The organism is Corynebacterium sp. HMSC068H04 (genome assembly GCF_001811255.1).
GTDB classification, from domain to species: Bacteria; Actinomycetota; Actinomycetes; order Mycobacteriales; family Mycobacteriaceae; genus Corynebacterium; species Corynebacterium hesseae.
On the sequence record NZ_KV803996.1, the window covers coordinates 86,065 to 142,307 of the forward strand.

General features: G+C 60.8%; 50 protein-coding genes and 1 pseudogene (2 of these 51 only partly in view). 27 read left to right on the plus strand and 24 right to left on the minus strand.

Going from position 1 to position 56,243, the window contains the following annotated elements:
- From HMPREF2792_RS06370 to HMPREF2792_RS06390, 5 genes and pseudogenes are all read left to right on the plus strand, one after another.
- A protein-coding gene (locus HMPREF2792_RS06370) for a SpaH/EbpB family LPXTG-anchored major pilin (protein ID WP_070531949.1) crosses the window boundary here: on the plus strand, positions 1-952 show its 3' portion. 575 nt of this gene lie to the left of the window's left edge; only the last 952 of its 1,527 coding nucleotides appear in the window; its start codon lies beyond the left edge, outside the window; the stop codon is at positions 950-952.
- A 120-nt stretch (positions 953-1,072) separates the two neighbouring features.
- On the plus strand, positions 1,073-1,984 hold the full coding sequence (locus HMPREF2792_RS06375; RefSeq protein WP_070531953.1) for a class C sortase: 912 nt from the start codon (positions 1,073-1,075) through the stop codon (positions 1,982-1,984).
- On the plus strand, positions 1,984-2,811 hold the full coding sequence (locus tag HMPREF2792_RS12995; protein WP_141746423.1) for a pilin N-terminal domain-containing protein: 828 nt from the start codon (positions 1,984-1,986) through the stop codon (positions 2,809-2,811). Before HMPREF2792_RS06375 ends, HMPREF2792_RS12995 begins: the two co-directional genes overlap by 1 nt.
- A 101-nt stretch (positions 2,812-2,912) precedes the next feature.
- Positions 2,913-6,494 (plus strand): DUF6923 family protein, encoded by a 3,582-nt coding sequence (locus HMPREF2792_RS06385; protein WP_070531956.1) that lies wholly within the window; start codon positions 2,913-2,915, stop codon positions 6,492-6,494.
- 94 nt (positions 6,495-6,588) lie between these two features.
- Positions 6,589-6,834 (plus strand): annotated as a pseudogene (locus tag HMPREF2792_RS06390) (UDP binding domain-containing protein); the annotation flags it as partial.
- On the opposite strand, the gene HMPREF2792_RS06395 reads toward HMPREF2792_RS06390, so the two are convergent.
- Positions 6,764-7,990: a YibE/F family protein gene (locus HMPREF2792_RS06395; protein ID WP_070532127.1), complete on the minus strand. Its 1,227-nt coding sequence runs from the start codon at positions 7,988-7,990 to the stop codon at positions 6,764-6,766. The pseudogene HMPREF2792_RS06390 and the gene HMPREF2792_RS06395 overlap by 71 nt on opposite strands.
- Positions 7,991-8,111: 121 nt before the next feature.
- Between HMPREF2792_RS06395 and HMPREF2792_RS06400 the strand changes: the two genes are divergently transcribed.
- Positions 8,112-9,365 carry an HNH endonuclease signature motif containing protein gene (locus HMPREF2792_RS06400; protein ID WP_070531964.1) on the plus strand — a complete coding sequence of 418 codons (1,254 nt, stop codon included), beginning with the start codon at positions 8,112-8,114 and terminating at the stop codon, positions 9,363-9,365.
- Between the two features lie 95 nt (positions 9,366-9,460).
- Here HMPREF2792_RS06400 and HMPREF2792_RS06405 read toward each other — a convergent pair whose 3' ends face one another.
- From HMPREF2792_RS06405 to HMPREF2792_RS06420, 4 genes are all read right to left on the minus strand, one after another.
- Complete coding sequence (locus tag HMPREF2792_RS06405; RefSeq protein WP_070531971.1) at positions 9,461-10,684, minus strand: pyridoxal phosphate-dependent aminotransferase; 1,224 nt, start codon at positions 10,682-10,684, stop codon at positions 9,461-9,463.
- Positions 10,685-10,694: 10 nt separating this feature from the next.
- Entirely contained in the window at positions 10,695-11,315 is a 621-nt protein-coding gene (locus tag HMPREF2792_RS06410; RefSeq protein WP_227485910.1) for a DUF1707 SHOCT-like domain-containing protein, read from the minus strand.
- A 9-nt stretch (positions 11,316-11,324) separates the two neighbouring features.
- Complete coding sequence (locus HMPREF2792_RS06415) at positions 11,325-12,545, minus strand: cation:proton antiporter (protein ID WP_070531977.1); 1,221 nt, start codon at positions 12,543-12,545, stop codon at positions 11,325-11,327.
- Between the two features lie 69 nt (positions 12,546-12,614).
- A complete protein-coding gene (locus tag HMPREF2792_RS06420; RefSeq protein ID WP_070531981.1) occupies positions 12,615-15,275 on the minus strand; it encodes a (Fe-S)-binding protein in 2,661 nt (886 codons plus the stop codon).
- 114 nt (positions 15,276-15,389) lie between these two features.
- Here HMPREF2792_RS06420 and HMPREF2792_RS06425 point away from each other — a divergent pair, with 114 nt between their 5' ends.
- From HMPREF2792_RS06425 to HMPREF2792_RS06435, 3 genes are read left to right on the plus strand one after another with little or no spacing between them, the layout of a single operon-like run.
- The gene (locus tag HMPREF2792_RS06425; protein WP_070531984.1) at positions 15,390-15,962 is read left to right on the plus strand and encodes a DUF6230 family protein; all 573 of its coding nucleotides are present in this window, start codon (positions 15,390-15,392) and stop codon (positions 15,960-15,962) included.
- The gene (locus tag HMPREF2792_RS06430; protein WP_070531987.1) at positions 15,952-16,311 is read left to right on the plus strand and encodes a DUF6114 domain-containing protein; all 360 of its coding nucleotides are present in this window, start codon (positions 15,952-15,954) and stop codon (positions 16,309-16,311) included. Before HMPREF2792_RS06425 ends, HMPREF2792_RS06430 begins: the two co-directional genes overlap by 11 nt.
- Complete coding sequence (locus tag HMPREF2792_RS06435; RefSeq protein ID WP_070531990.1) at positions 16,304-16,870, plus strand: hypothetical protein; 567 nt, start codon at positions 16,304-16,306, stop codon at positions 16,868-16,870. Before HMPREF2792_RS06430 ends, HMPREF2792_RS06435 begins: the two co-directional genes overlap by 8 nt.
- Here the strand turns inward: HMPREF2792_RS06435 and HMPREF2792_RS06440 are convergent.
- From HMPREF2792_RS06440 to HMPREF2792_RS06460, 5 genes are all read right to left on the minus strand, one after another.
- Positions 16,867-18,798: an ABC transporter ATP-binding protein gene (locus HMPREF2792_RS06440; RefSeq protein ID WP_070531993.1), complete on the minus strand. Its 1,932-nt coding sequence runs from the start codon at positions 18,796-18,798 to the stop codon at positions 16,867-16,869. The genes HMPREF2792_RS06435 and HMPREF2792_RS06440 overlap by 4 nt on opposite strands.
- Entirely contained in the window at positions 18,799-20,508 is a 1,710-nt protein-coding gene (locus HMPREF2792_RS06445) for an ABC transporter ATP-binding protein (RefSeq protein ID WP_070531996.1), read from the minus strand.
- A gap of 92 nt (positions 20,509-20,600) precedes the next feature.
- The gene (locus tag HMPREF2792_RS06450; protein WP_070531999.1) at positions 20,601-21,173 is read right to left on the minus strand and encodes a TetR/AcrR family transcriptional regulator; all 573 of its coding nucleotides are present in this window, start codon (positions 21,171-21,173) and stop codon (positions 20,601-20,603) included.
- Positions 21,174-21,235: 62 nt separating this feature from the next.
- A complete protein-coding gene (locus tag HMPREF2792_RS06455; protein WP_070532003.1) occupies positions 21,236-21,493 on the minus strand; it encodes a CBU_0592 family membrane protein in 258 nt (85 codons plus the stop codon).
- Between the two features lie 44 nt (positions 21,494-21,537).
- A complete protein-coding gene (locus tag HMPREF2792_RS06460; RefSeq protein ID WP_070532007.1) occupies positions 21,538-21,798 on the minus strand; it encodes a CBU_0592 family membrane protein in 261 nt (86 codons plus the stop codon).
- A 447-nt stretch (positions 21,799-22,245) separates the two neighbouring features.
- On the opposite strand from HMPREF2792_RS06460, the gene HMPREF2792_RS06465 reads away from it, so the two are divergent.
- From HMPREF2792_RS06465 to HMPREF2792_RS06475, 3 genes are read left to right on the plus strand one after another with little or no spacing between them, the layout of a single operon-like run.
- A complete protein-coding gene (locus HMPREF2792_RS06465) occupies positions 22,246-22,743 on the plus strand; it encodes a hypothetical protein (RefSeq protein WP_070532011.1) in 498 nt (165 codons plus the stop codon).
- A gap of 2 nt (positions 22,744-22,745) precedes the next feature.
- Positions 22,746-24,245 (plus strand): molybdopterin-dependent oxidoreductase, encoded by a 1,500-nt coding sequence (locus HMPREF2792_RS06470; protein ID WP_070532015.1) that lies wholly within the window; start codon positions 22,746-22,748, stop codon positions 24,243-24,245.
- 9 nt (positions 24,246-24,254) lie between these two features.
- Positions 24,255-24,950 (plus strand): hypothetical protein, encoded by a 696-nt coding sequence (locus tag HMPREF2792_RS06475; protein WP_070532020.1) that lies wholly within the window; start codon positions 24,255-24,257, stop codon positions 24,948-24,950.
- On the opposite strand, the gene HMPREF2792_RS06480 is transcribed toward HMPREF2792_RS06475, so the two are convergent.
- Positions 24,947-25,363, minus strand: a complete 417-nt coding sequence (locus HMPREF2792_RS06480) for a methylenetetrahydrofolate--tRNA-(uracil-5-)-methyltransferase (RefSeq protein WP_070532025.1) — start codon at positions 25,361-25,363, stop codon at positions 24,947-24,949. The genes HMPREF2792_RS06475 and HMPREF2792_RS06480 overlap by 4 nt on opposite strands.
- Before the next feature lie 162 nt (positions 25,364-25,525).
- Between HMPREF2792_RS06480 and HMPREF2792_RS06485 the strand changes: the two genes are divergently transcribed.
- Genes HMPREF2792_RS06485 through HMPREF2792_RS06495 form a run of 3 tightly spaced genes read left to right on the plus strand, consistent with a single transcriptional unit; the run spans position 25,526 to position 28,496 of the window.
- Entirely contained in the window at positions 25,526-26,308 is a 783-nt protein-coding gene (locus HMPREF2792_RS06485) for a phosphoadenylyl-sulfate reductase (protein ID WP_070532030.1), read from the plus strand.
- The gene (gene cysD / locus HMPREF2792_RS06490) at positions 26,308-27,204 is read left to right on the plus strand and encodes a sulfate adenylyltransferase subunit CysD (RefSeq protein ID WP_010188641.1); all 897 of its coding nucleotides are present in this window, start codon (positions 26,308-26,310) and stop codon (positions 27,202-27,204) included. Before HMPREF2792_RS06485 ends, cysD begins: the two co-directional genes overlap by 1 nt.
- The gene (locus HMPREF2792_RS06495) at positions 27,204-28,496 is read left to right on the plus strand and encodes a sulfate adenylyltransferase subunit 1 (protein ID WP_070532034.1); all 1,293 of its coding nucleotides are present in this window, start codon (positions 27,204-27,206) and stop codon (positions 28,494-28,496) included. The genes cysD and HMPREF2792_RS06495 overlap by 1 nt, the downstream gene beginning before the upstream one ends.
- Before the next feature lie 43 nt (positions 28,497-28,539).
- On the opposite strand, the gene HMPREF2792_RS06500 is transcribed toward HMPREF2792_RS06495, so the two are convergent.
- The 7 genes from HMPREF2792_RS06500 to HMPREF2792_RS06535 form a co-directional block, all read right to left on the minus strand.
- The gene (locus tag HMPREF2792_RS06500; protein ID WP_070532036.1) at positions 28,540-29,172 is read right to left on the minus strand and encodes a hypothetical protein; all 633 of its coding nucleotides are present in this window, start codon (positions 29,170-29,172) and stop codon (positions 28,540-28,542) included.
- Positions 29,173-29,196: 24 nt separating this feature from the next.
- Positions 29,197-30,075 carry a flagellar basal body-associated FliL family protein gene (locus HMPREF2792_RS13000; RefSeq protein WP_141746435.1) on the minus strand — a complete coding sequence of 293 codons (879 nt, stop codon included), beginning with the start codon at positions 30,073-30,075 and terminating at the stop codon, positions 29,197-29,199.
- A 92-nt stretch (positions 30,076-30,167) separates the two neighbouring features.
- The gene (locus tag HMPREF2792_RS06515) at positions 30,168-30,656 is read right to left on the minus strand and encodes a hypothetical protein (protein WP_230307940.1); all 489 of its coding nucleotides are present in this window, start codon (positions 30,654-30,656) and stop codon (positions 30,168-30,170) included.
- A 75-nt stretch (positions 30,657-30,731) separates the two neighbouring features.
- Positions 30,732-31,058 carry a hypothetical protein gene (locus tag HMPREF2792_RS06520; RefSeq protein ID WP_070532048.1) on the minus strand — a complete coding sequence of 109 codons (327 nt, stop codon included), beginning with the start codon at positions 31,056-31,058 and terminating at the stop codon, positions 30,732-30,734.
- A complete protein-coding gene (locus HMPREF2792_RS06525; protein ID WP_070532050.1) occupies positions 31,049-32,203 on the minus strand; it encodes a TRAFAC clade GTPase domain-containing protein in 1,155 nt (384 codons plus the stop codon). Before HMPREF2792_RS06525 ends, HMPREF2792_RS06520 begins: the two co-directional genes overlap by 10 nt.
- A gap of 97 nt (positions 32,204-32,300) precedes the next feature.
- Positions 32,301-32,924: an LppP/LprE family lipoprotein gene (locus HMPREF2792_RS06530; protein WP_070532057.1), complete on the minus strand. Its 624-nt coding sequence runs from the start codon at positions 32,922-32,924 to the stop codon at positions 32,301-32,303.
- Between the two features lie 55 nt (positions 32,925-32,979).
- Complete coding sequence (locus HMPREF2792_RS06535; protein WP_070523669.1) at positions 32,980-33,474, minus strand: LppP/LprE family lipoprotein; 495 nt, start codon at positions 33,472-33,474, stop codon at positions 32,980-32,982.
- A gap of 111 nt (positions 33,475-33,585) precedes the next feature.
- Between HMPREF2792_RS06535 and HMPREF2792_RS06540 the strand changes: the two genes are divergently transcribed.
- Positions 33,586-34,164: a nucleosidase gene (locus HMPREF2792_RS06540; protein WP_070523666.1), complete on the plus strand. Its 579-nt coding sequence runs from the start codon at positions 33,586-33,588 to the stop codon at positions 34,162-34,164.
- Between the two features lie 123 nt (positions 34,165-34,287).
- Here the strand turns inward: HMPREF2792_RS06540 and HMPREF2792_RS06545 are convergent, their stop codons facing one another.
- The 3 genes from HMPREF2792_RS06545 to HMPREF2792_RS06555 all read right to left on the minus strand — a co-directional run bounded on the left by HMPREF2792_RS06545 (position 34,288) and on the right by HMPREF2792_RS06555 (position 40,558).
- Positions 34,288-35,562 carry an AI-2E family transporter gene (locus tag HMPREF2792_RS06545; protein ID WP_154736619.1) on the minus strand — a complete coding sequence of 425 codons (1,275 nt, stop codon included), beginning with the start codon at positions 35,560-35,562 and terminating at the stop codon, positions 34,288-34,290.
- 35 nt (positions 35,563-35,597) lie between these two features.
- A complete protein-coding gene (locus HMPREF2792_RS06550; protein WP_070532058.1) occupies positions 35,598-39,044 on the minus strand; it encodes a bifunctional proline dehydrogenase/L-glutamate gamma-semialdehyde dehydrogenase in 3,447 nt (1,148 codons plus the stop codon).
- Between the two features lie 401 nt (positions 39,045-39,445).
- Positions 39,446-40,558 carry an ABC transporter substrate-binding protein gene (locus HMPREF2792_RS06555; protein WP_070532059.1) on the minus strand — a complete coding sequence of 371 codons (1,113 nt, stop codon included), beginning with the start codon at positions 40,556-40,558 and terminating at the stop codon, positions 39,446-39,448.
- Between the two features lie 161 nt (positions 40,559-40,719).
- Here HMPREF2792_RS06555 and HMPREF2792_RS06560 point away from each other — a divergent pair, with 161 nt between their 5' ends.
- The 8 genes from HMPREF2792_RS06560 to HMPREF2792_RS06595 all read left to right on the plus strand — a co-directional run bounded on the left by HMPREF2792_RS06560 (position 40,720) and on the right by HMPREF2792_RS06595 (position 49,826).
- On the plus strand, positions 40,720-41,649 hold the full coding sequence (locus tag HMPREF2792_RS06560; protein ID WP_232755653.1) for a FecCD family ABC transporter permease: 930 nt from the start codon (positions 40,720-40,722) through the stop codon (positions 41,647-41,649).
- Positions 41,646-42,653 carry a FecCD family ABC transporter permease gene (locus HMPREF2792_RS06565; protein ID WP_083306403.1) on the plus strand — a complete coding sequence of 336 codons (1,008 nt, stop codon included), beginning with the start codon at positions 41,646-41,648 and terminating at the stop codon, positions 42,651-42,653. The genes HMPREF2792_RS06560 and HMPREF2792_RS06565 overlap by 4 nt, the downstream gene beginning before the upstream one ends.
- 97 nt (positions 42,654-42,750) lie before the next feature.
- Positions 42,751-43,452 (plus strand): ABC transporter ATP-binding protein, encoded by a 702-nt coding sequence (locus tag HMPREF2792_RS06570; protein WP_232748483.1) that lies wholly within the window; start codon positions 42,751-42,753, stop codon positions 43,450-43,452.
- A 229-nt stretch (positions 43,453-43,681) separates the two neighbouring features.
- The gene (gene dnaK / locus HMPREF2792_RS06575) at positions 43,682-45,526 is read left to right on the plus strand and encodes a molecular chaperone DnaK (protein ID WP_070523650.1); all 1,845 of its coding nucleotides are present in this window, start codon (positions 43,682-43,684) and stop codon (positions 45,524-45,526) included.
- A gap of 3 nt (positions 45,527-45,529) precedes the next feature.
- Positions 45,530-46,210, plus strand: coding sequence for a nucleotide exchange factor GrpE (gene grpE, locus HMPREF2792_RS06580; protein WP_070532063.1), 681 nt, complete (start codon positions 45,530-45,532; stop codon positions 46,208-46,210).
- Between the two features lie 134 nt (positions 46,211-46,344).
- Positions 46,345-47,550 carry a molecular chaperone DnaJ gene (dnaJ, locus tag HMPREF2792_RS06585; protein ID WP_070532067.1) on the plus strand — a complete coding sequence of 402 codons (1,206 nt, stop codon included), beginning with the start codon at positions 46,345-46,347 and terminating at the stop codon, positions 47,548-47,550.
- A 13-nt stretch (positions 47,551-47,563) separates the two neighbouring features.
- On the plus strand, positions 47,564-47,986 hold the full coding sequence (locus HMPREF2792_RS06590) for a heat shock protein transcriptional repressor HspR (RefSeq protein ID WP_070523924.1): 423 nt from the start codon (positions 47,564-47,566) through the stop codon (positions 47,984-47,986).
- A gap of 319 nt (positions 47,987-48,305) precedes the next feature.
- Positions 48,306-49,826: an acetaldehyde dehydrogenase ExaC gene (locus HMPREF2792_RS06595; RefSeq protein WP_070532076.1), complete on the plus strand. Its 1,521-nt coding sequence runs from the start codon at positions 48,306-48,308 to the stop codon at positions 49,824-49,826.
- Between the two features lie 49 nt (positions 49,827-49,875).
- Here the strand turns inward: HMPREF2792_RS06595 and HMPREF2792_RS06600 are convergent, their stop codons facing one another.
- Together HMPREF2792_RS06600 and HMPREF2792_RS06605 are read right to left on the minus strand one after the other, a co-directional pair.
- Positions 49,876-50,988, minus strand: coding sequence for an alpha/beta hydrolase (locus HMPREF2792_RS06600; RefSeq protein WP_232748484.1), 1,113 nt, complete (start codon positions 50,986-50,988; stop codon positions 49,876-49,878).
- 35 nt (positions 50,989-51,023) lie between these two features.
- Positions 51,024-51,284, minus strand: coding sequence for a hypothetical protein (locus HMPREF2792_RS06605; protein ID WP_070532082.1), 261 nt, complete (start codon positions 51,282-51,284; stop codon positions 51,024-51,026).
- Positions 51,285-51,386: 102 nt separating this feature from the next.
- On the opposite strand from HMPREF2792_RS06605, the gene HMPREF2792_RS06610 reads away from it, so the two are divergent.
- Positions 51,387-52,196 (plus strand): carbon-nitrogen hydrolase family protein, encoded by an 810-nt coding sequence (locus HMPREF2792_RS06610; protein WP_070532085.1) that lies wholly within the window; start codon positions 51,387-51,389, stop codon positions 52,194-52,196.
- A gap of 51 nt (positions 52,197-52,247) precedes the next feature.
- Here the strand turns inward: HMPREF2792_RS06610 and HMPREF2792_RS06615 are convergent, their stop codons facing one another.
- Positions 52,248-53,447: an FAD-binding oxidoreductase gene (locus HMPREF2792_RS06615; RefSeq protein ID WP_070532088.1), complete on the minus strand. Its 1,200-nt coding sequence runs from the start codon at positions 53,445-53,447 to the stop codon at positions 52,248-52,250.
- A gap of 168 nt (positions 53,448-53,615) precedes the next feature.
- On the opposite strand from HMPREF2792_RS06615, the gene HMPREF2792_RS06620 reads away from it, so the two are divergent.
- Together HMPREF2792_RS06620 and HMPREF2792_RS06625 are read left to right on the plus strand one after the other, a co-directional pair.
- Complete coding sequence (locus tag HMPREF2792_RS06620; RefSeq protein ID WP_070532091.1) at positions 53,616-54,986, plus strand: sodium/glutamate symporter; 1,371 nt, start codon at positions 53,616-53,618, stop codon at positions 54,984-54,986.
- A 203-nt stretch (positions 54,987-55,189) separates the two neighbouring features.
- Positions 55,190-56,243, plus strand: partial view of a TetR/AcrR family transcriptional regulator gene (locus HMPREF2792_RS06625; protein WP_070532094.1) — the 5' portion only. Its footprint extends 341 nt past the window's final position; only the first 1,054 of its 1,395 coding nucleotides appear in the window; the start codon lies at positions 55,190-55,192; its stop codon lies beyond the right edge, outside the window.

The window sequence follows — 56,243 nt, forward strand, 5'->3', positions numbered from 1 at the left end:
CGGCGGTCAAGAGTACACCTACACCATCAGCTCTGACATCCCGAAGGCAGCTTCTGGTGAGGACAAGCTCGTAAGCTACCGAGTCGAAGATGCTCTCGATGGTCGCCTTGAAGCTCCGACTGCTGACAAAATTGAAGTTCGCCTGGGCACCAGCTGGGAAAACGCAACCAAGGTGGATTCGAAAAACTACGATGCTGTCATCACTCCCGCACCGGCGAAAGATGAGAAGCACAACATCAACCTTCAGTTCAATGAAGATGGCCGTGCCCTCTTGGCTGAACAGAAGGCTGGCACCAAGGTTCTGACCCGTATCACCACGAAGGCGCCGGAAAACGTTGAGGTCATTCCTAACAAGGCTAAGCTGTATTTCAACAATGGTGATGGTAGAGGTGAGTACGACCGCGAGTCCGAGGAAGTAAAGACCTACTGGGGTACCCTCAACATCAACAAGGTTGGTGAGGACGGGAAAACCCCGCTTCAGGGTGCAGAGTTCCGCCTGGTGAAGTGCCAGGCCGGTGAGGATGGCTACACCCAGCTTCCTAATACCGAGGCTCTGAACGTCAACGGTAAGTCTTCCTGGACCACTGGTAAGGACGGCAAGATCTCCATCACTGGAATTCACGCCACCGATTTTGCTGACAATGCCGATGACAACACTCTGCTGTGTGCACAGGAGACCAAGGCTCCGACCGGCTTCCAGCTTGATGAGCGTTTGGTTCCGTTCGTAATTAAGCGCACGGACGGTGGCACCCAGACTGCTCCGAACGTGTCTGGCCTGAGCAATGTGAGCAATGTGAAGGTTGACAACCTTGCGTACTCCTTCGACCTGAAGAATAAGCCGAGCGACCGTTTCCTCCCGAACACCGGTGGCATGGGTATCACCGCTCTGGTTCTCGCTGGTCTCGCCATTGTAGGTGCCGGCGTATTCGTTGCCCGTCGTAACGCTGCTTAAGCGTGCTGTGCATTGCTGGTCTAGCGGCCACTGAACGCTAAACCAGCATGCGGCGTACCCACGCGGGGAGGCGCCTTTCAAAAGTATCCCCGCCCCTTTTAAACAAAGATTGGACACAGCATGAGCATCGCAACGCGCACACCTGCGCACAAGCACAGGCAGCAGCGCTCGCTAATGCAGCGTGTCGTTCTGCCCGTCGTTATCATTCTCGCCGGTCTATGCGTGCTCATGTACCCAGTCTTGGCTACGCAGTGGAACAACCACCTCCAGCAGCAAGTCACTGAGGAGTACGAGCGGGAGTTCCGGGATGCTTACCATGCTCAAGAGGCCAGTGAGCAGGTTGAGGCGGCGCGCAGCTACAACGCCGCGCATACCAACGGCCCGATTTTGGACCCGTGGCTTACTCGCATCAGCGAAGACAATATTGAATACCAGGAGTACCTCGACCAGCTCAGCGGGGCACCGGCGATGTCCCAAGTTGTCATCCCCGCTATCGACGTAAAGCTGCCGCTTTACCATGGCACTAAGGATTCCACCCTGCAGCGCGGATTAGGTCACCTCTATGGGACGTCTCTTCCCGTCGGAGGCGAGGGAACTCACGCGGTTATCACCGGCCACTCGGGTCTGACTAATGCAACCATGTTTGATGACCTTGAAGAGCTTAAAGCGGGCGATGCGGTTTACATTTCTACGTTTGGCGAGCGAATGAAATACCAAGTTTATGAGACTGAGGTTGTTCTGCCGGACCAAGTAGACAACCTGCGTGCAGATGGTGATCGTGACCTGTTGACCCTTGTCACCTGTACTCCATACGGCATCAACACCCACCGTTTGCTTGTTCATGCGGAACGCGTGCCGATGGACCCGGACGAAGAGCAGCTTATCGACGAATCCGCCTCCATCTTCCAATGGTGGATGTGGTTGTTGTTGGGGATCTCCCTCCTGGTCCTCATAGGACTCATCTGGTGGGTCTACCGGGAAAAGCAGAAAAGCACTCACGCCGAGGAAGCTCAAGAGGAAAAGGAATCATAATGCGTAGGACCAAATACGTAGCGGCGATTGCTGCAGCAACAGTACTATCCTCGGGGCTCTTCCTACCCGCAGCAGATGCCCGCGTGATTAGTGGAAATGATCGAGGAATTGTTGCAGAAAGCGTCGATTCGCAGCGCTCAATCTCACTGGTAGTAGAGAAGGTCGCCACGAATCCTTTCGATCCTGTTCCCGCCGGTGAGAAGCCTCCTGCAATTTCTGGTGCAACCTTTACCTTGTCGGAAGTTAAAGGCATCGATGTCACCACATCTGCTGGCCGAGCAGCGGCCAAGAACATGGAGCTCGATGATGCTCGTGCTCAGGGCCTCGTGCGTGTCGCATCCCAAACAACTGGGGATGACGGACGTGCTCACTTCGAACGCCTTAAACCAGGGCTCTATCTTCTCGAAGAAGACGAACCGGACAGCGCGTTCGATTATCATGTCTCATCCCCCAAGTTGATTATTCTGCCTCTGGCCAATCTTGAAGGAACATCGTTCACTTATGAGAACGTCGTGGTGACTAAGTGGGATAAGGACAAAGATGTTCCTCCTCCGTCGACAACTCCGGTAACAACGCCCCGAGATACTCCGCCACCAGAAGACACTCCGCCGCACAATCCTGGCACCCCTTCGAAAGAAACGACACCCCGAGTTCCAACCGGGCCGCATGAAGAACCCCCCACGAGCGAGCCGCCAGTCTCAAGCAACGGCGACTCCCCACTGGCGTCGACAGGTGCGAACGTTCTCTGGGCCGTAGGCCTCGGCAGCATGCTCGTACTACTCGGTGCCGTACTCGCACGGCGCAACGGAAACAAGCAAACACAGTAAACCGCGGACTCTAGGAAAGAACGATTATGCGAAACTTTAAAAAGCCTGCAGCACGTACTGCGAGCTCGCGTACCCGCAACGCGATACGAGGAGTCTCCGCTGTGGTTGCTTCCTTCGCCCTTGCCGTGGGCCTAGGAACCTATCCGGTTGAGGTATCGGCGCAAGAATCCGTTTCCCCTTTAGAAACAGAGCCTGCCGAAACTGAACAGGCGGTTACGGTAAAGCGGGAGAAAAATGTAGACCGCATCACCGTCGAGGACCCCCAGGGGTACGCATGGGATTTTGGGTTCAAAGCTTCTTTGGAGGATGTGTTTGCCATCAAGCGTGTTGGCAAGGGTGAGATCAAGGAGATCCGCAAGGTAACTATTGACGGGCATGAGATTGAACCTGAGTTCTACGGATTCGTGAACGCCGATAAGAACAATGACAAGGACGCTGACGATCAGGAAAGCTACTTGGCCTTTGATATCCAGGCGTTGTACTCGGTTCCTCCGCGCATGGTTGAGTTTGAGGTTGAGACCACGGATGAGGCTGAGTACTCCGTAGCTGAAGCCGACGAAGTACCGTCCAAGGAGGAACTCAAGGAATCTGGTTTCGGTATGAAGGCCTCCGAGACCATTGCAGAAGAATCAACGGAATCCGAGGCCGATACTAATGCACCTGAAGAAGCCGATGCTTTAGAGCTGTCCCCAGAGTCGACCAACGGTGGACGTCTTCGTGCAGCGCAACCGGGTCCTGTTTATGGTCAGCCGGGCGTATACGACCAAGAGCTGTCGCTGTCCAATCCCCAGCCGAAATTCCTCAACGGCAATCCAGAGTTGGGCATGACCGTGAACGAAACCGGTGAATGGCGGATGACAAGGTTCGCTATTAAGAAGGACCGAAATGATTCCAATACCAAGTCGATCACGGGCCCCGTTCGCATCCGCGTTGTGCGCAATGGCACGACTGTTGTAGACCGTACCTTTGAGGATCTCTATGAGAAGGAATGGAATTGGAATTCTCTTAATAAGTCTTATGACACGGAATTCCAGCTCATTCCGAAGGTGACTGATCTATATTTCCAAGGTGGCGACATCATCATCTTTAACCCAGTCGCACCTCCGAATGGCACGTATGCAGTGCAAATCTGGGGCCAGGACATGGACAATGAGTCCCAAGGCCACCGGGTCAATGTCACCGGCAACGGGGTTGAGTTGTCGGAACAGAAGACCGAGGGTGAGGACCCGTATAAGACTACGTTTACGGTGAAGGAGAACTCTCTCTTCGAGAATGCTCACCTCACCCTGAGTCCTTCCGCGCGACTCGAAGACGTTTACTTTGAACTGCCCATTGAGGGTTTGGGAGATGGTGTCACGCTTGAACACGAGGTAAAAACGTATTCGGATCGCGTCGAAATCACATGGTTCCCAACCAAGGATGGACAGCGGCTCAGCTCGGTCAAAGTTGCGAAGGATTCCCAGGTTGTTCTCCGCACCTCGTACCGTTCGGAGCCTACCCGCTCGGAAGATCTCGTCATTAACGGCTCGCGTGACAAGGACTGGGTGATTGAGCCTGAGCCAGGGCTTCCGATTGCCCCGATTGAAGAGAAGGATGTTCCCCCAGTAACTCCTTCAGGCGAGAAGTGTACCCAGCGCGATACAAAACCCGACAGCCGTCAGCCTGCTCGTAGCCTTACTGCTAGTGAGGCTCTGTACGGCACGAGGCGGTTTGTGGTGGCCAGCCCGAACAGTAGTAAAGACCGTATTTCTTCGCAGCTCTACCTGCAAGTACAAGATGAGACGGGAAACTATAAGACCCACGAAGTCGGGCCGAAAAGCGGATGGGTTTACAACGCAATCGCTTACAACGATAAAGATAACTACATCTATGCGATTAGTGAGCCTAGGACTGTAGATTCTGTCGGCCACATCGAGGACCCGTGTTTCCCTGCTGGGCATTTGCTTCAGATTAACCCCTACACTGGTGAGGTTTTCGACCTCGGACGCGTGCAAGGATTCCTTGGCGAATTACCTGAGCACGCTAGCAAAGTCGGTGAATACTCCAATGATCTAGGCAGCGGCATCAACGCGGGTACCTTCGACTCGAATGGAAAGTACTGGGTAGCTGCGTCATCAAGCTGGGGAGCCGGACGGCTCTACGAGGTTGACCTCGATCGGCTCACAGCAACTTCTAAGAATAAATTCCCCGCAAAACAAGCGGCTGCTACGCCATGGTCCATCGGACAAAATTACCGTACCGTATCTGAGGACATCGTAGCTCTTTCGGATGCCCCCAACTATGCGTGGGGAATTCAAAGCGGGTGGGCAAACCCAAGCACTCCGCAAAAGATCTGGCTTGAACGAATCAATCTCTCCACTGGCAAAGTTGATCGCATCGATATCACTAACCTGACTATGCCGTCCGGCCAGACCCTGTTTGGTTTTCTCGGGAACCCGAATAAAGCGCCGGTATGGGGACAAGGATGGGCAGAATCTGGCGATACCTTGGCCTTTGGCTTGGGCGGTAGCTCTTCCAAAGGGGGCGTAAGCCAAATTGTGGAAATCAAGGTCGGTAATGCTGCGGCCAGCATCGGAAGTGTGAAGCCGAGAATTGTTGGGACGAGAACTGCGCCCAGTTCTTATAACACTGACGGTACATCGGCAATTGCCCCTGATACCGTGCCTGAGCCGGTTGATCCTTTGGTGGAAAAGGATGCTGTTGAGGATCACGCAATTGCTAACGGCGATGGCACCTACAACCTGAAGTACACAATTACCGTGACCAACCCAGATAAAAATATGGGCGCAATCTATGACGAGGTTGTTGATAAGCCGGAGTTTCCGAACTCAGTGAAAATTCTGAAGACCTCGTGGACCAAGACTGATGAATTTGGTCGCAAGGCGGGATCCGGAATTCAGCAAGGAGCCGGCCCGTTCAAGCTGGCTGGATACGCTGAAATCCAACCTGCGGGTACCAAACAGTTTGGTCAAACCAGTAACGGTAAGCACGTCTTCGAAGTCGAGATGCAGGTGGCGATCGACGCAAATGCTGCAGCACCTAAAACTGGTGAATGCAAACCTGGACAAGGTTTCTTCAACACTGCCATTGTTGGAAATAAAGAAGATGATGGCTGTGTTCCTTATCCGGAAGAAGGAACCGATACGGTTCGTCTGCACCTAGCCAAGATTTCAAGCGATGATCTCAACAAGGAGAACGTCCTTGCTGAGGCAGAGAAGCTCAAGACCGCGGAGTTCGAGCTGCGTACGCTCGACAATGAGGGCAACGAGACGGGTGTTGCTACGAAGCTAACTTTGAATCAGGAAACCGGCACTTTTAGCTCGGAGGAACTCAAGCCGGGGCATTACCGCCTCGTTGAGACTAAGGCTCCGGAGTCCTACAGCCTGCTTACAAAGCCAATTGACTTCAGGGTGTCTGTGAGCGGTCAGGGCAAGGACGTGAAGGCGGATATTACCTTCGACGACCCAGAGGGCATTGAACTCATTGCTCAAGAGGTGGATTACAGCAAGGCTCCGAGCCAATGGAACCTTTCTTCAAAGGACGTGGTGATGACAGTCGCCAACGTATTCCAAGGCGATCTTCCCAAGACAGGCGGCGTTGGTTTGTGGGTACCAACGTTGGTTGGTCTGACCATCATCGGTCTCGGCGTGCTTCTCGCGACGCGACGCCGCCAGCTGAGCTAGAACCCACCCCTCAGGGGATGACCACCCGAAAACACTAAAGGTGTTGTGAGAGGAAACCTCACAGCGCCTGTTGTGTTTTGCTACGAGGCTGAGGGAGAACGCTAAGAAGGTGTTCCCGACGTTGAACTACGCGGCGTCGGCAAGCGCGGCACTCAAGGACACCGAGCTGGTCATCCTGGCCACCGAGTGGCAGGAATTCCGCGACCTCGACCCGGCTGAGGCTGGTGCACTCGTGGCCCGCCGCCACATTATCGACGGCCGCAACGTGCTCAGCGTCGATGCTTGGCGTGCCGCGGGCTGGACCGTCGAGGCGCTTGGTCGCGTCCTTCCGGCACAGTAAACGCCGCAATCACGGTGGTCAGCGGCACCGCGAGTGTCAAGGCCATCGCGCCCAGCAGGGAGCGCAGAACCTCCGTGGCGACGAGGTCGCTGGAGAGGATCTGCAGGGCTGGGCGCTGCGCCGCCGTGATGAGCATGAGCAGGGGAAGGGCCGCGCCGGTATAGGTCAGCACGATGGTGTACACCATGGAGGCGATATGGTCGCGGCCCACTTTCATCGCTGAGGTAAAGAGCGCGCCGGGCCCCACCGTCGGATCGGCGGCGTGCAGCTCGCGCACGGTGGAGGCCTGCGCCACCGCGATGTCGTTGAGGCTGCCCAGCGCGCCCACAATGAACCCGCACAGCAGCACGCCCACAACGGGCACCCCGGGCATGTAGAGCAGTAACTTGAGGTTGTCTTCCGAGCTTGCACCGGTTAACGCCGTGCTGCTTATCGACGCCCACCCCAGCGCCCCCGACAACGCCAGCGCCACCAATGCTCCTCCCAGGGCGGAGGCGGATTTCCAGTTCACGCCGTGTACGAGAGGAACGGCGAGGAAAAGGATGGCCGCGCAGGTAACAAGCGCCAGTGGTAGTGCCGAATGGCCCTCGATGAGGGAGGGGATGAGGTAGAAGAAGACGATGGCCAAACTGATACCTAGGCCCAGCAGTGCTCGCAGCCCATGCCAGGCGGCGAAGCCGACGATAACAAGGGCCGCGATAATAGCCCATAACGCAAGGTTTCCACTGCGCTGAAAATCAGCGAAGGCATAGGTGCCATCCGCGGAATGGGAAAGCACTATCTCATCGCCCTGGTTTAGGGTCGGGTCACTGGCCAGGCCGTGGAAGATGAGTTGGGTTTTGCGCCCCGTGTCCTCGCCGGAGGTCAGATCTATCAGTGCGCGGGTGCAGCTGGTGTCCTCGCTCGCGGCGGGAATCAGCGGGGCTTCGTCGAAAGCCCGGCCGGCATGGGGATCGCTGCAAAGATGATGATCGATGCGGTCGACGGTTCCGGTCACCTGTGGCTGATTGAGCGCATAGGTAGCGAAGAAATCGGTGCTGGTGTGCTCGGATGGCGGGGTGGTGGGGCGTAGTAGAAACAAACCCGCAAGCGTTATCAGAGCGGTGAGGCTAAGAAAACTGATGAGCCCAGTACGCCACGGATTCAGGTTAGTCATGCCTATCATTGTGAATGAGTTTCATTAAAAAGAAAACTAATGATGACGCGATCAACAAGTTATCCACAGGCTGGCGGCGGCGCCGTTGTGCGGTGCGGGTGGGGCGTTTAGCGTTGCTGGCATGAACCTTGTGGAAGCGCATCTTCGCAGCCAGGCGGCGGGCATCGAGCTTGTCGCCGGCGTTGCGGGGCTCAGCTTCGAGCAGCTCCGGGCGTGGGGTCCGGAGTCTGCGGCACGCTCTCTGCTGGCGCTTTTTGACGTCTACTTTGCCTCCACCGCCTTCACCCGCAAACAGGCGCGTGCGGTTGCGGCCGCCCGTGCCAATGGGCACGACCTTCCCACGTTGCTTCTCATTGAACGCTTCGCGGGAAGGCTGAAGAAACAGCGCCAGGCCTGGGATCTGCGCATTGAGCTGTGCGGAATCACTGGCGATGAGAAGGCCGTGGCCCGCTATGCGCGCAAGCGCATTCGCGAGCTCAACCCGCCGCCAGAGCCGAAGCCGGGCGTGACAATTCGCCGGGGTAAGGAGTTATCCAAGCTCACGCTCACAGCCCCGGCCGCGCTTATTGAGGACCTACGCCCCAATATCGATGAGGACGATCCGGTGGGTTCCTTCACTGCCGCGTTTCGCGAGGGCCGTCTCGCCCGCCCCGTGGCCCAGACCCTCGCCGTCATGGAGCTTCCCGAGTACGCCACAATCCTGGGACGCTTGGGCGACCCGTCCACCCCGCGCTCCGATTCCGCGGCTCCAATACCCCCAATTTCTACTTCGGACCAGCCCTGCGCCGACGAGTCTCGGGACAACGCAGCCCCAGACCTCGGGGATATCGTGATTCAGCTATCCAACGGCGCCAAGATCACGGGCAAAGAGCTCATCGAGCGCGAGCTCGCCGAAGAAGGCCTCGTCATGAATGTTGACCGCGTCAAAGGCCCCGTGGAACTCCACCGCACCCAGCGCGTCGCCTCGGAGAAGCAGCGCATCATGGCCTGCGGCGAGCAACCCACCTGCGCCTGGGATCGCTGCCTGTGCGGCGCCGATTATTCCCAGATACACCACATCACAGAATGGAGACACGGCGGCGAAACGAACCCCGAGAACCTCACTCCGCTGTGCAAGTACCACAACGCCATCAATGGCCTCCCGGGCCGTGGCCGCATTGTGCGCGAAAACGGCAAGATTAAATGGGTACCGGCCGGCCCCCGCGATCCGCGGGAACCGGCCCACCCGCATCGCGCGCCGCGCGCCCAGCGCATCCGGGAGCATCGTGACGGCACCGCAATCCAAAGCTGTACTGAGCCAAGCGCCCGCACACCCGCCGCGCCGCCGGCATCCACACCTTCCGAGCCGGGAAGCCCCGCTCCGCCCGACCGCTAGTGCTCGAGGCAAGGGGCCTCGCACGCTTTTGCGCTGAGCGCGCCCCTTTACGCCTGCCCGATCGTGGGAAGCCTGGCCGTCAGTAGCGTGCAGGGCTACTGGCGGTAGCTCACCAGGAAGTTGCCGAGCCGCTCGATCGCGTTCTCCAGCTGCGAAGCCCACGGCAGCGTGACCACGCGGAAGTGATCCGGCGTGGGCCAGTTAAAGCCGGTGCCCTGCACCATGAGGATTTTTTCGGCGCGCAGGATGTCGAGCATGAGCTTCGAGTCATCGTGAATCTCATACACGTCCGGATCCAGACGCGGGAAACAGTACAGCGCGCCCATCGGCTTCGTCACCGACACACCCGGAATCTCATTGAGCTTCTCGTAGGCAATATTGCGCTGCTTGAGCAAGCGACCACCCTCACCGGTGAGCTCATAAATCGACTGCCGCCCACCAAGTGCGACCTGAATCGCGTGCTGCGCCGGTACATTCGGGCACAGGCGCGTGCCCGCCAGCAAATCCAGGCCCTCAATGAAACCGCGGGCATGGGACTTCGGGCCCGTCAGCACCATCCAGCCCGCGCGGTAGCCGGCCACGCGGTAGGCCTTCGACAGGCCATTAAACGTGATCGTCAGCAAGTCCGGCGCCAGGGAGGCAATCGAAATGTGCTTCGCACCGTCATAAAGAATGCGGTCATAAATCTCATCCGCCAGAATCAGCAGATTGTATTCGCGTGCTACCTCAACGATTTTCTGCAGCGTTTCACGCGAGTACACAGCACCCGTCGGGTTATTCGGATTAATGACCACAATTGCCTTGGTCTTCTCCGTTACTTTTGCGCGAATATCCTCAATGGACGGATTCCAATCATCCTCTTCATCGCACAAATAGTGCACGGGCGTGCCACCCGCCAGCGACGTCGCCGCCGTCCACAGGGGGTAGTCAGGGGCGGGGATGAGAACCTCATCGCCGTCGTCAAGCAGCGCCTGCGTGACCATCGAAATCAGTTCGGAGACGCCGTTGCCCAGGTACACGTCATTGACGTCGAAGCTGGGGAAATCCTCCAGCTCATAGCGGGTTACAATCGCGCGCCGTGCCGGGATAATACCCTTCGATGTGGAGTAGCCCTGGGAGGTCGGCAGCGCCGCAATCATGTCGCGCATGATGACGTCCGGCGCATCGAAACCAAACACTGCCGGGTTGCCGGTGTTGAGCTTCAAAATGCTGTGCCCGTCGAGCTCCATGCGCTCGGCCTCCGTGGAAACCTCGCCGCGAATATCGTAGGCAACGCCTTGTAGTTTGGTGGATTGATCAAAAATCCGGTTGTGTGTCATGCCGGATATGTTACTTCTGGTTCCACTGCTCCAGCTTGCGTTTGGCCAGATTCATCGCATCGCCGGTGATTTCGCTTGCTTGACGACGCCTCTCCGCCCATTGCGCCTGCTCCAACGCCCGCATCTGCGCGCGTTCCTCCGCGCCCGCGGCCTTGAGCTCGCGCATGCGCTGGCGCTCGATCTGGCGCGGCGACGGGCGATGCCAGGATTCCGGGCCCACCTTGGCCACGTACAGCATGATCCACAACGCGGGGATGAGGAAAAGCAGGCCCGTTCCGGTCAGCGCGGCGGTGACGCCGGACATGGCACCGAAAGATGCAATCGAGCCGAACAACAACCCCAGCGTGCCTACCATGGCCGTGGCCAGTCGAGGCTTCTTCGTAGCCTGGTAGGCGCGCTCCATTTCACCTTGGGAGTAGATCTTGAGCTCCGTGCTGGCTTTGGTGGGGATATCCATGAAGACGGCCGCCAGCTCGCGGCGAGTCGTCGCCTCCATTATCGCGTCGGTGCGCTGTTCAAACTCGTCCATCGATAGACGGCCTTCACCCAAGGCCTGGGCGAGGTCGTTGACGGCGTTGGTCCGTTCGGCGTCGGAAAGCCGCATGCTGAAAGGATTAGTCACAATAGCCATCCTAACAGCCTATTTAGCTTGCTCCTTTTCGCGCACGAGGCCGGAGAGGAACGGGAAGATTGCGACGGTGAGGGCACCGCCGGCGATGAAGATCGAGGCCATTTCTGTATCGACGATGCCCGAACCCACCGCAAGCGTCATCACCGCCACGATGATGGGCAGGCCGGTTGCCGCATAGAGCGCCACTTGGAGGCGCTCGCGGGTGGTTTCGACGTCGGAGCCCGTGTGGTGGATATTTTCGCGCAGGAACACTGGCAGGCCGCGGGTCACCAGGATAAGAAGCGGGATGCCGAGGACCTTGAGGGGCTCGTCCACGATGACCTTCCAGTCAATCGCCATGCCGGAGACCACGAAGAAGACCGGGATGAGCATGGAATAAAACACCACGTCGAGGCGGTTCTCCAAGCCCTTATGGAACTCATCGGGCACGATGCGGTTCAGGATGATGCCCGCTGCGAAGGCGCCCAGCACGATATCGAGCTCAAAAACGGCGGTGACCGCCATGAGGATGGCCAGAATCAAAATGATGAGGCGCATGATGGTTTGGTTGGTGGAGCCCGCCCCGGAGATGAATGCGTCCTTGAACCACGGCATGAGCGTCGTAATGGCAAAGGGCATGATGGCCACGGCGACCGCGATTGCGATGAAGGCCAGAAGAATCAACATCGTGGTCCACGTGGAGCGCGTTCCCAAAAGGAGCGCCATCGCGGTAATCGGCGCAACCTCACCGATGGCGCCGTGGATGACCACGGAATCTCCCACCCGCGTGCCAAGCAGCTTGTCTTGCTTGAGCATTGGCGTGATGGTGCCCAGTGCCGTCGACGTCAAAGCAATTGCCATGACGATGGCGCCGGGGATGTCATCCATGAGGAAGTACGCGCCAACGCCACACACCACCATGCAGATGAGCCAGGTGGAGAGCCCCGTCGCGGCTTCCTTCGACTTCAGGCTGGCGAGGTCAATTTCAAAACCCGCAAGCAGGAACAGCGCGCCAACGCCAAGCTCCTTGAGCATCCCGATGCCGGGGTCTTCATGGGCCAGGCCCAACATCGATGGGCCGATGAGCATGCCGAAGAAAATGAGCAGTGCCACGGCCGGCATCTTCTTGCCCAGGGCATGAGACACCAACGGCGCCAACAGCGCCACCGCCATAATCCATGCGAAGGACACCAGCGAGTTGGTGTAGTTGGTCTCGCCCGAGGCGAGGACGTAGGTTACGTCAATTTGCATGGGGTAGAGCGTACCTGTGGGGTATCAGGCACGCCTACCCCGTGCGTTGGTGGTGTGGCCGACGTCGCACTAGTCGCCCTTGCTTGCCGACGCCCCCGGAGCCTTCGGCACCCCTGGCGCGTCTGGCACAGATGGTGCTTTCGGTGCGGCTGGTGCGCTTGGCGCTGCTGGAGCAGCCGGCGCACTGGGCGCAGACGGCGCTGCGGGTGCCTGAGGTGCGCTGGGCGCGGCTGGAGCCTTTGGTGCCGCGGGTGCGCTGGGTGCCGCCGGTGGTGTCGGTGCGGACGGCGCCGCAGGAGTGCTGGGCGCAGTTAGAGGTTTCGGTGTCGAAGGAGCAGCCGGGGCACTAGGCGCTGCGGGTGCTTGCGGCGCGCTTGGCGCAGTCGGAGCTGCGGGAGCGGTGGGGGCTGCGGGTACCTGAGGTGTGCTGGGGGCCGCCGGTGCACTAGGGGTGGAAGGAACTGCTGGAGCAGTAGGCACGGTTGGCGCGGACGGAGCTTGGGGCGCAGTGGGTGCTGCAGGAGCGCTGGGGGCAGCCGGAGGCGTCGGCGCTGCAGGTGCCTGCGGCGCAGAGGCAGCGCTTGGTGCGGACGGCGCAGCGGTGGGGGCCTGTGGGGAGCTTGTCGGGGCAGATTGCGCAGCGGTCGCTTCCGGGGAAGGCACGTCGGAATCTTCCACGGGCAGGCGGCGAGGCGTGTCGAGGAAGGCCTTCTCGCGCGGGGCAGGGAGGTCGCCGGAGGGGGCGATGGCGCTGCGCAGCATGAGCGCCACATCGCTGACCTGGGTTTCCGGCGCGATGGACTTCACGCCGCCCGTGAGCATGACGTTGCAGAACGGGCAGCCCGTCGCGATCTGTTCCGCGCCCGTTGCCACGGCCTGCTCCGAGCGGAACTCGTTGATGCGCTTGCCCAGCTTTTCCTCCATGAACATGCGCGCGCCACCGGCGCCGCAGCAGAAGGCCTCGTCGCGGTTGTGGTCCATCTCCGCCAGCGACGCACCGGTCGCCTCCACGAGCTCACGCGGCGGGTCGAAGACCTTGTTGTGGCGGCCCAGGAAGCACGGGTCGTGGTAGGCCACCGGCTTGCGGTTCTCCGGGGAGCGCGGCACCGGGACCAGCAGCTTCTCCCGCACCAAACGGTTGAGCAGCTGCGTGTGGTGCAGCACGTCGAAGTGGCCGTCGAAGTCGGGGTACTCGTTGCGAATCGTGTTGAAGCAGTGCGGACACGTCGTGATGATTTTGCGCTGGCCTTTGGGGACGCCGGCGAAGGCGTCGTTAAGCGTGGCGACGTTCTGCTCCGCCATCACCTGGAACAGGAACTCATTTCCGGCACGGCGCGCCGGGTCACCGGTACAGGTCTCGCCCGTAGCCAACACACCGAACTTCACGCCCGCAGTGTGCAGCATGTCCACCACCGCGCGCGTCGTGGCGCGGCCCTTGTCGTCATACGTACCCGCGCAACCGACCCAGAACAGGTACTCCAGGTCCGAAAAGTCTTCCGCGTCCTCGCCGATAATCGGCACCTCAATGCCATCGGCACGCGCCTCGTCGATCCACGTGCGCCGTTCCGAGGCGTTGCGACCCCACGGGTTGCCCTTCGTCTCCATGTTCTTAAACAGCCCGGTCAGCTCCGACGGGAAGTCGGACTCCGCCAACACCTTAAACCGGCGCAGGTCCGCCACGTGGTCGATGTGCTCGATATCCACCGGGCACTGGTCCACGCACGCACCGCAGTTGGTGCAGGCCCACAGGACGTCATCATCAATCGTGCCCGCCATCGCCAGCACGTTGAGCCCCTCGTGCGGGTTGTAGTTATCCAGCGCGCCCTGGCGCAGGTCCATCATGAGCTTCTTCGGGCTCAGCGGCTTCTCGGTGTTCCATGCGGGGCAGAGGTCCTGGCAGCGGCCGCATTCGGTGCAGGAGGAGGCGTCGAGAAGCATCTTCCAGCTCCCCGGCTCAAGGTCCTCCAGGTCGGGTGTGGGCACTGAGCCCAGCGCCTTTTCACCCGTGGCGTTGCGCTGGAAGAAGATGTTGAAGAAGGCCATGAAACGGTGCCACATCACGCCCCACTGGAAATAGCGCGCGATGCAGGCGATGAACACCAGGCCCGTCAGCAGCTTCACCAGGGCAAAGAACTGCACCATGCTTGGCGACGCCTGCATAACCCCCGCCACACGCATCGTCAAGAAATCAGCCCACGGTGAGCCTCCGCCATACGTGGCGATGGCGGAGGCCTTGACAGCGAGCATGCCTAGGCCCTCGAGGAGCACGATGGCCTCCACCAGGCGCGCCGGGAAGACCTGCGAATTATAGAAACGGCTGCCGCGCTCGGTATGGCCGAGTTTTAGGCGCACGCCAATGAGGAAGCAGATACCCAGCACGGTGCCGATCGCGAGGACCTCTTCGATGAAGTGATAGACCGGCCAGTCGCTGAGCCACGGCCAGCCGTTATCGGGCGCGAAGGTTTGGATATAGGCCTCGAACCACACGATGGCGCCGAAGAGGAAGCCCACCATCACGAGCCAGTGCGCGGCATTGACCAGCGGCCGGCCCTTGAAGTGGGTATGGCCGAAGACTTCGATAAGCACGCGGCCGAGGCGCGCCAGGGGGCGGTCGGTACGGTTTAGCTGCGTGGGGCCGCCGGAGCGGATGAACCGAAACAGCGCCGTGAGGCGGTAGAAAAAGTACAGCCACACCGGGACCGATGCGGCGATGGCAACCCAGCCGAACATGCGCGCTCCTTTAATTGCTGCTGTGTGTGCCTCTTACCTTAAATCCTCGGCCCCGAAATCAGTGAGTCAGGATTCAGGTAGTGTTTTCGGAGGCCGAGAAATAAGCTGACGTGTATGGGAAGAATCAGTGCGCCGAAGGCGGCGGTGGGGCTTATCGCAGGATTTGCGGCTTTCGGCGTGACGGGGTTTGCAGTGGCGCAAGGCGGTCTGACGGCGAACCTGGCGCTATCGGGAACGTTCTTCAACGTCAACATGCGGCACTTGGAGGGCGAGGCTTTCTCGCTCTTCGTGGATAGTGACAAGAAGGGTGAGGAGGACGTGCCGACGGCCCGGTTGAAGATGGAGCACGCGGCGGCCTCGGATCTTTGCCTCTACGTCACGACGGACCTGCCGGCGGTGGGGGAGGCCACGCTGGCGCTGAAGGCGAAGGGCGATAACAGCGTGGAGGCCACCGACTTGTTGGTTGGTGCGTCGGACATCGAGGGCTCGTTGGTCATGGAGGATGCGAACGTGGGCATCGATGCGCGCCAGCTGTCCACCACCGCGGATCCCGGAACGTGGGGCCTGTATGCAAAGAAGGTTTCGCTGACTGCCGACGACGTCCGTGCCACCTCCATCGGCGCCAAGACGCTGTCAGCACAGAACGTGGGCGTATCCGTGGAACGGGGCCGCGGAAATGGCTGCTGATCGGTTTAAGGCGTGGCGCGGTGGGCGGCCCTTCATCCCGGGCTTGCTGCTCATACTTTCGGGAATCGTTATCGCCACGCCCGCGTATTTCACCGTGCACATCTCGGACCTGTTGGTCATGATTTCCACGGTGTCGGGCGTGTCCACGCTGCTTATCGGGGCGCTGTTGGTCATGTTCGGCTTAGGAGCGTGGTTTCGCCCGGCCACCTCGACGTATCTGGGAGTGCTCGGCATCATCGTGGCCGTGATTGCGCTGCCTACCTCTAACTTGGGAGGCTTCCTTATCGGCACGCTGCTCGGCATCATTGGCGGCGCGCTCACCCTGGCGTGGGAGCCCACCGATGTTTAAGCACCGTCCTTCGCGCTCACGGAGCGTGTTGTTCGTGGCCGCCATGGTCGCTGCGGCGAGCGCGACGGGCGTGAGCGCGCAGGTCGCCCCGGCGCAGCCCTACTTTTCCACCGTGAAGGCGGACGAGGTCACGCTAACGGGAAACGTGAAAGCCACGCTGGGCACGATGCCCACCCGCGACGGCGAGGTGCGCGTTATCGAGCTCACCGGCGATCGCCTTGCCGTGCGCAACCTGGCCATCACCTTGCCCGGAAATGCCGGCGATGGCCTGCTCACCACCGGTGGTTCAGTAACCACCGTGGAGCCCGCGCGCATCGTGGCGACCTCGCTGACCGTCACGCCCACCGTCGAGGGTGCGCGCACCGTGCCCGTCACGGCGGATCTCACCAGCGGCGATATCAACGCCGTTCTCGATCAGCTCGGAATTCCCCCTGCTCCGGACGCCGAGCTTCCCGACGCCCTCATGGAGCACCTTTCCTTAAGCGACGTCACCCTCGAGTTGGCGAACCTCACGGGTGACACGTTCTCGGCCCCGACGATGTCCGTGAGCGTCGACTAGTCCTCGCGGAACTGGGACTGGTGGAGGCGCCAGTAGGCGCCGTGGGCGTCGAGAAGCTCGGCGTGGGTGCCCTGTTCCACGATGCGTCCTTCTTCCATGACGATGATGATGTCGGCGTCACGAATCGTGGACAGGCGGTGCGCGATGATGAAGGAGGTGCGGTCCGCGCGCAGCGCATTCATGGCGTCCTGAACGAGCACCTCGGTGCGGGTATCCACGGATGAGGTCGCCTCATCGAGGATGAGGAGCGCCGGCTGCGCCAGGAAGGCGCGCGCGATGGTGATGAGCTGGCGCTCGCCGGAGGAAATCGCGCCATTGTCTTGATCGATGACCGTGTCATAGCCCTCAGGCAGCGCGTGGACGAAGCGGTCCACGTAGGTGGCCTTGGCGGCGGCAATGACTTCCTCATCGGTCGCGTCGAGGCGGCCGTAGCGGATGTTGTCCATGATGGTGCCCTCGAAGACGACGGCGTCCTGCAGCACCATGCCCACCTGGGAGCGCAGCTCGTGGCGCGACATCTGCGCGGTGTCGACGCCGTCGAGGCGGATGGTGCCGGAATCGATGTCGTAGAAACGCATGATGAGGTTGACCAGCGTGGTCTTGCCGGCACCCGTGGGGCCCACGATGGCCGCGGTCTGGCCCGGTTCCACGCGGAGGCTGAGATCCTGGATGAGTGGGGTTTCGGGATCATAGGAGAAGTCCACGTCCTCGAACTCAACCAAGCCCTTCGCGCGCCCGCCCAGGCGGGAGGTGGTCTCCTCGGCGGGTTCTTCCTCAGCGTCGAGGAACTCGAAGACGCGCTCGGCCGAGGCCACGCCCGATTGCACCTGCTGCATCATTCCGCCGAGCTGGCCCAGCGGCTGGTTGAACTCGCGGGAGTACTGGATGAAGGCCTGGGCGCCACCCAGCGTGAGGTTGCCGGAGGCCACCTTCAACGCGCCGAGCACCGCGATGACCACGTAGGACAGGTAGGAGATGAACTGCATGATCGGCATCATCATGCCCGCCAGGAACTGCGCCAGCGACGCGGAGCGGAAGAGCTCCTCGTTGCGCTTATCAAAGTCCTCCGTCATGGAGTCGATGCGCCCGAAGACGGTTGCCAGGTCGTGGCCGGAGAAGGCTTCCTCGACCTGCCCGTTGAGGTCACCGGTGGCCTTCCACTGCGCCTTGAATTGCTTTTGCGCGCGCGAGCCGACGACCCCGATGACCACACCGGTCAGCGGCAGCGCCAGCAGCGCAACGAGGGCCAGCTGCCAGGACACGGTGAACATCATGACCGTGATGCCGATGACCATGAGCAGGTTATAGAACAGCTGCGAAATGGCCTGCTGCAGCGCCGTCTGGACGTTGTCGGCATCGTTGGTGGTGCGCGAAAGAAGGTCGCCGCGCGACTGCGTATCGAAGTAGTTCAGCGGCAGCCGGTTGATCTTCGCCTCGATGCGCTCGCGCAGATCGAAGACCACCTTCATCACCAGCGAGTTCAGAAGGTAGCCCTGCCACCACTGGAAGAGCGAGGACACCACGTACATCGCAATCACGATGCCGATGATCGTGCCCAGCTTGGAAAAATCAATGCCGAAGCCGGGGCTCAAGTCCATGGCGGAGGCCATGTCCGCGAACTTGTCCTGCCCGCCCGCGCGCAGAGCGGCGATGGCCTGCTCCTTGGTCATGCCGGCGGGCAGGTGGCGGGAAATGACACCGGAGAAGATGACGTCGGTGGCCTTGCCCATAACCTTGGGCGCGGCCACGGCGAGGAACACGCACACGAGGTTCATCGCGGCAATCGCGACAAGCTGCGCCTTGAATGGCGCGAGCAGACCAAAGAGACGCTTGGCGGAGGGCCAAAAATTCTTGGCCTTGCGCGGCGCGTTTTCGCCGGTCTTCTGCTCGATCTCGGCTTCTAACGTCGCGTTGTCTTGCTCAGTCATTTATGCCACCTCCTGGGATTCCACAATTTCGCGGTACGTCGTCGAGCTTTCCAGCAGCTCCTCGTGCGTGCCGCGGGCCACGACGCGCCCGGCGTCCATGACCAGAATCTGATCCGCATCCACGATCGAGCTCACGCGCTGCGCCACGATGATGGTCGTCGCCTTCGCGGTGTATTCCCGCATGGCGTCGCGTACCGCGGCATCCGTGAGCACGTCGAGCGCGGAGAAGGAATCATCAAAGAGGTACACCAGCGGCCGCGCCACCAGCATGCGTGCGATGGACAGGCGCTGGCGCTGGCCGCCGGAAACGTTGGTGCCGCCCTGGGAGATGTGCATGTCGAGGTCCTCGACGAAGTTTGCCTGGGCCACGCGCAGCGCTTCCCACAGCTCCTCGTCGGTGGCGTCCGGGGCGCCGAGGCGCAGGTTGGAGGCCACGGAACCGCTAAACAGGTACGGCTTCTGAGGCACGAGGCCCACACGCTTGACGACGTCCCCTCGTGCCATATCGGCGATATTGGTGCCGTCGAGAAGCACGCGCCCCTTCGTCGGGAGGTAGAGGCGCGGGATCAGGGAGAGTGCGGTGGTTTTGCCGGAACCGGTCGCGCCGATGAGAGCGGTGGTGGTGCCGGGGGTGGCGGTGAAGGAGACGTCGTGAAGCACGGGCGCTTCGGCGCCGGCGTACTGGAACGTGACGTTGTCGAACTCGACCACGCCCTCGGAGCGCTCCGGGGTGAGCGGGGTAGCGGGCTCGACGATGGAGGGATCGTGCTCGAGGACGTCGGTGATGCGGCGCGCGCAAATGACGGCGCGGGGCAGCATCATGGCCATGAAGGTGCCCATCATGACGGCCGCGAGGATCTGTAGCAGGTATTGCAGGAAGGCGGTCAGGGAGCCGACTTCCACGAGGCCATCGTCGACGCGGTGGCCGCCGAACCACAGAACCGCGCCCGTGGCCACGTTCAGGATGACGGTGATGATGGGGAACATGAGGACGAACAGCTGGCCCACCTTGAGCGAGAGGTTGGTGATGTCGCGGTTGGCGGTGCGGAAACGCTCGGCTTCGTGCTCTTCGCGGGTAAAGGCGCGGACGACGCGAATGCCGGCGATTTGCTCGCGCAGCGTGCCGTTCATGACGTCGAGCTTTTCCTGCCACGAGCGGAAGAGCGGCATGAGGCGGACGATGATGACGGAGATGGCGGCCAGCAGCACGATGACGGAGACCGCGACGAGCCAGGACATTCCGGCGTCTTCGCGGATGGCCATGATGATGCCGCCGATGGACATGATGGGGGCGGCAACCATGAAGTTGAGCATCATCATGTAGACCATCTGGACTTGCTGGACATCGTTGGTGCCGCGGGTAATGAGGGTGGCGGTGCCGAAGTTGCTCATGTCTTCGGCGGAGTAGCGGGTGACGCGGCGGAAGACTTCGGAGCGCAGGTCGCGGCCGAGGCCCATGGCGGTGCGGGAGCCGAACCAGATGGCGGCGATGGCGGCGCTGACCTGGATGAAGGCCACGATGAGCATGATGCCGCCGGTGTGCCAGATGTAGTCGATGTCTACTTGGGCAACGCCCTTGTCGATGATCTTCGCGTTGAGCGAAGGGAGGTAAAGCGTTGCTGCGGTGGACAGTGCTTGAAGAAGCAGCACCGCGATGACGTAGCCGGTATACGGCTTCGAACGGGATATGAGGATACGTAGGAGTTCCATAGACCAACGTTTCATGTGAGCGGCCTGGAAAGGCCAAAGGTCAATGACCGCGCAAGTCTATCCCCTAGTACGCGCGATCGCTAGCCCGGGCGCTAGCTCGCGCGTGGGGTGTGCAAGATGAATGACTCCGGTGGGGTTAGGCGCTCTACTGCGAGAGCGATCCGCTGCGTCGAAGTCTCTCCCACGCGCATGGCGTGGTGGAGGACTGCTCCTTCGTAGAGGGCATCAAGCCCCAGCGTGGTGGGTTCATCAAAATATGTGGACAGGACTTTTTGGCACGCCCGTGTCCACTCCAGAAGGATCATGCGGTGGCGCGGGCGGCGCAGCGACAACGAGTAAAGCTCGCTGCCCAGGATGATATCGGTGCGTGAACGGGCGGTAGCCGAGAGCATGTCCACAGTGGCGGCCCGTGCTTCTTCGAGGGTGGAGACGCCTTCATAGAATTCCCGAAACTCAGTCACCGAGCGGTGCGTGAAGTCCTGGAATGCGGCGTTGATGAGGCCGTCTTTATCGGTGAAATAGTAGGCAATGGAGCCGAGTGCCACCTGTGCCTCGGCGGCGACCGCCCGTAAAGATAGCCCGGCAACGCCTTCGCGAACGATGGTGTTAAGGGCCGCAGTCAGGATGAGTTCTCTGCGCTGTGGCTGTGCATCTTCTCTAGACATCGTGCTCCCTGTGTGTGACGGGCCTTCAGTCTAGTGCTCGTTTGCGCCGAGCGGCGAGGGTTTTATCGGGCCTGGCTGGGGGCCTTCTTCGTGAAAATCTTCCAGAGGCCAAGAAGCGCGACGACGGCCCATACTGTCTCAACAATGAACAGGCCTGGGTTAAAGGGAGAAATGGCGGTGTAGACGAATCCGGTCGCGCCGAGGAAATTAAGGGATTGGTACAGCGGGGAATCGGCTGTCAGGACGCGGAAGTTGAGCAGGCCGTAGGCCACGACGAACAGGATGCCGGCGATGATGCCGATTTCGAAAGCGAAGCTCATGGGGGTGATTCTTTCTGTCAAAATGGAGGCGGGTCGGGTGAGCCCTAGCTTTGGGCAGTGTTCTTCTTACGGTCTAGGTAGATGCGGATAATTCCATACAGACCGAAGAGGGACCAGATGAGTTCAGTGAAGAAGACGCCGGCGTTGAAGGGCGTGGCGGCTGAGGCGGCGAGGAAACCGGCGCCAATGAAGTTGAGGATTTGGTATGGGTAGTCATCAACCGTCCATTTCCCAAGGTTGAGCATTGCGAAGGCGAAAAGCAGTGCTACAGAGGCGATGAGTCCGAAAATGACCATGGCAGACATTTAAGAAGCATGTCCTTTCAAGAATGGTGTGGGTGGTACATCGATGCTTCTCCGGAGCGTGGCTACCCTTGAAGCGCGTAGCGAATTGAGCGCGAGGATGAGGGCAGAAATTAGCGTTGAGCTCGACATTGCCAAGTTAAACACCGCTTCATCGCGTGCGATAAATGGGACAAACGGACGGTTTCTGAACGCTTGTCTAAACCGCAGCTAGTAGACGTGGGCGCAATTTGAACAGTCGTCCATATTCGCCGTAATTCATGGTGTGGGGTTTACTGAGTTTCAGGGAGCTGAGAAGAGCTCCAGCCTGCCTCGAGCGTTGCCAATCTCCGGTAGGGCAGGCGTTGCCAGCAGGTGACGGTAGCGAGTCATCTGGACACGAGTGCCCAGCAATGGTCACGGGCGCAGCACGCCTGCGGACCGCAGCGGGCGCGATAGGAGAAGTAGCTCATGTCTGCCATACCTTCATCGGTTGACCCAAACCTTCATGACATCTCTTTGCACGTCAAGCCGGGCAAAGAGCGTGCACCGTTCTTCCGCTATATCCGCATCAACCTGCCAAAGCTAACCCGCGCCATGATAGTGGCCATCATGGCCCTACAAGGGGGATTGGCCTGGTACGTGGCGCGGGCCGAGTTTTCGATTTTTCCCGAGCAAGAGATTGTCCTCTATCTCCTCGTTGCATTGTGCGCCGTCGTCGTTGTTCTTGGTGCCGTGACGCCGTGGCGTGTGTGGGATTTCGGACTCATTCCCGCCGTGGGTTCATTGCTTCTGTTTTTCGGTGGTCTCGCCGGCACCCCGCCATGGGTATGGAACGGAGCCGATGTGTACCTCGCCGCCGCATGGAATACCACAGCACTGTGTGGTCTCGCCTACCTCGTCGTGTACTGGGCGCTGGACTATGGTGTGCTCGTTGCTTATCCCGACGATCAAGGTTTTGAGGACTAATCATGTTGACTGAATTTCCCGTTTGGCTACGTATCGAACATTTTGTCAATATCCTCTTTGTCACGCTGTTCATCCGTAGCGGTATCGAAATCCTAGGCACGTTCCCTAAGCTGCATCGTTCGATTCACACGCCCCTAGGCAAACAATGGGCGCAGTTTTCTATCAAACAAAAGCGCAAGCGCAAGTACTTCCCAGTCTCCGGCGAATACGAAAACTACAGTCCAATCGTTTCCCTTCCGGGCTATGGTGCCTTGGGGCAAGGCCGCTATTGGCACTTCATCTCAGTGATGGGGTGGATGCTCCTACTGGTTATCTACTGGGGGCTCTTGCTGGCTACCGGCCAGTGGCGCCGCTACTGGCCCGAAAGCTGGGGAGTCTTTGCCCAAGCATGGGATGATCTAGTCCACTACCTGGGCTTCCAAATCCCCGGCGCGATGGACGGCTACCCATTCAATGCAATCCAACAGCTGTCTTATGGCTTTGTTGTCCTCATCTTGCCAATGTGGATGATCCTCACTGGCATGTTCCAGTCGCCCGCTATCAATAACCACTTCCCGCGGATTTCCAAGGCGATGGGAGGCCGTCAGGTCATCCGCACCCTGCACTTTTGGGGCCTTGTGGCCTACCTTGTCTTCATCATTATTCACGTGGGTATGGTGATCATGCATGGATACGGTCACGAGGTATCCAAGATGGTCTTTGGGCATGCCGATAAGCCGGTAGCCGGCGGCATCATTTTCACCATGGGCATAATGCTTATTGTCTTTGTCCACATTTGGGCCACGAAGACCTCCCTTAAGCGCCCGATGACAGTTGCTGCGTTGCATAACGCCGTGGTGCGCCCCTTCACCCGTTTCCTGCGCTCGAAGGTTCCTTCGCGCCAACGCGGGGTGTATGCCGATTCAGAGGTCACCAAGGCACCGCATCACCGGGCCTCGGGCATGCCACCCGGTACCGAGGAATACATGGCGCTCCTTTGTAATGGATTTGAAAAGGACTACGTGCTGGAGATTGGTGGGTTCGTCGAAAAGCCCATGCGTCTGACGTTGGAGGACCTACGCCGGCTTTCGGCTGGGTATTCCCAAAATACGGTGCACCATTGCGTTCAAGGATTTACCTCTGTCGGAAAGTGGGAAGGCGTTCCGTTGGCGCAGCTCTTGGATTTGGTCAAGCCACTGGACGGGGCTTCCGACGTCGTCGTGCACAGTTTCCAGAACATGACTCGCGACGACGATAACTACAACGGTTCGTACTACTACGAGTCCATGCCCATGGTGGAGGCCCGTCAGCCGGAAACGCTCATCGCAATTGGTTATGACGGCGGCGAGATTCCCATCAAGAACGGTGCGCCCATGCGCTTGCGACTGGAGACCTCCACCGGTTTCCGCTCTGCGAAGTGGCTTGACCGCATCGAAGTTGTCAATCGTTTCGACATTGTGGGCAACGGGCGCGGTGGCTTTTTCGAAGACACCGACAGCTATGACCGCCTACAAATGCTTTAGGAGTACGCCATGTCACGAGCACTCTATGAGGATCTTTACTTAAGCCCCGAACAGGTTGCGCGAGTGCGCAGCTACATCCGCCAGGTGGACTTCCACCTGCCAGGAGCGTCCAGCGCAGACTTTTCCATCAATCCACACGCTCGCTACCTGGGATACATGTTCCAACAGGAAGATTTGGAATCCTATGGCGTGGGTTTGGAATGCACCGCACCGGGAATGGAACACCAGCGCACGTTTATCAGAATGTCGCGCGGTCAGTTGTTGGGGCACGAGGATGCGCCTACTCTGCCGGTCAACGATCCCGTTATGGCAGCAGACGCCATGACGTTGCATCGCTTCTACGATAAAGAGCGCCGCCCGTTGCGCCATGGCGAGGAAACCTACTCCTCCGATGAAGGCGCTCCCGGCGCAGACATGGATTTGTCCATGGTTGAACAACAACTGCGCGATATCATGGCGTTTCACAATGGCGAACCGGTGCCAGGAAACCAGGAGATCTTGGATCTGCGCGTCTACTGGGGAACGCTTTTGGCAGGGCGCTACCCACGCTTGAAGTATTTGGAGAAAGCCGGACAGCTGTCAGCGCTGCAAGCTGACAGGTTGGGTGCGGTAGAGGCCGAGATCAACTCGGTCGAGGGGATCCTGCGCTCCCTGGGCTTAGCTACTCTTGAGGATCTCAACAAGCCCAAGCGCGAGGACGGTTAAAAGCAGACCGGCGCGCGCTGCGCCTGAGCCGTGACGGCGGCCCAATCCTCGACGTCGTCGGTGGGCTGGCATAGCCCCTCCCACGTGGTGATGGCCACGCCGCGGGCCATGAGCTCCAACAGAACTAGGTGGCGGTCGCCGGAGGCGGAGAGCTGGTTGAGATCCGAGTGGTTGATGTCGGAGTCCGGGCCGTAGCCCACGCGCACGTTGCCGATGAGCCGCAGGCGCGGCGTGGTCCCCTTCGGGCACGGCTCAGCAACGGATTCCGCGCCGGAGAGCCCGGCGAAGCGGCGCAGCAAACCGAAAGGCGCGGGGCGCTCGCAGTAGAGGTCCACGCACAGCCCGGCCCTGATGAGCCGTTCGGCGGTGGAGAGCGCGGCGGGGCTGTCCCCGACGATGGCAACACGCTGCATGAGAACCCCTTCAGTTCGGTAGAAATAGACTGTCTAGTCTGTAAATCTAGTCCGCTCGGTTCATTCTGGCTAATTTTTATTCTCCCTAGTACCCAAGCTCACAGCCCCCGCGCCCCACTGTGGGGCTGCGCACACGCCCGCCTCCCTTTAATGTGAGGTGTCATGACCGAACCGATAAACCTGCTGGACCGCGGCGACTACCGCGACCCCAGCATTAGCCCCGAAGGCACCCGCGACACCGCGCCGCTCGAGCTTGCCGTGGCCGAGCGCAACCAGGAACTCGTCGAGGAGTGGGCCGACAAGCTTTATGACGCCTCCGCCGAGACCATCACCGAATGGGCCGCCGAGCACGCACCCGGCCGCCTCGCCGTCACGATGTCCATGGAAAACACCGTGCTCGCCGAGCTCGCGCACCAAGCGCACCTCGACGCCGACCTCCTCTTCATCGACACCGGCTGGCACTTTCCGGAGACGTTGGAGGTGGCGGGGGACGTCGCCAAGCGCTATGCGGACCTGCCGCTGGTGCGCGTCCTGCCTATCTTGAGCCCCGAGGAGCAGGACAAGATTTATGGCCCGCGCCTGTACGCGCGCGATGTCGCGGCCTATAACCGCATGCGCAAGGTGGAGCCGCTCAACATGGCTATGGACCCGTATGTCGGGTGGGTCACCGGCCTGCGCCGCGCCGATTCCGAGCACCGCGCCACCGCCCCGGCGCTGAGTCTGGACCGCACGGGGCGGCTGAAGATTTCCCCGATTATTACGTGGGACCTCGATGACACCGACGCCTACATCAAGGAACACGACCTCATCATCCACCCCCTCACCCTCCAGGGGTACCGCTCTATCGGCTGCGCGCCGTTGACCTTCCCGGTAGGCGAGGGCGAGGATGCGCGCTCCGGGCGCGTTTTCGCTGACGGCAAGACAGAATGCGGGTTGCACGACTAATGACTCTTTCACCACACCTTAAAGACTTAGAGAACGAATCCCTTCACATCCTGCGCGAAGTCGCCGGGCAATTCGACAAGGTAGGCCTGCTCTTTTCCGGCGGCAAGGACTCCGTCGTCGTCTTCGAGCTCGCCCGCCGCGCCTTTGCGCCGGCCACAGTGCCCTTCGAGCTCATCCACGTCGATACCGGGCACAACTTCCCGGAGGTCATCGACTTCCGCGATCAGCTCGTCGCCGAGACCGGCGCGCGCCTGCACGTCGCTCACGTCCAGGATTGGATCGACCGCGGCGACCTCCAGGAGCGCCCCGATGGCACTCGCAACCCGCTGCAGTCCGTGCCGCTGGTGGAGACAATCGCCGAGCGCGGTTACGACGCCGTCCTGGGTGGTGCCCGCCGCGACGAGGAACGCGCCCGCGCCAAGGAGCGCATCTTCTCCATCCGCGATTCCTTCGGCGGCTGGGACCCGCGCCGCCAGCGCCCGGAGCTGTGGGACCTCTACAACGGTGGCAAGATGGCCGGCGAAAACGTCCGCGTCTTCCCCATCTCCAACTGGACCGAATCCGATATTTGGGAGTACATCGGCGCGCGCAATCTGCAGCTTCCCTCCATCTACTACTCGCACCAGCGCGAGGTGTTTAACCGCAACGGCATGTGGCTGACCCCGGGCGAGTGGGGCGGCCCGCGCGAGGATGAACCGTTGGAGACCCGCACCGTGCGCTACCGCACCGTGGGCGATATGTCCTGCACCGGTGCTGTGGAATCCACCGCCGCCTCCCCCGATGAGGTGCTCGCGGAAATCTCCATTTCCACCCTGTCCGAGCGCGGCGCCACCCGCGCCGATGACAAACTGTCCGAGTCCGCCATGGAGGACCGCAAGAAGGAAGGCTACTTCTGATGACGACTACCCTCGCACCGAATGTCGGCGCGCTCAAACAGCGCGATACCCTGCGCCTGTGCACCGCCGGTTCCGTCGATGACGGCAAGTCCACCTTCGTGGGCCGCCTGCTCTACGACACCAAGTCCGTGCTGGCGGACCAGGTGGAGTCCATGGAGCGTTCCTCTGCCGACCGCGGCTTCGACGGCATGGACCTCTCACTGCTTGTCGACGGCCTCCGCGCCGAACGCGAGCAAGGCATCACCATCGACGTGGCCTACCGCTACTTTGCCACCGATAAGCGCACCTTCATCCTCGCCGATACCCCGGGCCACGTGCAGTACACGCGCAACACGGTCACCGGCATGTCCACCTCCCAGGTGGTGGTGCTGCTTGTCGACGCCCGCAATGGCGTCGTCGAACAAACCCGCCGACACCTCAACGTGGCCGCACTCCTGGGCGTGCGCCACGTGATCCTGGGCGTGAACAAGATCGACCTGGTGGACTACGACGAGGCCACCTTCCGTGCGATCGAGACTGAGTTCAACGAGGTCGCCGCGCGCTTGGGTATCACCGATTCGGTGGCCATCCCGATCTCGGCGTTGAAGGGCGATAACGTGGTGGAACGCTCCACGAACATGCCGTGGTACGAGGGCCCGACGGTCCTCGACACGCTCGAGACCGTCCCAGTGGCCACCGGCCGCGCCGATGATCTGGACCTGCGTTTCCCCATCCAGTACGTCATCCGCGAGCACGCCAGTGACTACCGCGGCTATGCCGGCCGCGTGAAGGCCGGGCACGTGGCGGTGGGGGATGAGGTGACCCTGCCAGGCGGGCGCACCTCGACGGTCACCGCGATCGATACCAACGACGGCCCGCTTGGCTCGGATGAGGCGGCGCGCGCCGGGGATTCCGTGGTACTTAGGCTGGCCGATGACATCGACTTGGCCCGCGGCGACCTCATCGCCGGTGCGCAGCGCCCGGAGGAGGTGCGCGAATTCGCCGCCACCGCGGTGGTCCTCACGGACAAGGAGCTGCGTGCGGGCCAGATGGTGAAGCTGCGTTATGGTGCCGCACTGGTCAAGGCGCGCGTGGCATCGGTGGACCGCATCCTCGACCTAGACGGCGTGGCGGATGTTGAGGCACCGGAATCAGCAGCCCTCAATGACATTGCGTTCATCACCGTCCAGACACAGGCGGAGCTTCCCGTGGAGGATTATGCCGCCCGCGGCGCGGTGGGCAACTTCCTGCTCATCGATCAGTCCAGCGGCAACACGTTGGCAGCAGGATTTGTGGGCCAGCGCCTGCGTTAATCCCCCCCTGACCCGCGGCTAGATGGCCGCGGGTTTCGGCGTTTTAAACGTTCTTCTCAGCTTGCTTGCGGCCCAAGGTCTTGCGCAGGGACCAGATGAACTCCGCAATCATCAGGTAGACCGGAGTACCGCCGGCGACCATGAAGAAGAAGGCGCCGGCGGAGCTGGCCTCGTCGACGTAGTCATCAGCGCCGTAGAGGAGCTCGACGCCGCTGGCGTTTCCGACCTCCGCGAGGGTGCCGAGGCCGCGAATGGTGGAAATGATCCACATGAAGGCCAGCAGACCCCACACGATGCACCACTGGATCGACTGCGCGCGCTGGCGGGAGGGCTCCACGGGGAAGGAGAAGTTGCTCAGGTCAACGTTGAAGTTGGAGGAATCTGAAGCCTGAGCGGTCGACGGCTGGGGCATGAGCTGAACACCGGAGCCAGACGTGGCGATCTCGCGGATGCGGGCGACGTCCACCTCGGGGCCAAAGGGATCCGCGATAGCTCGGTCATACTGCTCGCGGCGGTCCTGGCGGGAGAAGATGCTGTGGGCGGTGGAGAGTTCGTCGTAAAGCGCGGCGTTGGACGGGTCAGTCGCGGCGAGGCGGCGCTCGATATCCGAGGTCAGGGTCGCGGAATCAGCGGAAGGGTCAAGGTTGAGGGAGTTATAGAGGTTGTAGTGTGCCACGAGGCGAAAAGTCCTTTCGAGGGGTTAGCAGGGATCGCTGAAATCTGCATTGTTATTGAGCGAACGGGCGTTGCCACCGTATCGCGCCTTGAGCTTACAGACCTCATCCACGCTGTGGCCGGCGTCGTAGTAGGCCGCATAGACCTGCTTGCCTTCGTGCTCCGAACGCAGCGAGCTGCATGCTGTTCCCGGCATGATCTTGACCCCGGCGTAATGGGCCTCAACGCGGTTGATTTCGGATTGCGGGGACTCGCCATAAGGGACGAGGAGGGAGTCCACGATGAGGATATAGCGGCCATCGCAGGTCTCTTGCGCTTGTGTGCTCTCAGCGCTGTCCTCAGTGCTCTGCTCGCAGAGGGGGATGTCATCCGTGATTTGCTTCGGGACATTGTCGGCGCTGAGGCGGTTGGAATCCCAGCACTTGATCGTCGTTGAGTCAACGAGGTCGTCGTTCTTATAGGGAACCCATTTTCCACCGCCCCAGGAATAGAGATAAAAAGAGGAGCTATTTTCTGTGGCGAGGTAGAGCCAGTCGTCATTGCAAAACAGCGTCATCGGGCGTGGAATATCGTTCCTGGTCTTTTCGGCTGCTGTACCGCACCTGTCCTGAGGCGTGGCTTTAGACGTCACGGGTTTCGCAGTGCTCGTCTTAACGCTCGTAGTGAGGGGTTCACTGCTTGTTGTGGTGGCCTCAGAATTTGTTGTGCTGGTGCTCGGGGCCACCTGCGTAAAGAGGGCCTCCTGCTCTGTGGTTTCAGAAGAGGAGCGCGACATTAACAGCCACGTGACACCAGCAATGATCGCAAGGAGTACGACGACGGCGATGATCACAATGCTTCCCGAGCGTGCAGGACGTTCCGGGCCCTCGTTGCTTGGCGGGGCCCAAGGGTTGCTATTGGTCACGCAGGAAACTCCTTAAAACGGGGGCGGCAGACAGCAGCTTCCACAGGAAGCCGTGTCACACTATAGCCGTATTTACCCTCACAATAAGGGGTTTAATTCGGTGGGACGTCGCCGCTCATGATTGTTTTCTGCTGGTCTTCGTCCCAGCGGAACCCGGCATGCGTTTCGCCGGTGCGCCCGGCGGTGGGGAAGAACACTTCTCCCACAGCGGGTCCTAGCTCTGAGAAAAACTCTGGAGTGTTGTCGGCGACCTTTCCTTTCCATTGGATTTTGTCATCTTCGTTGTAGTCCAATGTGCTGGCCAGGGTATCCCCGCCTAATCGGTCTAACCAGCCTTCTATAGCGGTTTCTTCTTCCGACATGGCGGAACCAGGTCCCGGAAGAACTGTCATTTCCAGTCCCACATATGCAATCCCTTTCGGATTCGAGACCGTGAAAATTGCGTAGGCGAGTCCCGCTGCTCTCCACACCGCCCGAAGCTCTACTGCAGCTGGAGAAAGCCCATTGTCTCCTGCGTAGTATCGCTTTAGCAGGCAGTTCATCTTCTCCGCGAATTCTGCTGAATTCCAGCCATCAGTCATCTTCATCAGTTTTCTGGGGATAAGGTCTTGATATTCACGGCGGCTATTAACTGTTTAACGAGCCCAGATTCTTTTCTAGTTTTCTGCATCCCAGAGCTTGCTATATTCGTCTGCAATCAAAGGCCACATAAAAGAGCATGCTTCGTCGTAAGAGCGGGCATCGGTAATGGCATGGCCGCTGATAACTAGGTCGTGGTAAATCAAGCGGCCTGACTCATCGTGGCGCTCCTCTGGATCTGGAAACCTTAAAGCCAAGTGCCCATTGCAGCGTTCAAACACGCGGCGGGAGTTTTCAAAGCCCGAAAATGCCTCAAGATATGGCGGCAATGGGTCCTTATAGCCGCCATCGAGTAAGAACTTATGGCCCCAGTGCTTGCCTCGCGTAGCCCAGATTATTTCCATCGCGGCGACCTTTCGAGAATGTCGTTGTCGATGCTCTCGCGCAATTTCATGATGAAATCTGTAAGCAACAATTCCTTAAATTCATGCTTTTCCACCGCATCCTTTCGAGCTTCAGCAATCACCGGAATGGTCGCAGACATGAGGGGATCAACCAGACCAGCGATACCTTGAGCCTTCGCTAAAAAACTGAATGGCTTCTTGTTTACTTTGTCAAGCATCGCAAGAGCCGTTTGGGCTATGCCAAGCCCCCTCTTTACGATCTTTTCGTCTGCTAGGCCAGCCGGGAGAAGGCGCAATACATTCCACCGCTGGTAGCGTTGGATAGGCAAAATCGTAGATAGCGGAAGCAAAGCATCAACGCCTTTGTGCTTTTCTAAATCAATAGTGCCGTTCTTGAACTCAGCTGAAGAAATGACGATGTAGTCTTCTCCGACGGATAGAGCCTCGTCGCCGTTGACGAAATCTGCCAGAACTTTGCGCAGCGCGTTCAGTTCATCTGCGGCATGGAGAATGACGAGTTCATGGAGTCTGTGCGCATCTAACTCCGGCATGAGGTCAGCTTTAGAAAGCGCGATAACCCAGATACGGGGAAACTGCTCCAGCCGTTCATTGTCAGCAATGATGTCGGATTTAATGCCCAGCAATGTGTTCCGGAAGGTGCCGAATAGTGACTTGAGGTAGCGCTCTTCGTCGCCTTGGTGGTCGAGCAGCTTTTGTGCGTCAACCAAAACCAGGGCGACATCTGATTGGATCAGTTGGCGGAAAGTATGCGCCCGATCATTTCTTTCGCTTTCAGAGTTGACTTCGGACTCAAACCATTCGCCTGGATAGTCATGCCAAGTAATGCCAATGTGCGAAGTCTTCTTTTTCGCGTCCAAAGGTTGGGACTCGGGGACGAATCTAAAGCTGAATGGAGAGGAAACAAACTTATCCTGCATCGGAGCTTGGGCTTGCTCTTTCATTCCCAAGTATTTTTGGAGCAATTTGTTTCCGCGCGCGGAGTCTTCCGCTAGGAATCTGTACCCGTTCTTACGGATTGCTGATGGCTCGTGGAGGCGGCCAAAGAGTGAGGAAAGAAGGACTGTCTTTCCGCTTCCAGCCTGACCAAAAACTGCGATGTGCTGGTGAATTTGTTGTTTGCTCATAGTGCGAAAATACATCAGCGGAAAAAATCGCGCCTAATGCGTGCGAGAACTTCTTAGAAGGACAAGGGGGAGCAAAAGCGGCGGATTGATTACGTCTTTAACTGCCCAAAGACGTTGGCGGAACGTCGCCTCTCATGACTGTTTTCTGCTGGTCTTCGTCCCAGCGGAATCCGGCATGCGTTTCGCCGGTGCGCCCGGCGGTGGTTTCGCCCTCGCGGGCCCAGTGGTAGGTCACGGCGATCTCAGCGTCACTCACTCGCTCGACGGTGGGGAAGAAACCATAAGGCTCGAAGGTGGCGGTGCCAAGGTATTCGCCTTTGTGGAAGAGCATGATGTGGTGCGGTGAGGAGGCCGTGGCACCCTCGATGGTGATAATTTGCCAGCTCAAAGCCGCGCAAGGGTCGAAACCGGCGGAAGAGGAAAGCTGCCAGCCGTAGTCATTCCACGGCGCGATGCTGCCAATGCCTGATTGATAGGCCTCGTCGGCGTCAATATCCTCGCAGGACTCCGACTTGTCCGCGCTCTGGGTAGGGGAAGGTGCCTCGTTGCTCGTCGGCTCAGGGCTTATCTCCTCTTCCGTGGTGCTTTCGGCGGCAACGCTCGCCGAGCTGTTGTGGACCGCACTGAACATAGGGGTCTCTGCCTCGTCCTGATGGCTTTGCGCACAAGCAGCGAGTGGGAGGCAGATGAGGATAGCGCCCACAAAGGCAGGCCTGAGCATTATTTTTCCTTCCATAAAAAGTGCGCCTCGTGTGAGGCGCACGATTAGTTTTATTTTAGCGAGGAGGAACGTCACCGCTCATGACGACTTTGTTCTGGGCGGCGTCCCAGCGGAAGTTTGCTTCCGTGGTGCCCGTCGGAGCGGCATTGGCGTCGCCTTCTTGCGGCCAGTGGTAGGTCACGGAAATCTCACTGCCATTGACTTGCTCGACGCTGGGGAAGAAGGCGTAGGGCTCGGCGGTGGCGGTGCCGATGTACTCGCCGTAGTGGAAGAGCATGATGTGGTGCGGTGAGGAGGCAGTTGCGCCTTCGACGGAAATGGTCTGCCAACTCAGCTCCGCGCACGGATCGAAGTGGGCGGAATCAACCAGTGCCCATTCATGTCCATTCCACTGGGGAACCTGGGCGATGTTGTCGGCGAATGCGGCGTGGGCATTGCCAGCCTCGCAGACTTCGGCGACGGGGCTAGCCTGAACCTCTTCTGGGCTGCTGCATGCAATGAGGGGGAAGCAAAGTAGTGCGGCTCCGGCGAAAACTCGTGGTGTGAACATTGTGTTCTCCTTTCTGAGGTCTCGGTGTGGTTCCAGACCCTACAAAGGCCGCAGAGACCCCGGCCAGAGTTACGGAGAGCATTCCTCGGGTCAGCGGGTAGTCTCTCAGGCATGGAGAATCTGTCTGGTCGTACACTGTTCGTCGCCGCCGTGGATGCCGAAGCCACGCATGTTCCTGAGGGAGCGCCGCTGCTCATCACGGGTATTGGTACGGTTCCCGCCGCCATCGAGCTGACAACGGTGCTGGCGTCGGCAGAGGTGTTGCCGGAGCGTGTCATCAACATCGGTACTGCGGGCGCGCTTCGCGACGATCTCTCAGGCGTCTTCGAGATCTCCCACGTACGCAAGCACGACTTTCACCTGGAGGTGCTCAGCGATGTCTCCCGCTATCTGCTCCCGGAGGTCATCGAGCTAGAGACCTCCGGTAAGCTGCCGACCGCCACGCTTGCCACGGGTGACGCCTTTATTTCGGATACCCCGACCCGCACGCGCCTTGCCCAGGATTCTGCGCTGTGCGATATGGAGGGCTACGCCATCGCTGCGGTGTGCCGAAAGTTTGGTGTGCCGTGCACGCTTCTCAAGCAGGTTTCGGACACCGCTAACGAAGAATCCTATGGCTCGTGGGCCTCGGTGCTCGACCGCGCGGCGGAGGAGTTGGCCGCCGCCTTCGGCACGGTGTCCGCGGATTAGACCCCACATACGGAAAGTGCCCTAGTTGCCAAAACCATCGCTCCCGCCGCGGGTGGTGGGGGAGAAGTTTGGCAACTAGGGCAGTTGCACGGCCAGGGCTAGAGCCATGCACCGGTTGTGTGGCTAGCGGGCGCCGCTGGCCTCTAGGTTCTCGTAGAGCTCCATGACGTCCTCATGGCCCTCCGCCGTGGAAATCTTAATGTTTTTAGCTTCGATTTCGCCGGCACGCAGGCTGGCCATCTCCTGGTGGTAGCGGAAGACCACGGCAATGGTGGCAGCCACCGGCACAGCCAGGAAGGCGCCGATGATGCCGGCCAAGGCGGAGCCGACCGTGACGGAGAGCAGCACCATTGCCGCGTGCAGGCCCATGGCCTTGGATTGCAGCATCGGCTGGAGGACGTTGCCCTCCACCTGCTGGACGATGATGATGAGAGCCAAGGCGAGCAAGGCCTTCGTCAGCCCATCGGAGACCAGCGCGATGATGACGGCCAAAGCGCCCGCAGTGACAGCGCCAATGACCGGGATGAAGCTGGCGAAGAACGTAACTACGCCGATGACAAGGGCCAGCGGTACCTGGAGAACCCAGAGGCCGAGGCCGATGAGGATGCCGTCGACGGCCGCGACGGCTGCTTGCGCCTGAATGAAGCCAGATAACGTGTTCCACACGCGAGTCAGCAGCTCGGTGGCGTGCCAGCCGGCGGAGTAGCCGGTGTAGGTGCGCAGCCACGGCAGGAATTTATCGCCGTCCTTGAGGATGAAGAAGGCTACGAAGAGCATGATGGCGAGCGCCATGGCGATGGAGCTGGCCATCGATACACCGGAAATCACCCCGGTGGCGATGTTGGAAGCTTGGCCCTTGATGAAGGTCATGGCGTCATCAAGTACTTCCTGGACTTTCGCGGCATCAATATCGAAAGGTAGGTCCTTGGCCATATCGACGAGCTTGTTCAAGCCGCCTTCAGCCTGATTGACCAAGGACGCGCCCTGAGAGGAGACGACCGGGGCCATCGCCGCGAAGACGCCGCCGATGATGGCCAAAAAGCCCAGCAGCGTGGTGATGGAGGCCAGCGCGCGGGGGAATTTGTGCGCGCGCAACCAGTTGGTCACGGGGAAGAGCACCGTGCACACCAAAATGGCCAGGATGACCGGCAGCAGGCCCACCCAGATGAACTTCAGCAGGTAGCCGGCCAGGCCGACGCCCGCCACCACGATGATGAAGATCAAGCACACCTTGGCCAAGGAGATGGCATCGCGCCCGAGGACGCGAGACTTGTCATCGGTCTTCGACACCGGGAGGGTAGCTTCTTCATTAATGGGCTCCGCGGCGGCAGAAGCCGCCGCGCCAGAGGCCGTGGAGGACGTGCCCGAGCGGGCACCGTCATCATTGTTGTTTGTCATGCGCTCCATCTTCTCATATGAGCGCAGAAAACGAACTATGCGCGGATGCTGCTTACCTGGCGGATGATGCCGAAGCGGTGCATCGTCACCGAGACCGCCTGCTCGAGGAGGAAGGGAAGGAGCTCACGGCGGCCATCGGCCAGCACCGGCTGGTCCAGGACCACGGAGTTGGATTCCACCGCGGCCTCAAAGACGCCTGGCTCGACAGAACCCACGGTTCGAATGCGCGCGGATTCCAAGCCGGAAACCTCGCGGGCGAAGGCGCTTGCCTCCACGGCATCGATGTCAAAGCCCAGCTCGCGCAGCTCCGCGGCCTTCTCCGGCGCGGCGCTGAAGCGCACGGGTGAGCCGGTGCGGGTGGCGGCGAGGGCGAGGCGGGAGACGTCGCGAAGCGCGGCATCAGTGCCAATGCGCACCTGGAGCGGGGTGAGCACCGGGCGGTAGCGGAAGACATTGGCCTCACAGACCAGGCCGGCGCGGTCGTGCTTGCGGCCGAATTCCTGCTGCCAAGCCAGTTCATCGAGCTCCGCCGCGCGCCACAGCCAAGCGGTGTCCTCCTCCGAAAGATCCAGCTTGCCAAAGGCGCGCAGCTGGGCCGCCACCGGCTGGGAGATATCCACGTCGAAGGGGCGCAGCGGGCCCTCGGACCAGGTGCCGAACTGTGCCACGTAGTTCGGACCGCCGGCCTTGGCTCCCGGGCCCATGACGGACTTCTTCCAGCCGCCGAAGGACTGACGCTGCACAATCGCGCCGGTGATGCCGCGGTTGACGTAGGCGTTGCCTACCTCGACGCGCTCGAGCCAGTAATCGATCTCGTCGTTATCCAGCGTGTGGATGCCGCCGGTCAGGCCGTAGCCGGTGGAGTTCTGCCACTCGATGGCCTCATCCAGGGTCTCCGCATGCATGATGCCAAGAACCGGGCCGAAGCACTCGTTGACGTGGAACCAGGAACCTGGGCGCACGTTATCGCGGATACCCGGCGACCACAGGGTGCCCTCCTCGTTGAGCTTCTCCGGCTTCACCAGCCACTTCTCGCCCGGCTCCAGCTGGGTGAGGCCGCGCAGCAGCTTCTCACCCGGGGCTTCGGCCAGGCCGTTCATCGTCGTGGTGATCTCATAGCCGGGGCCGGGGATGAGGGTCTTGACGGCGTCGACAAGCTGCGAGCGCAGGCGCTGCGACTCGCCAGCCGCGCCGACGAAGATGACCAGGGAGGACGCGGAGCACTTCTGGCCAGAGTGGCCGAAGGCCGAGAGGTAGAGGTCCTGAATGGCCAAGTCCGGGTCCGCGGACGGGGTGATGATGAGCGCGTTCTTGCCGGAGGTCTCCGCCATGATGTTGAGCTCCGGCTTCCAGGAACGGAAGAGCTTGCCGGTATCGGAAGCACCGGTGAGGATGACGGCGTCGACATCGTCGTGGGAGATCAGCGCGCGGCCGGCCTCACCCTCATCGGTGAAGACGAGCTGGACCAGATCCGGGTCGAGGCCCTGTGCCTCCAAACCAGCGCGGAAGGCTTCCACGACGAGCTTCGCGCAGTGCACGACCTGCGGCGCGGGCTTGATGATGACGGCGGAACCCGCGGCGAGCGCTGCCGCAATGCCGCCGGTGGGGATGGCCACCGGGAAGTTCCACGGCGGGGTCACCACGGTCACGCGGTGGGGCGTGAACTCGGCGGCGTAGCTCTCCAGCAGGCGCGCGGACTGCGCGTAGTAGGTGCAGAAGTCGATGGCCTCGGAGATTTCCGGGTCGGTCTGCGTGACGGTCTTGTTGGCCTCATAGGCGGCCACGGAGATGAACTCGCCGCGGCGGTTGGCCAGCTCATCGGCCACGGCCTCGAGCGCGCGGGCGCGGTCCTCGGCAGGGCGTGCGCCCCACTCGGCGCCGAGCTCGGCGGCGCGGGCTACGTGCTTGTCGACGACCCCCGCATCCGTCACCTCCTCCACGCCGTGCTCGCCCGGGTCGGTGGCCAGGGCCTTGAGCGCCCACTCGCGGTTGGCTTCCAGGGCCGGGTCGGTGTCTGGCTCGTTGGCGAAGCGCCCTGTGCGCGGTGCCTGGCGGCCGGCAGCCTGCTCGGCCTCCTCCAGGCGGTTTTGGGTGCGGCGCGGGCCGGCGAAGGTATCCCAGCGCTGCTCGACGGCCTCGCGGAAGACCTGCTCCTGGTCCTTAAGCGCCTGCTCCTCCGGGGCGAAGAGGGCGTAAAGGAAGTTCTGTGGTGCGGAGTTTTCCTCCAAGCGGCGCACCAGGTAGGAGACCGCGACATCGAAGTCCTCCATGTGCACCACTGGGGTGTAGAGGATCTGGCGGCCCTCGAAGGCATCGCGGACCGCGGCCTGCTGGGCCGGGGACATGCCCTGGAGCATTTCGGAATCCATCATGCGCATGACACCGCGCTTGGTGCCCAGCTTGTAGGCAAAGGCCGCGGTGTAGAGGTTGTGGGTGGCCACGCCGATGCGCACGCAGTCGGCGAACTCGGGGCGCAGGATGTAGTCGAGCAGGCGGTAGTAGTTGGCGTCCACCTCATCCTTGGTGGCATAAGGTGCTGCCGGCCAGCCGTGGATTTCACCCTGGACGTGCTCCATCGAGAGGTTTGCGCCCTTGACGATGCGAATCTTGATGTGAGATCCACCCTCGGCCACGCGCTGCTTGGCAAATTCTGCCAGGTGCGCCAAGGCGTCGAAGGTATCCGGCAGGTAAGCCTGCAGGACGATGCCAGCCTCGAGGTTGGTGAACTCCGGCTCGCTGAGAAGCTCGGTGAACAGGCGCACCGTGAGGTGGAGGTCGTGGTATTCCTCCATGTCGAGGTTGATGAAGACCTTATCGGGGCGGCGCGCGGCGGCCTCATAGAGCGGGCGCAGGCGCTCCTTGAGGCGGACCAGGGAGCCCTCGATATCCCACGGGTTGAGCTGGGCCACCATGGAGGAGGCCTTGACGGAGACGTAGGTCACGCGCGGGTTCTTGATGAGCTTGAGGGTGCGCTCGGCGCGGGAGCGCGCCTCGTCGTCGCCCAGTACGGCCTCACCGAGGAGGTTGAGGTTGAGCTGCTCGCCGGACTCGGCGGCCTTGTCCAGGGTCTTGTTCAGGGCATCGCTCTCGGCGTCGAGGACCAGGTGGCCCACCATCTGGCGCATGCGCATGCGTGCCAGCGGCATGACCAGGTTGGGCAGGATGGGCCCGAAGAACCCACCCAGGCCCACCAGCGAGCCGTTGATGAGGCCGAGGAAGGACGCGTCATAGGTGGTGGTGACGGACTTCAGCGCGTGGGCGGCTACCTTGTCATCCTCGGGGCGCATGACGCGGTCCACGAAGTCCATGGTGAAGGCCACCCCGTCCGGGTTGCGCAATAAGTCTGCGAGTTGTTCTGTGGCCGGATCCTGCTCGTCGGCGGTGGAGGCGAGCCAGGAGTGGGCCTGGGCCGCGGCGTCGGCGATCAGCGCGGCGTCAATGTCGGTGGATTCGGGAACGGGGGTGTGAGCATCGTTAGTCATGGATTACAACCTTTATGGGTCTCAAGGCACACTGGTGCGGCCTTGCGGAAAGCGGAAACTGCAGACTTTCTAGTCCAACACGGGCGCATACTCTGCGCCGTGCCGTTCAGTCTGTGTGAAAAGAGGTGCTTATTTAACGCTGGCGTACACAACCGGTGGCCGATCGGAAGAACGACGCTGCCTAATGAAGTGAGCATTCATGTGCGACCACCCTTCTTGCGTGTGGGGAGCAGCCAGGCAACGGCCTGGCCTGATTAGCGAGAAATCGGTGACCTTGATATGGCCCGCCGCACAGAAATCGTAGACGTGTAACCCATCTCGCTTACATGAAAGCTAGCCCCTTAAGTTGGGGTGAGTCAATCCCACAGGTGTTGTTTTGAGGGGAGGGTGCTACCCCCGTGTTAGTGGCTGAGATAGTCCGCGAGATCTGACGCGATTTTCTGTGCGCCCAGAGGCCCCAAGCCGAGTGCCCACGTATCGTCGCTGACCTCGATGGCATGGCCGTCTTTGACCGCAGGTAGCCGTTGGAACGCCGCGGTAGAAACGGCGGTGTCTTGGCCGGTGGCGGAGGGATCTCCGTAGCTGCAGTAGAAGATGTAGTCGGCGTCCGCTTGGTCAATGTTCTCCGGCGAGATTTCCGCAGCGAGCTCTTCGATGTCCTGGTTGGCGGGGCGGGCGAGGCCGGCGTCATCAAGCACCGTTCCAATGAGTGAAAGGCGCCCGTAGAGGCGTACCTTGCCCGGCATGAAGCGCAGAATGGTGACGGTGGTGTCTTCGCTAGCTGGCCCGTCCTCAATGACCTTCTTTACTTCTTCGATCTTCTTGTCATAGTCGGCCATGACTTGTTCGGTGCGCTCCTCTTCTCCGAGGGCTTCACCGATGAGTCGGAAGTTTTCTTTCCAGGTGTATCCAGGGCGGATCGAGAAAACGGTAGGTGCGATGGAATTGAGCTGGTCATAGTGCTTATCCATGCGCAGCTGCGAGCCGATTATGAGGTCGGGGTTGAGCGAAGCAATCTTTTCCATATTGACTTCGTTGATCGTGCCTACCGTTTCGATGTCACTTGCTTTGTCGGCCATGTAATCCGGGACGGGATTCTGGCCCTTGGACGTGGTCATGCCGACTGGCTTCATGCCGAGTGCTAGGACGGAATCGAGTTCGCCGCTTTCTAGAACAACCACCCGTTGTGGCTTTTCTTTGAGTTCGGTCGTTCCGCGTGCATGCGTGACCGTGCGTGGGAATTGACCAGGGGCTGCATCGCTGCCAAAGCTTTGGCTTTTCTCTCTCGCCCCGGCAAAGCCTTCGCCTCCGGTGGCCACGGAGTCATTTCCCGAGGCTGAATTGGAGTTTCCTGATTCTTTCCCGGACGGTGAGGACGCAGGGTTAGAAGCGTCAGCGTTTGAGTTGGTGTTTTCGAGGCTGGCGCAGCCGGTGAGCGCTAGCGCTGCGGTAAGACCAACAGCAGTGAGGCGGAGGAGAGGGGTGCGGGGTGCGATTTTCTTTCGAATGTTCATAAAAGGTAGCCTAACCTAAATTAGGTCGAGCTAAGGAAACGTGAGCATATGAAGGTATTTGGGTGGTGTCGGTGATTGAGCAGGGGTTGCGCGCCGGAAAGAGAAATACCCGGCGTCTTGGTTGGGTAGTAGTTGCTGGCCTTGCCATTCTCTGTATCGGCGTGGCGCTGTCACTGGCGTTGGGCGCGCGTAGCATTCCCTTCAGCGACGTGTTGGCCGCCCTTCGGGGACAGCCTGGTATAGCTTCCTCGATCGTGTGGGAGAGGCGTCTTCCCCGTACACTCGTTGCTGTTTGCGCAGGCTGTGCTTTGGCCCTCGCTGGTGCAGTTCTGCAGATCATGACGCGCAACCCTTTGGCAGATACCGGAGTTTTCGGGATTAACGTAGGCGCCAGTTTGGCCGCCGCCATTGCTCTGGGCTGGTGGGGGTGGCAATCACCTTTTGCGTTTTCGCTCGCAGCCATCATCGGTGCGGCAGTGACCATGCTGCTGGTCACCGCGGTCGGGCGTGGCAGAGCGGGCGATGTTGATCCGCTGAGACTGATTCTTGCAGGCGTAGCCATCGGGGCGGTATGTGAGGGCCTGTCCTCCGCGCTGATCCTGATAGATCCTCACGCCTTTGCAAGAATCCGTGCTTGGGTGACGGGCTCCGTTGACGTTGCTTCGTGGACGCCAGTGGTGATTGCCTTCGGCGGACTGGTGGTAGGCGTGGTGCTACTGATTGTCTTTGCTCGCCACTTGCCGCCCCTTGCTCTGGGGGATGACGTTGCGGCGAGTCTCGGCATTAACCTCAAACTGACTCGTTTGGGGCTTGTCGCGGCGGTAACGGTGTTGGCTGCTACCGCCACCGCAGCGGCGGGGGTGATTGTGTTCGTTGGACTAGTTATCCCGCATGTTGTCAGGCTGTGCGGGATATACGAAGAGCGGGCACAGCTTGTCGCCGCTGCCGTGGTGGGGCCTTTGTTTTTATTGGGTGCCGATATTGTGGGCCGCTACCTCACTGCTGCTGAGTTGCCGGCTGGCGTCACGGTGTCGCTCATTGGTGCCCCAGTATTGATTGCGCTGTCCCATCGCGCTGGAAGGAGGCTGTGATTGTGAGCGTGAGAAGTGTTTTGTCCTTTGCAGGCATTGTGATCGTCGCGCTGGCTATTGCTGCCTATTCGCTCTTCTCGCCTGGTGCCGGGCAGGATAGCGCAGCGTTGTGGTCCGTGGCTACGAATCCCAATAGCACTGACTTTGCGGCCACCGTCGTGTGGCAATGGCGTGCTCCGCGGGTGGTTGCCGCGATTGTCGTAGGAATGTGTTTGGGCATAGCGGGCGCCATCTTTCAGATCCTCACCCACAATCCGCTGGGGTCACCCGACATTATCGGGTTTAATACCGGTGCCTATACCGGTGTCATCGCGGTCTCCTTGGCGAGCTTTAGCTCCGCATTCAACATTGCGCTAGGCGCGTTGGTGGGTGGGACTATCACTGCGTTACTCATCATGGGGCTTTCATTTGCCGGAAGGCTCACGGGAGCAAGGCTGATTGTGGTGGGGATTGGAGTGACGTTCTTTCTTTCAGCAATAAACAAGTGGCTGATTCTAAGCGGCGAGTTGGAGCAATCCTTAGGTGCGGCGACTTGGGCGGCTGGAACATTGAATGCTGTGTCCTGGGGATACGTTATCCCCTTGGGGGTGCTGGGAGGCGTGGCGTGCGTCGCTGGGTTGCTGCTGCGTGGCTGGTGCGACGCGCTTGCCCTGGGGGATAGCACGGCGAGTTCGTTGGGGTTGAACGTGAGTCGTGCACGTGTGGTGATGGTTCTGGTTGGCACAGTTCTTGTCGCTGTATCGACGGCGATAGCGGGCCCAATCTCATTTATTGCCCTCGCGGCCCCACATATGGCTCGGTTGCTCTCGCGTCCAGACAGGACGCCGGTGTTGCTCTCTGGAGTCCTCGGTGCACTTTTCTTGCTCGCTGCCGATTTAGCAGGGCAGCGGCTGTTTTTCCCAATTACTCTGCCTGCCGGTCTTATTACGGTCTGCGGCGGTGGCATCTACCTGGCGGGTTTGCTGCTGTGGCAATCCCGATCTGCCGGAATGAAAGGTCAGTAAAGTGAACCAACTAAAAGTATGTGACGGTGCGCCGAGCGTGCGGGCTGAGGGGGTGAGCATGTCCTATGGGAGGACTGCCCCGTTAATTCTCGACTCGGTGGATGTGTCTTTTCCGGCCGGGAAATTTTCTGCCATTATCGGCCCCAATGGTTGTGGAAAATCCACTTTGGTGAAGGTGTTGGCGCGGTTGGAAATGCCGAACGCGGGCGCGGTGTGCATTGGCGAAGAAGATGCAGCCGCATTCTCTCGGCGTAGCTACGCTCGGCGCGTCGCCGTGATGTCGCAGCAATCCATAGCTCCCGAAGGGATCAATGTCAGGGAACTGGTTGCGCGCGGGCGATTCGCCCACCAAGGATTTATGGGGTGGAGGAGCCAGGAGGACGAGCGTGCCGTTAGTCGTGCGCTAGCAAAGGTGGGCCTTGAACAACTGGAGACGGCCGAGGTAGCGGCGTTGTCTGGCGGTCAGCGTCAGCGTGCTTGGTTGGCCATGGCCCTCGCCCAGGAAACGCCTGTGCTCTTCTTGGATGAGCCAACGAGCGCGCTTGACATTGGATACCAGCATTCCTTCATGCGGCTGATGCGGCAGCTGGCAGGAAGCAAAACCCTTATTGCGGTCATTCATGATTTGGCGCATGTATTGCGCTATGCGGATCACGTCGTGGCGATGAAAGATGGAACGGTGCGGGACGCGGGCGTGCCGCGCGAGGTCATCACCCCTGCCCTTATTGAGGAACTCTATGGGCTGTCAGTCCGCGTTGTAGATGTGGACGGTGAGCCGGCAATCGTCCCTGTAGGGTGAGTCTCCGCCAAACCGGGTTTGTTTTCCCAGCGTGTTGGCGATAAATAAAAAAGTTGAGTCGATCGGGAACAACTTTGAGTTTGCCTGCGTTGTGTAGGTTGAGTGACCGGCGCTCAGGTTTGGATGACTTTGAGTGTCGCTTCTGTTAGAGTCGCTGACTGGACGCGGCAGAAGTTGAGTCGCGCACTATCAACTTAAAACAAACCCCAACACGCAAGGAGAAAAGATTATGGGACGCGCAGTAGGAATTGACCTTGGTACCACCAACTCGGTTGTATCCGTGCTGGAAGGTGGCGAGGCAACCGTTATCGCTAACTCCGAGGGTTCCCGCACCACCCCGTCCGTCGTGGCTTTTGCCAAGAACGGCGAAATTCTCGTTGGCCAGTCCGCCAAGAACCAGGCGGTCACCAATGTTGACCGCACCATTCGCTCCGTCAAGCGCCACATCGGCACCGACTGGACCATCGATATCGATGACAAGAAGTACACCCCGCAAGAGATTTCGGCCCGCACGCTCATGAAGCTGAAGCGCGACGCCGAGGCTTACCTGGGTGAGGACGTTACCGACGCCGTCATTACCGTCCCGGCTTACTTCGAGGATTCCCAGCGCCAGGCCACCAAGGAGGCCGGCCAGATTGCAGGCCTCAACGTCCTGCGTATCGTTAACGAGCCGACTGCCGCCGCGCTGGCTTATGGCCTGGAGAAGGGCGAGCAGGAGCAGACCATCCTGGTCTTCGACCTCGGTGGCGGTACCTTCGACGTCTCCCTGCTGGAGATCGGTGACGGCGTTGTTGAGGTCATGGCTACCGCTGGTGACAACCAGCTCGGTGGTGACGACTGGGACCAGCGCATTGTCGACTGGCTCGTCGATAAGTTCAAGGCTTCCCAGGGCGTTGACCTGACCAAGGATAAGCGCGCTGTCCAGCGTCTGCGTGAGGCTGCTGAGAAGGCCAAGATTGAGCTGTCCTCCTCCCAGTCCGCCAACATCAACCTGCCGTACATCACGGTGGACTCCGAGAAGAACCCGCTCTTCTTGGATGAGACCCTGTCCCGCACCGAGTTCCAGAAGATCACCCAGGATCTGCTGGACCGCACCAAGGAGCCGTTCAACCAGGTCATCAAGGATGCTGGCCTGTCCCTGTCCCAGGTTGACCACGTGGTCCTCGTCGGTGGTTCCACCCGTATGCCGGCCGTGTCCGACCTGGTCAAGGAGATGACCGGCAAGGACCCGAACAAGGGCGTTAACCCGGATGAGGTCGTGGCAGTCGGCGCTGCTCTCCAGGCAGGCGTGCTGCGCGGTGAGGTTAAGGACGTGCTGCTTCTCGACGTCACCCCGCTCTCCCTCGGCATCGAGACCAAGGGTGGCGTGATGACCAAGCTCATCGAGCGCAACACCACCATCCCGACCAAGAAGTCCGAAACCTTCACCACGGCTGATGACAACCAGCCTTCCGTGCAGATTCAGGTCTACCAGGGCGAGCGCGAGATGGCTTCCGCCAACAAGCTGCTCGGCTCCTTCGAGCTCGGCGGCATTGCCCCGGCACCGCGTGGCGTGCCGCAGATCGAGGTCACCTTCGACATCGACGCCAACGGCATCGTCTCCGTCTCCGCTAAGGACAAAGCCACCGGCAAGGAGAACACCATCAAGATTCAGGATGGTTCCGGCCTGTCCCAGGAAGAGATCGACCGCATGGTCAAGGACGCCGAGGCACACGCCGAGGAAGACAAGAAGCGCCGCGAGGAGCAGGAGACCCGCAACCAGGCCGAGTCCACCTCCTACCAGACCCGCAAGTTCATGGATGAGAACTCTGACAAGCTGCCGGAGGATTTGAAGAACCGCGTGACCGAGGCTGCCGATGCCGTCGATGAAGCGCTCAAGGGCGATGACATCGAGGCGATTAAGTCGGCCGTCGAGAAGCTCGGCACCGAGTCCCAGGAGCTGGGCAAGGCCCTGTACGAGGCACAGGCTGCTGAGGCGGGTGCCGAGGGTGCCGCTGCTGGCGACGCCGCTGGTGACCCGAACGTCGTCGACGCCGAGGTTGTAGACGAGGACGACGAGAACAAGGAGAAGTAAACCATGACCTCCCCTCAGGACCCGGGCAACCCGGCCAATACCGACCCTGAGGCAACCTCCGCTGAGGCTGCGGAGGCTGCCGCCGCCGAGGCCGCTTCTGCCGATGGCGCCGTGGATGACGCCACGGCGAACACCGCTGAGGCAGAGGCCGCGGTAGAGGATGCCGCCCGCGACATCACCGATGAAGCGGCCGCGGGTGAGGAGACCGTTGCGGAAAACTCCTTGGAAGCTCAGCTCGCTGAGCGCACCGAGGACCTGCAGCGCCTCAACGCGGAGTACACCAACTACCGCCGCCGCACCGAGCGCGACCGCCAGGCCGTGATCGAGACCACCAAGGCCAAGGTCTTGGCAGACTTCCTGCCAATCCTTGATGACATGGAGCTCGCTCGCCAGCACGGTGACCTCAACGAGGGCCCGCTCAAGGCCATCGCGGACAAGCTCACGGGCGTGCTGACCAAGAACCAGCTGACCCCGTTCGGCGCCGAGGGCGATGCCTTCGACCCCGAGGTGCACGAAGCGGTCCAGGACCTGTCCACCGGTGACGAGCAGGTCATCGGCACGGTTCTGCGCCGCGGCTACACGGTGGGGGAGCGCGTTGTGCGCACCGCCATGGTGATTATCGCCGACCCTGCAGAGTCAGCCGATACCGCTGAGAGTCCGGATAGCTCGGACAACGCAGAATAGGTATTGCAGGTGGCGTCAGGGCTCAATGTTCCTTGGCGCCACTCTTCTTTTCTCTACTTAGTTAGCTTTTTTACTTAGCAAAAAATCTTAAAACCCAACCATGAATCGACTCTCCTGAAAGGAGGAGATGCCCAGTGAACGCTAAGCCAGAATGGGCAGACAAGGATTATTACGCGGATCTGGGGGTCTCCTCATCCGCTACCGCCGAAGAGATTAAGCACGCTTACCGCAAGCTGGCCCGCCAGAACCACCCCGATGCCAACCCGGATAACCCCGCGGCGGCGGAGAAATTCAAGCAGGTGGCAGAGGCCTATGACGTGCTCTCAGATAAAGCGACTCGCAAGGACTATGACCAGTTCAAGGCCATGATGCGCAGCGGCGGCTTTGGACGGAGAGGAGGCGCCGGGTTTCCCGGCGGGTTTCGATCCACGCACATGGGTGGACCGGGTGCGCAAGAATTCGACATCTCGGACATCTTCGGAGGATCCGCTCGAGGAGCGTCTCAAGGCGGCGGTCTTGGGGATATCTTCGGTGGCGTTTTCAACCGCGGCGGTGGTGCTGGCCACACAGCTCGGCCGTCGCGGGGGGCCGACGTCGAAACGCAAATAACCCTCGACTTCCGCGAGGCGGCGAAGGGAACCACCATTCCACTGCAGCTCAGCGGCGAAGCTCCCTGCACCACGTGCCACGGCTCCGGTTCAAAGAGCGGCAAGCTGACGACGTGCTCGACGTGCGATGGCACCGGTTTCACCTCTGAGCAGCGCGGTACCTTCGGTTTCTCGGCGCCGTGCACGGATTGCGATGGCACCGGCCAGCGCGCCGAGGACCCGTGCGCTGATTGCTCCGGTTCCGGAACGGTGCACCGCACCCGCTCGATCACGGTGCGCATCCCCGCAGGCGTGATCGATGGCCAGAAGGTACGCCTTGCCGGCCAGGGTGAAGCTGGCCCGAATGGCACGCCGTCCGGTGACCTCTTCGTGGCGGTCACGGTAAAGCCCGACAAGGTCTTCACCCGGGAGGGCGATGACCTACACGTCACCGTCCCTGTCTCCTTCGCGGAGCTGGCCTTGGGGGACACCATTACGGTGCCGACCCTCGATTCGCCCGTGCGCGTGAAGGTACCGGCGGGCACTCCCGACGGCCGCACGTTGCGCGTGAAGGGCCGCGGTGTGGCCAAGCGCGGCGGCAAGGCCGGTGACCTCATGGTGACCGTACAAGTTACCGTGCCCTCCACCCTGGATGCCGCTGCCTCCTCGGCGCTGCGCAATTATGCGCAGGCGGAGAAGGACTCCGGCTTCGACCCGCGTGCCGGCTGGGCCGGCAACACGGTAGCCCGCTAGGAGGAGGTGCGTGATGAGCAAAGACAGGATGAACCGAAGTGATGCGGCGCAGCCCAAGGCGATGTACGTCATCTCCGTGGCTGCGGAACTGTCTGGCATGCATGCTCAAACCCTGCGCACGTATGACCGGATGGGGTTGGTCTCCCCGGCCCGCACCTCCGGCGGGGGCCGCCGCTATTCCGAGAGCGATATCGAGCTTTTGCGCAAGATCCAGACGCTCTCGCAGGATGATGGTGTGAACTTGGCTGGTATCAAGTCCATCATCGAGCTGACCGCGGAGCGTGACCGCCTCGCCGCCGAGCGTGATGAGTTGCAGGCCGAAGTTGAGCGCTTGCGCAGCCAGGTGCGGCCATCGCGCGGCGAGCTGGTCCACGTACCGCGTTCGACATCCGTGGTGATGTGGAAGCCGCGTCGCAACCGACGCCGCGACAGCTAGGCACTTCCCCCTCCCTTGTGGGAGGGGGTTCTCCTGTTTTGGGGCCCAGCCAGCCCTGCTCGGCCTGAGGCCGCGTGCTCTTCGCCTAAAAAGTGCCGTTGTTGCCAAAGTTCTTGTTCAAAATTGCTCTGGGCCTTCGAACTTTGGCAGCAAGGCGCCTTTGGTCAACGACCCCAAAAGCTTTCCTCATTGAAAACGTGAGTTTGGCAATACTTATCGCTACACTCGCGTCCAGAGTTGTGCCGCCCGTCACGTGTAGATGCGATTGTGCGTGCGGCCACCGTTACGGTACTGAATCCATGAGAAAGGCACTAGGCACATGACTTTGTACGCAAACCCAGGCACCCCTGATGCCATCGTCAACTTCCGCGAGCGCTATGACAACTACATCGGCGGCGAGTGGGTACCGCCGGTCGATGGTGAGTACATGGACAACATCACCCCGGTGACCGGTGAGGTTTTCTGCCAGGTGGCCCGAGGTAAGGAAGCAGACATCAACTTGGCCATCGATGCCGCGGAGAAGGCTTTCGAGACTTTCGGCAAGACCACCCCGGCGGAGCGCGCGCTCCTGCTGCATCGCATCGCGGACCGCATCGAGGAAAACCTGGAGAAGATCGCCGTCGCGGAAACCTGGGAGAACGGCAAGGCTGTGCGCGAGACCCTCGCCGCCGATATCCCGTTGGCTGTTGATCACTTCCGCTACTTCGCCGGCGCCATCCGCGCACAGGAGGGCCGCCTGTCCCAGATCGACCAGGACACCGTGGCTTATCACTTTCACGAGCCGCTGGGTGTGGTGGGGCAGATTATCCCGTGGAACTTCCCGCTGCTGATGGCGGCGTGGAAGATTGCACCGGCGCTGGCCGCAGGTAACACCATCGTGATGAAGCCGGCTGAGCAAACCCCGGCATCGATTCTGCTGCTCATTGAGATTATTGAGGACCTCCTGCCGAAGGGCGTGCTCAACATCGTCAACGGCGTCGGCGAAGAAGCTGGCGTGGCTCTGTCCACCTCGGAGCGCATCGCCAAAATCGCCTTTACCGGCTCCACCCCGGTGGGCAAGATCATCAACAAGGCTGCTGCGGACAAGGTCATCCCCGTCACGCTGGAGCTCGGCGGCAAGTCACCGTCCATCTTCTTCGCGGACATCATGGACAAGGACGATGCCTACCTGGAGAAGTGCGTGGAGGGCTTTGTCATGTTCGCCCTCAACCAAGGCGAGGTCTGCACCTGCCCGTCCCGCGCATTGATCCACGAAGACATCGCGGACAAATTCCTAGAACTGGCGGTGGAGCGCGTAAAGAAAATCAAGATTGGCCACCCGCTCGATACCGAAACGATGATGGGCGCGCAGGCCTCCCAGGAACAGATGGACAAGATCACCGAATACCTTGAGGTGGGCCCGAAGGAGGGTGCGGAAACTCTCGTCGGCGGCCACGTGAACAAGGTGGAGGGCCTGGAAAACGGCTACTACATTGAGCCGACCGTCTTCCGCGGCACCAATGACATGCGCATCTTCCGCGAGGAAATCTTCGGACCGGTGCTCTCCGTGGCCACGTTCAAGGACTTCGAGGAAGCCATCCAGATAGCCAACGACACCAACTTTGGCCTTGGCGCCGGTGTGTGGTCGCGCCACCAGAACACCTGCTACCGCGCCGGGCGAGAAATCCAGGCCGGCCGCGTGTGGGTGAATCACTACCACGTCTACCCGGCGCACAGCGCCTTCGGCGGCTACAAGGAGTCTGGCATCGGACGCGAGAACCACCTCATGATGCTGTCCCACTACCAGGAGACGAAGAACATGCTGGTGTCCTACTCTGAGGAGCACGCCGGCCTCTTCTAAAAGGCAGCAACCCCACGTGGCTGCCTACTAATAGCCACGTGGCTGCCTACTAATAGCGTTGCGCGATGACGCCCAGACCCCGCAGGAATGCGGGGTCTTTCCAATAGGTGCCATGATCGCCCGGACGCCCGCTAGCACCTGGCAGAGGTGTTGCACCGAAGGCAGGGGAGGTGGGATCGGGGCCATGGATGCCACCATGCGGACCGGTGGTAATCGCGATGGGATCCTCGGTGTTTCGCGCGCTCCAGACACGGCCGTGCAATTGCGACGCTCTATCCGCCGAGGCACCTGGGCTGCCGACGAGCACGACGTCATCCGCAACATAGTCCTGTTGCGCGGCCTTACCTACAACCACCGAGCCATAGGAATAGCCGATGAGGATGTGCTGAGCCCGAGGAAAGCGCTGCCGCAAGGCGCGTTGGAAGCGGCCTAGCTCGGCGGCCCCGCGGCGCGCCGGGTCTTCGTGCGCCGCGCGGGACAATGTGGGCGGGGCGGAGTAGCCAATCCACGCCACCGTAGGCCCATGGGTGGCGCGGGCGATGGCGCGTGCGCGCTCCATCGCAGTGGGCCAGCTTGCTGTATCGGAAGAACCTACCCCGCCCACAAACGTGCTGACCTGGGCGGCCTGTGTGCCGATGTTCTCTGGGTCCACGAGCGCCACCAGCCGCCCAGGGCTGGCCTCGAGCACGGTGACATCCGGGTTAGCCGCGGCCAGGGAGCGGACCTCCTCGCTGGCCATGGTCAGCTGGAGCTCGTGCAACTCGGTCAGTGAGAGGTCGCCGAAATCCTCCAAGCGGCTGGGTGGTTGGGCAAGCTCCGGAGTGCACAGGGCAGTGAGTTGGCGGGCGCAGGCCCAATCGAGGACGTCGGCAAGCGCGTCCAACTGCCCCAGCGCCACGCTGGCGGGTTCTGCAAAAGCGGGGACCGAAGCCAGCCGCACAGCGCGTGCGCGCAGCTGTTCAATTCTCTCCTGCAACGGTGCGTAGAGGCTCAAGACGTACGCGGCAAAGCGCATCTGCTGCACGGGATTCACCAGACTGTCGCTGGCGCGGTGCAAGGAACGCCGCGCGGCATCGGCTGCAGCACCGGAAATCGCTAGACCTACCCAATGATGGTGTGACGCATCTATATAACGCGCCAGCTCAGATGCGTTTCGTTCCATCCCTAAAGCTTCCAACCGAAGCGCCCCGGCCGCGCTCATTGCGCTCCTCCCAAACGTGAGGAAAGCTCCACATCAAGACCGTGGGCCAACCCCACGAAACGGTCAAGCTCCTCCAATTGCGTCCGCCGAGCCGCTTCACTTGCCCGCCGGGTGTCCTCCCACTGGGCACTGAGGAGCGCAAGGGCGCGGGCGGTACGGGGAGGTTCCTGCAAGGACGGAAACGCGGCGGGGCAGGCATGGCCGAAGAGGTCGCGGATCTGCTCGCGAGCAGCACTGTCAATGTCAAGGTGGTTCATAGCATCGAGACTGCGCCAGCACTCCTCTTGCCGTAAAGGGCAGCCGCCGCGTATTCACGAAATCTGTGGATAACTAGTCCGGGCTCGTCTACCGTGGGCCGCATGAAGGTAGCAGCAGTTCAATTGACCAGTACCGGAGACGTTGAGGACAACCTCGCAGTAGCGCTCGACAAAATCCGGGAAGCCGCGGACAACGGCGCGCAGCTTATCGTCCTGCCGGAAGCTACCACCCAGAGCTTCGATTCCGGGCGCCTCGATACGCACGCGGAGGGACTCGACGGCCCCACCGCCACCGCCGTGCGCGCGCTGGCAGAAGAGCTCGGCGTGTACGTGGTGCTGGGAATGTTCGCCCCGGCGGATACCGTCCAACGGGGTGAGAAGACCATTAACCGCGTGGCCAACGTCGCGCTCATCGCCGGCCCCGGAGTGCTCGGCGGTTACGAAAAGATCCATACGTACGACGCCTTCAAATACAAGGAGTCCAATACCGTCCGGCCCGGTGAGTCTCTTGTTGTCTTCGACGCCGGGGAGCTCACCGTGGGTGTCGCCACCTGCTATGACATCCGCTTCCCCGAGCAGTTCAAGGAGCTAGCCCGCCAGGGTGCCCAGCTCATCGTCGTGCCCACCAGCTGGGCGGATGGCCCGGGCAAGTTGGAGCAGTGGCGCCTGCTCAGCGCGGCGCGCGCGCTCGATTCCACGACCTATGTTTTGGCCGCGGGCCAGGCTCGTCCCGGTGGGGAGGCGAAGGCGGGGGAGGCCTCCGGGCCCACTGGCATCGGGCACTCCGTCCTCGTGGCGCCGGATGGCACGCGCCTCGCCGAGGCTGGTTATGAGCCGGAGCTCCTCTACGGCGAGGTGGACCCAGACACCGTGACGAAGGTTCGTGAGTCCCTCCCTGTTCTGGACGCCTAAGCTCCGTGTGTACGACTAAGCGACGTTTGCACGCATAGGCGCTCTGAGCGCCTATGCCCACTGGGATTTCTTCCACGCCGCCCAGGCCTCCCAGTCATGGCCCCAGCCGTCGAGCTCTGCGGCTGAGGCCGCCCACTCGTGGCCACGCTGCCAGCTATCCGTGGTGATTGCCTCCTCCGAAACGCCACCGTCGAGCAGCGCCGCGCGCGCTAGTTCGACGCGATCGGCAGGACCGATGAGCACGAAGCGGCGGTCCGTTCCCGCCGCGAGCACCGGTTCCATCGGTTCATTGGCCACCACTGGGTTGAACCCGGCGGCCAGCGGCCGTGCTCCGAGCAGCCAGGGATCCTGCGAATCCCGAACGATGTGCCGCAGAGTGAGCTCCGGAACCAGGGCCTGCAGGTTGGCCTGAAACTCCGTTTCATAGTGCTCGCCCGGCGAGGGGGCCACGGCATAGACCTCGAGCCCGGAGGGGAGGGTGCTCCCCAGGGCGTCGAGAAGCAGCGCCCGGGCGCCTGCCCACCCGGTGCCGAAGGAAATGAGAGTGGTCTCGGAATCGAGCTGCGGTGGCTCACCGGCGGGCATGCCCAGCGTCCACCAATCGCCCGGCTGGGCCTTCGCCAGCATCGAGGAGGCCTCACCCGCCAGCGCAAGGTGGAATGTCAGCTGCCCTGAATCATCGGAGGGCGCTGCCGGGGTCAGGGGGCGCCAGGTGCCGGGCGTGAGCTGCGAGGTCACCGGTACGTGCTGGCCCGCGCGGTAGTCCAGCGCCATGCCGGATTCCAGCCGGACCACAGCGGTGTTCCGGTTAGGCTTGTCCACCGCCACGACCTGGGCGCTGTGAGCAGGGGGAGTGCCGGCGACATCCGCCTCCTGGGCGGCGCTGCGCATGATTGAACACACGCTGGAAATGGTGCGCGTTGCCACGTCGTGCTGGTGCGGCGTCAGTCCCAGCACCGTAAGCGCCTGCACCAGGGAATCCTCGAATTTGGGATACACCTCAGGGGGGAAACCGTGGCGGCGATGATCACGCCCCATCTGCGCTAGGCGCTTGGCGACGTCCCCCCGAACCTCACCGTCCTCCACATTTTCCAGCACCCACGCGAGTGCCGGGGCCATGGAGGGGTGCGTGTCTTTCATCGACAGAGCAAAGACTTGGCGGGATTCGGCCACGGTGGCAAAAAAGTGCCTGTGTACTGCATCGCGATAGTCCTCGGCATGGTTGCGCAGGTGCTCACCCAGTTCCCTCATGCCCGCCCATCCTAGCGCCTGGGGGTAGCGCCAAAACCCCCTAGGGTTATACGTCAGGGGTGGCAAAGCGGGGAGGGAGTTGTAGTGTAATCTACGGTTCATTTCCCGAAAGTGGGTGAGTCTCGTCTCAAGGATGCCGCGATGCGCGGCATGGAAGGAAGATCTCGCATGGAAGATTTCTCTGCGTACACAATCATGACCGACGTGGGCTGGATTTCCTTGCTCATGGTTATCGGCAACGTTTTGCGCCACCAGATCAAGTTCGTATTCCAGGACTTGCTGCTGCCTGCCCCCATCACCGCGGGCCTGCTCGGCTTGCTCTTGGGGCCCAATGTCTTGGGCTGGATCGGTTTTTCCGAGAACCTCGGTGATTACACCTCACTGCTCATCGCCGTGGTCTTCGCTTCCATGGCCTTCTCCATGGAGATGGGCGGCAACATGGGCAAGGGCGCTCGCAACATGTGGGGCTATTCCACCATGATGTTCACCGGCCAGTGGGGCCTGTTCATCATCCTTGGCCTCTTGCTGTTTAAGCCTACTTTCGACACGCCCGACTGGTTCGGCATGATGCTGCCCGTTGGCTTTACCGGCGGTTTCGGTACCGCCGCGGCCGTCGGCGGTGCCTTGGAGGGCGTGGGCGCTGAGGCAGCCTCCTCGCTGGGCTTTACCTCCGCTACCGTGGGTACCTTGGCCGCCATCGTCGGCGGCATCATTGCGGGTAACTGGGGCATCCGCAAGGGCAAGGTTTCACACGTTCCGAAGCAGCTCCCGGAGGAGCTGCGCCGCGGTTACATCTCGCGCCTGGAGGATCGCCCCTCGCTGGGCCGCGCGACGACGAACCCTTCCGCCATCGAGCCCATCACCCTCCACGTTGGCTTCATCGCCCTGACCGTGATGACCGCCTACGGCATTAACAAGGGCATCGCCTCCATCTGGGAGAACGTCTCCATCCCGTTGTTTGCCATGTCCATGGTCGTGGGCCTGCTCTTCCGCGCCGTGATGAACATGGTGGGTGCTAAGGACTACCTGGATAAGGACACGGTGAGCTCGGTCTCCGGTGCGGCGACTGACTACCTCATTGCCTTTGGTGTGGCGGCCATCGTGCCGGCAGCTGTCGCGGCCTACTGGCAGGCCCTCCTGCTGCTCTTCGTTCTGGGCACCATCTACTGCATCTTCTTCCTGATGTGGTTCCCCGCCGAGTTCTTCGGTGAGCGCTGGATTGAGCGCGGCATCTTCGGTTGGGGCTGGGCCACGGCCACCGTGGCCACCGGTATTGCGATCCTCAAGATCGTGGACCCCAAGCTCAAGTCCGGCACGCTGTCGGAGTACGGCATGGCCTACATCGGCTTCGGCCCCTTCGAGATTTCCTGGACCATCATCGCGCCGCTGTCCGTCATGTACGGCTTCACCGCTGGCTTTGGCTGGATCTCCCTGGGCATCGCGGTGGTCATCTACCTCGTGTTCAAGTTCACCGGAATGATGCCGCCGCGCGGCACCATCTTCAAGGAAGGCATCGGGCACGTCGGCTCATCGAAGTAGACGCCAAACCCTTCGCACGCAATCCCCCAGGTCGTGGCCTGGGGGATTGTTTTATTGGTAAGGGTGTGACTTGACTGAAGGAGAGCTTGTTGAACACATTGCTCTTTAACTGAAGATAGGGGTAAAATTAAGGAGTTATTAGCGTGGCGCTCGCCCAGTGTCTACCTTTCTTCCTCTATGTGAGCGCAAACTTAGGAAGCCGTATGCATTTTCTTTATGAAGACTCACTTCGTGAGCGTGTACTCGAGTCTGCGCTTCATATCGGAGCTGCGGAGGGAGATGAGGCCATCTCCGTCGAATCCGTGGCCAAGCTGGCGGAGCTTAGTGCTGCTCAGGTGCTTGCGGAGTTTCCTGACCGCGAGGCCATCGTGCGGGCGATCCCCGAATATGTGACTGACCGCAAGGTCAAGTTTCTTGAGGAAACGCTCGATGCGGCCCCAGGCTACGCCGATCTTTTTACCAAACTGACAACTTTTACTGAGGCCTATTACGAGTACGCCGAGCGTGAGCCGGAGCTGTTTCGCTACCTCTTTGAAAAGAAGGCCTATGTCTTCGAGGACGAATGGCAGGCTCTCTTGCAGGGCAATTTGTCCTATAACCGGACCTTGGACCTGATCTATGAAACCATCGCGCTCATCGCGACGGAGGAAAAAATCCAGGTTGGAAGCGATGTGTGTTTCGAATCGGTGGCAAAGCTCAGCGTTGCTACCTTGGCCACTGTTCATGGCATGGCACACCTCAGTGTTCTCGGCGTACTGCGGCACCAACACTCGGTGGTGCGGCGCTTCAACCTGCGCGAGGTATGCAAGGCGCTCATCGGAACGCTGTTCAAGGCGGCGGAGTCGCTAGAAATGTCGAGCCTGCGTGATCCTATGCAGGATTACCGTGCGATGCTCGCCGGCTTTGTTCCGGACCGCGATCCAGCTCTCGATATCTCTGCGATTGAGGATTTACAGAAGCTTCCTGCGGAACGCGCGCGCATGGCCGTCATGGAACGCGCTATCCAGCTGGCGGCGCGCGACGGGCTGAAGGCAGTGACCATCGAGAACGTGGCCGAGTACTTCGAGGTCTCCGATGTGTTCATTGCTTCGTTGGTGGACAATGACTTCGTGCTGCGTGAATCCGTGGATCAGGAAACCGACTGTGAGCTGGAAGCCCGCAGCCTCTACCTCCTAGAGCAGCTGCCGGAGGATGCATCGGCCGTCGACAAGCTCCTGTGCGTAGCGGTGGCCTACTTCGATTACGCGGTGACCTACC

Excerpts from the sequence above, each read along its gene's own strand:
- HMPREF2792_RS06545 (WP_154736619.1), bottom strand. The coding sequence starts at position 35,562 with ATGACAAACAACAATGATGACGGTGCCCGCTCGGGCACGTCCTCCACG.
- HMPREF2792_RS06450 (WP_070531999.1), bottom strand. The coding sequence starts at position 21,173 with ATGTCTAGAGAAGATGCACAGCCACAGCGCAGAGAACTCATCCTGACT.
- HMPREF2792_RS06555 (WP_070532059.1), bottom strand. The coding sequence starts at position 40,558 with ATGAACATTCGAAAGAAAATCGCACCCCGCACCCCTCTCCTCCGCCTC.
- HMPREF2792_RS06495 (WP_070532034.1), top strand. The coding sequence starts at position 27,204 with ATGACGACTACCCTCGCACCGAATGTCGGCGCGCTCAAACAGCGCGAT.
- HMPREF2792_RS06420 (WP_070531981.1), bottom strand. The coding sequence starts at position 15,275 with ATGTTCGGCTGGGTTGCCATCGCCGCATCGGTCCCGGTGTGGCTGTAC.
- HMPREF2792_RS06485 (WP_070532030.1), top strand. The coding sequence starts at position 25,526 with ATGACCGAACCGATAAACCTGCTGGACCGCGGCGACTACCGCGACCCC.
- HMPREF2792_RS06540 (WP_070523666.1), top strand. The coding sequence starts at position 33,586 with ATGGAGAATCTGTCTGGTCGTACACTGTTCGTCGCCGCCGTGGATGCC.
- cysD (WP_010188641.1), top strand. The coding sequence starts at position 26,308 with ATGACTCTTTCACCACACCTTAAAGACTTAGAGAACGAATCCCTTCAC.
- HMPREF2792_RS06480 (WP_070532025.1), bottom strand. The coding sequence starts at position 25,363 with ATGCAGCGTGTTGCCATCGTCGGGGACAGCCCCGCCGCGCTCTCCACC.
- HMPREF2792_RS06515 (WP_230307940.1), bottom strand. The coding sequence starts at position 30,656 with ATGACTGATGGCTGGAATTCAGCAGAATTCGCGGAGAAGATGAACTGC.
- HMPREF2792_RS06525 (WP_070532050.1), bottom strand. The coding sequence starts at position 32,203 with ATGAGCAAACAACAAATTCACCAGCACATCGCAGTTTTTGGTCAGGCT.
- HMPREF2792_RS06530 (WP_070532057.1), bottom strand. The coding sequence starts at position 32,924 with ATGCTCAGGCCTGCCTTTGTGGGCGCTATCCTCATCTGCCTCCCACTC.
- HMPREF2792_RS06605 (WP_070532082.1), bottom strand. The coding sequence starts at position 51,284 with ATGAACCACCTTGACATTGACAGTGCTGCTCGCGAGCAGATCCGCGAC.
- HMPREF2792_RS06415 (WP_070531977.1), bottom strand. The coding sequence starts at position 12,545 with ATGCAAATTGACGTAACCTACGTCCTCGCCTCGGGCGAGACCAACTAC.
- HMPREF2792_RS06425 (WP_070531984.1), top strand. The coding sequence starts at position 15,390 with ATGGGAAGAATCAGTGCGCCGAAGGCGGCGGTGGGGCTTATCGCAGGA.
- HMPREF2792_RS06440 (WP_070531993.1), bottom strand. The coding sequence starts at position 18,798 with ATGACTGAGCAAGACAACGCGACGTTAGAAGCCGAGATCGAGCAGAAG.
- HMPREF2792_RS06470 (WP_070532015.1), top strand. The coding sequence starts at position 22,746 with ATGTTGACTGAATTTCCCGTTTGGCTACGTATCGAACATTTTGTCAAT.
- HMPREF2792_RS06460 (WP_070532007.1), bottom strand. The coding sequence starts at position 21,798 with ATGTCTGCCATGGTCATTTTCGGACTCATCGCCTCTGTAGCACTGCTT.
- HMPREF2792_RS06535 (WP_070523669.1), bottom strand. The coding sequence starts at position 33,474 with ATGTTCACACCACGAGTTTTCGCCGGAGCCGCACTACTTTGCTTCCCC.
- HMPREF2792_RS06455 (WP_070532003.1), bottom strand. The coding sequence starts at position 21,493 with ATGAGCTTCGCTTTCGAAATCGGCATCATCGCCGGCATCCTGTTCGTC.
- HMPREF2792_RS06395 (WP_070532127.1), bottom strand. The coding sequence starts at position 7,990 with ATGACTAACCTGAATCCGTGGCGTACTGGGCTCATCAGTTTTCTTAGC.
- HMPREF2792_RS06590 (WP_070523924.1), top strand. The coding sequence starts at position 47,564 with ATGAGCAAAGACAGGATGAACCGAAGTGATGCGGCGCAGCCCAAGGCG.
- HMPREF2792_RS06595 (WP_070532076.1), top strand. The coding sequence starts at position 48,306 with ATGACTTTGTACGCAAACCCAGGCACCCCTGATGCCATCGTCAACTTC.
- grpE (WP_070532063.1), top strand. The coding sequence starts at position 45,530 with ATGACCTCCCCTCAGGACCCGGGCAACCCGGCCAATACCGACCCTGAG.
- HMPREF2792_RS06550 (WP_070532058.1), bottom strand. The coding sequence starts at position 39,044 with ATGACTAACGATGCTCACACCCCCGTTCCCGAATCCACCGACATTGAC.
- HMPREF2792_RS06375 (WP_070531953.1), top strand. The coding sequence starts at position 1,073 with ATGAGCATCGCAACGCGCACACCTGCGCACAAGCACAGGCAGCAGCGC.
- HMPREF2792_RS06400 (WP_070531964.1), top strand. The coding sequence starts at position 8,112 with ATGAACCTTGTGGAAGCGCATCTTCGCAGCCAGGCGGCGGGCATCGAG.
- HMPREF2792_RS06610 (WP_070532085.1), top strand. The coding sequence starts at position 51,387 with ATGAAGGTAGCAGCAGTTCAATTGACCAGTACCGGAGACGTTGAGGAC.
- HMPREF2792_RS06410 (WP_227485910.1), bottom strand. The coding sequence starts at position 11,315 with ATGGCTATTGTGACTAATCCTTTCAGCATGCGGCTTTCCGACGCCGAA.
- HMPREF2792_RS06600 (WP_232748484.1), bottom strand. The coding sequence starts at position 50,988 with ATGGAACGAAACGCATCTGAGCTGGCGCGTTATATAGATGCGTCACAC.
- HMPREF2792_RS06445 (WP_070531996.1), bottom strand. The coding sequence starts at position 20,508 with ATGGAACTCCTACGTATCCTCATATCCCGTTCGAAGCCGTATACCGGC.
- HMPREF2792_RS06615 (WP_070532088.1), bottom strand. The coding sequence starts at position 53,447 with ATGAGGGAACTGGGTGAGCACCTGCGCAACCATGCCGAGGACTATCGC.
- HMPREF2792_RS06520 (WP_070532048.1), bottom strand. The coding sequence starts at position 31,058 with ATGGAAATAATCTGGGCTACGCGAGGCAAGCACTGGGGCCATAAGTTC.
- HMPREF2792_RS06465 (WP_070532011.1), top strand. The coding sequence starts at position 22,246 with ATGTCTGCCATACCTTCATCGGTTGACCCAAACCTTCATGACATCTCT.
- HMPREF2792_RS06430 (WP_070531987.1), top strand. The coding sequence starts at position 15,952 with ATGGCTGCTGATCGGTTTAAGGCGTGGCGCGGTGGGCGGCCCTTCATC.
- dnaK (WP_070523650.1), top strand. The coding sequence starts at position 43,682 with ATGGGACGCGCAGTAGGAATTGACCTTGGTACCACCAACTCGGTTGTA.
- HMPREF2792_RS06435 (WP_070531990.1), top strand. The coding sequence starts at position 16,304 with ATGTTTAAGCACCGTCCTTCGCGCTCACGGAGCGTGTTGTTCGTGGCC.
- HMPREF2792_RS06620 (WP_070532091.1), top strand. The coding sequence starts at position 53,616 with ATGGAAGATTTCTCTGCGTACACAATCATGACCGACGTGGGCTGGATT.
- HMPREF2792_RS12995 (WP_141746423.1), top strand. The coding sequence starts at position 1,984 with ATGCGTAGGACCAAATACGTAGCGGCGATTGCTGCAGCAACAGTACTA.
- HMPREF2792_RS06475 (WP_070532020.1), top strand. The coding sequence starts at position 24,255 with ATGTCACGAGCACTCTATGAGGATCTTTACTTAAGCCCCGAACAGGTT.
- HMPREF2792_RS06405 (WP_070531971.1), bottom strand. The coding sequence starts at position 10,684 with ATGACACACAACCGGATTTTTGATCAATCCACCAAACTACAAGGCGTT.